Origin of the sequence: Acinetobacter puyangensis, assembly GCF_900096995.1 — a bacterium.
Taxonomy (GTDB): domain Bacteria; phylum Pseudomonadota; class Gammaproteobacteria; order Pseudomonadales; family Moraxellaceae; genus Acinetobacter; species Acinetobacter puyangensis.
In genome coordinates this window covers 230687-288357 of sequence record NZ_OANT01000002.1, presented here as the reverse complement: position 1 = coordinate 288357, position 57671 = coordinate 230687, and the positions used below count along the sequence as shown (strand labels likewise).

Genomic DNA, 57671 nt, shown 5'->3' with positions numbered 1-57671 from the left:
CGGAACGGCCATTACACCAGAGAATGGCATCTGCCTTGATTTTCTTACCACTGAGTAAATGCAATACCACATGATCATCAAAAGTTTCCAGATGATCAATTTGTTCATTATGACGAATCAATACACCCAGTTCACGTAAATAATAAGATAAGGCATCGGCAATCTCGTCATCCAGATAGCTAAGCAATTTGGCTTGAGTATTAATCAAATCAACTTTATTGGATAGACCTGTAAAGATAGAAGCATATTCACAACCAATTACACCAGCACCATAAATGATAATTTTTTGAATCGAATAATCCAAATCCAGAATTTTATCCGAATCAAATACACGCGGATGATTAAAATCCAGACCTGCCGGACGATACGGACGACTACCGGTGGCAATCACAATTTGTGTACAAATCAAGGTTTCCTTAATACCGTCTTGGGTAAACACAAAGATGGTATTTTTATCCTGAATATAAGCACGGCCATGATAAATATCAATTTTATTACGATCATAAAAACGACTATGCGTTTCAACCTGTTGCTGTATGACTTTGTGTGCATTACCCAGAATCTGCTTCATGGTAAATTGCTTCCATTCTCCTACTTTTCGGAATAACGGATCGCGTTGATAATGTATGATACTGGATACTGTCTGACGCAATGCTTTACTGGGAATTGTACCTACATGGGTACAGTTTCCACCGAGTTGCTCACGGATATCGATGATCGCTACACGTTTGCCAGCTTTTGATAGCTTCATTGCTGCGCCTTCCCCGGCAGGCCCCGAACCTAAAACCACTGCATCATATTTTGCAAAGTTGATACTGGCCACTTCTTGTTTACGTGCAGGCATTCGACGCTCCTTCTTTAGCATGTGCATTACTTTCTTTAACTTATTGATAATAATATTATGCCTGAATATCTGTTAAAACGGGTCAATGAACAGTTATACTTTTCGTGATAACCACATTTCGAAAATGAATACTCAAGCCAAGGCATTCACTTAGGATTTAGGCTATACTAATTCGTTAAGTGTTTCATGCAAACATATCGCTAGGATGGAAAATTTATGTCTGTAAACCGTAAACCTGAACAGGGTGTTAAACTTCGTGGCGCAGAAAAAGTTGCTAGGATACCTGTAAAAGTTGTTCCTACGGTTGAAACGCCTCGCAAACCCGACTGGATTCGGGTCAAAATGACGGCACCTGATGAAGTTCAGCGCATAAAAACCACACTTCGGGCACAAAAATTACATACTGTATGTGAAGAAGCGGCCTGCCCCAACTTACCTGAATGTTTTGGTGGTGGTACTGCCACATTTATGATCATGGGTGATATTTGCACCCGTCGTTGTCCGTTTTGTGATGTAGCACATGGTCGACCCAATGCGCTTGATCCTGACGAACCGCGTCATATGGCAGAAACAATTTCTAATTTGAACTTAAAATATGCAGTCATTACATCGGTAGACCGCGATGATCTGTTAGATGGCGGCGCCCAGCATTTTGTTGACTGTATTGTCGAAGCACGTAAATTAAGTCCAAAAACATTACTGGAAATTCTGGTTCCCGACTTTCGTGGGCGTATGGATATTGCTTTACGCATCATGACCGAATGTCCGCCTGATGTCTTTAACCATAATATTGAAACTGTGCCACGCCTTTACAAAGCAATGCGTCCGGGTTCGGATTATCAACACTCTTTAACTTTATTAAAAATGTTCAAAGAGTATTGCCCTGATATTCCAACCAAATGTGGTTTGATGGTGGGTATTGGTGAAACAGAAGAAGAAGTGATTTCTTTACTGGATGACTTAAAAGCACACGATGTTGACTATGTCACCATCGGTCAGTATCTACAGCCCTCAAAACAACATGCACCGATTGATCGCTTTGTCACACCGGAAGAATTTGAACGTTATGCGGAGCATGGCCGCAAACTGGGCTTTAGAAATATCTGGTCTGCACCGATGGTTCGTTCTAGCTACTTTGCCGATCGCCAGTATTATGGTGAACCTGTACCGGGTGTACGTCGCAAAATTGCTCCTGAAAAGAAAATTTCCATTCTTGCTGTTGAAGCTTAAGTTGCGAACTTCTTAAAATCTCACGTTCATGTTAAAGGCACAATTTGTGCCTTTTTTTAATTATTCATTCAGTCACAAATTCCATTTCTAAAATATCAAATGTAAACCTTTAATAAAAATCTTTTCATATCCAAACTTTTATGCCAGATTAAGAGCCAATAGATCAGGAAGACTTACACAGATGAAATTATTTTTAGATTGTGAATTTAATGGTTTTGGTGGCGAACTCATCTCTTTGGCACTGGTTGATGAAGAAGGACAGTTTTTTTATGAAGTACTGCCCTGTGCAACACCAAAGGATTGGGTTTCCCAACATGTTTTGCCAAAACTGAACAAAGCTCCAATCACCAAGCAGGATTTTCAAAAAAAATTAGCCCAGTTTTTAAATCAATATACTGACCTGCATATTATTGCGGACTGGCCAGAAGATTTATCATTGTTTAGTCGTGCCTTAATTCTATCCGCTGGAAAATGTATGGTCACTCCACCCTTAATCATGGAGCTCTGGCTGCAACAAGATCAAGTCTCGATTTTTTCTGAAACACCACATTATGCACTTTCCGATGCTCAGGCCTTGGCAAAAGTCTATATGAGCAACCAGATAGATAATTAAATTTAGATATCTTTTATTCAGAAATTTTATCAAGTTGTTGATCTATACGATGAATGCGCTGATTAAACTGACGATTTAAAATATAAAACAACAGTGCAAACACGGCAAAGCTGATGAGAAAAACACTTAATATCATCTGTGAATAATGGCTAATTTTATTGGCTTGATCCACTTTGGCCTGTACAGTTTTTGCTTGCGGTGTTATCGCTTTTCCATATATTTGCTGCTGTATTGCCCATAATTGTTCTGGTTTAAAACCATATTCCGCAAAGTTTTGATGGCGATTTTCTTCCTGTATCAATCTGGTACTGTATGCAAGCGCAACATTCTTATCAATTGGGCGATGCAACAAAGCAGTTTGTACCAGCAAATAATCCTGTACTGGTTCGGATAACTGACTGGCCGCTATATAGCGATAAATCCGGCTTTGCTGGATATTATTGTCGTATTCAACCACTTCCTGATAGCGAGCTTCCTGACGATCTTTCGGAATAATTTCCGACTGTACCCACGACAAGCCTATCCAGATCAGTATAGAACTAATCAACCATGCCAGAATGTGTTTAACAAAACCCTTAATCTTTTGTCTAAACCAGGTGATTTTTTTGGCATAATATATAAATAAACTCGCACCAATCAACGCGCAACTAAATTTAAGCCCAAGCCATAATACCCAAGACAATAAATTACCAAAAATATCGGGGTTGTCACCAATACGACGTTGCACGTCATAAGCAGTCACAGGTACATGTAACTGCTGAACAGCTGGTGAAATATCATAAAAAGAATAAATCAATTGCTGATTAAAAAATAATGCCACCAGACTCATGATTATCATTGTTACAGATAACACCATATACGTCCGCATACGGTTTCTGCGGCTTTTTAATTGTGATAGACCAGATAGCAGTTCGGTCTGATTCACTGGCGCAACATTCTGTACATTCTTCATCAATGCTTCCAACCATTCTGCAACAAATACAGCTGTCTTAATTTAATCGCTGTTGTGTATTTTGCGATGAATCAATCACCAGCGTATTCAGATTACTCTGTAGCGTTTTTAACTTTTGTGTTGCCTGTTCACGCTGTGCCATGCCGTCTTTCTGAATTTGAATCACATCATTAACCGTTTTAATCAGAGTATTCTGAACATGCTCAAGTGTTTCTACATCGATCACCGAACGTTGGTTGGCTTTTGCGGTATTCACCGAATTGCTGTGTAACAGTTCGGCATTGCGACGTAATAATTCATTGGTGGCATCATCAATGGTATTGGCAAGTTCTACACTGTTTTTTTGTTCATTTAACGATAATGCCAGACTAATCTGATTTTTCCATGCCGGTAAAGTAATGTTCTTAATCGCATAAAACTTATCAACCAGCATCAAGTTATTGGACTGGATAATCCGAATCATTGGCAGGGTTTGTAATGCTGATTGTTGCAGCATCTGTAAATCATGCACCCGCTTTTCCAGATTATTGGCAGCATGATTAAGATCATAAACCTGCTGGACCGTTGTCTGATCTTGTTCCTGCGCAGTTAATGCAGAAATCTGCTGGGCGATTTGCTGTTGCTTTAATTGCCCGGCTGCAACATAAATACCCAGCGTATGGTGCTCCTCTTGTACTGCTTCATACATCTTATCCAGCATTTCTACCCGTTGTTTTAAACCGGATTGAGAAGTTTCAATTTCCTTGACCAGTGTATCAATCTGTTCTTTGGTGGTGTTAAATTGCACTTGGAAATTTTGTTTGGCATTTTTAAACTTGGAAAAAATCGCGCCTAAAATACCGGTCTTACGATTTTCGGCCAACAAATTATTACTATTCAGCTGTTGCGCAACAGTCACCACCTGATTAAGTTTTTGCCCAGTTTCCTCCAGATCTTTGTTTTGAACCAAACTTAATAAATCATCGGTATAGGCAGATGTTTTTCCCGCAATATTTTTACCATATTCTGCCACAGTATTCGGATTGATTTCTGCCAGCTCTTTACTGGCTTCCACCACTTGTGAAAAATCCTCGGCCTGCAAGCCTAGATGTTTTAAATCCAGTTGCTCAAACTGAGATGATGTTAATGTCTGATCCGATGTCACAATTACATGTGGGTTTTGCGCGTCATTTGTCATTTATTTCTCTCTTTATTACCTATAATCATTTGCTTGGTGCAGTTTTTACTGCATAGTCCAAAGTCTGAATTAATCGTTCTCTTGCGTCATTGAGTTGCTGAAGTTCCTGCGGATTTTGTACAGTTTGTAGCTGTAATACATGTTGTTGCCACGCTGGAATCAAAATATTTTTGGCCTCATTAAAGCGATCCAGAATGGTCATTGCCGTATTTTGGCTTAAATTCTGCTGTAACATTGCCATATCTGTCGCACTTTGCGAAGTCATTAAGGTGTTAATTTTTTTATGCAGACGATCCTGAAATGCATCCAGTGACATTTTGCGATCGGCAAAGGCATGACACTCCTGAACAAATTGCTCTGCCGCAACCACATAATGCGCCATTTCGATACGTAACTGCTCTAGATCCTGCATCTGCTTTTGCGATTGATAAATTTCTGTCGCCACTTGATAACTCAGACGGGTTGCAACATTTACCAATTGATTAAGCTCATTTAAAAAATTAACCGAACCGGCCTGTTGTTCAAGATCTATACCAAACCAGCGCTGAATAAAGTTATATTTTTTCTGTCCAAAATATCTTTTTGACTGATTCAATTGATTAATCAACTGTCGAATCACCTGACTTAACTGTTGCGACGTTGGTATTGATTGCGATAACAATAATTGATTTTGTGCCTGCACAATATGATCTGCATAATGCGTCAACAAAGTTGGGTTACGCATAAAAGGAACCAGTACATTACGCTTAATTTTCAATAACATCTCTTGATCTAAACTGATGTCATGTAAAGCAATAAAGTTTTGGGAATATTGTGTCATCTGTGCTTCAAACGATCCTGAGTCAATCAATGAATTAAGTTTAATCTTTATATATGAATTTAAACTGAAATTTCAAAGTTGTATGCTGTAGTTTTGCAATTATTTATGTTTTCTAAAACTTATCTTGGACAGTAAAGGAATAGTGATTATTCAGCAATAAACTTTTGAATATTAAGATGAGGAATAAATTTATAATGCTTATCGTTTGCTGTGAGCAATGTTTCTGCAAACTGTATTGCTGTTGCTGCAATTAAAGCATCTGCCATTTGCATTGCATGACTTAGTGCATATTCCTGCACATAAAATGTCGCTCTTGCTGAAATGTCCTGATCGATATGAATAATATTGACATTCCAGTAATGTAGCGCTTTCTGAAAACGATAACTTTCCTGTTTGTTTTTCATTCCCTGTAATAATTCCATATATGTTACAGAGGAAATGGAGAAAGGTAAATTTGCTTCTATAATAATTTTAGCAGAAGCCTTACCACGTAGATACCAAATTAGAACATCAGTATCAATAATCAAAACTGTCTGCCTCTTCGTATCTCTCTCACCAGCTCATCAACTGATGTATGATCCTCATGAGTTTGCCACATCGCAAAAATATCAGCTTGATGCGCCTGCACCTCAATAGGCACAATCTTTGCCAAGGGCTGACCTCGGTAAGTCACAACAACTTCCTGACCATGCTGTACTTGCTGGATAATTTTTCCAGATTGTGTTCTTAATTCTTTTGTAGAAACCTGCATAAGCTATCTCCAAGTATATACTTTAGAGTGTACACTTGGTTGAGCAAATTACCAACAAAAAATTTATCTAAGATTATTCTTGTGAAAATTCAAATGCATTAAAAAGGCAAAATAATCTATATCAAAATCTTCAAACTTCATCATGATATCTCTATGCACATCACCGCAAAATTGTAATTTTCTGCTAAACTTCGCCATCTGTAATACAACTGAATTTTAGCGAGCGTTCTGCATGTCCACCACTGCACCATTGTTAGCCACTTTAAAACAACTTTTAGCGCAACGGATTTTGATCATTGATGGTGCAATGGGAACCATGATCCAACGCCACAAGCTAGAAGAACAAGATTATCGTGGCGAACGTTTTGCCGACTGGGCATCAGATTTAAAAGGCAATAATGACCTATTGGTACTGACGCAACCGCAAATTATTCAAGGTATTCACGAAGCCTATCTGGAAGCTGGCGCAGACATCATTGAAACCAACAGTTTTAATGGTACTCGGGTCTCAATGTCGGATTATCACATGGAAGATCTGGTCCCCGAGATTAACCGTGAAGCCGCACGACTGGCAAAAGCTGCCTGTGAAAAATACTCCACACCAGATAAACCACGTTTTGTCGCAGGTGTGCTTGGGCCAACCTCCCGCACCTGCTCAATTTCACCTGATGTCAATAATCCTGCCTTTCGTAACATTAGCTTTGATGCGCTAAAAGAAAATTATATCGAAGCCACCCATGCACTGATTGAAGGCGGTGCAGACATCATTCTGATCGAAACCGTGTTCGATACACTAAATTGTAAAGCGGCAATTTTTGCAGTTAAAGAAGTATTTAAGCAAATTGGACGTGAATTACCCTTGATGATTTCGGGGACGATTACTGATGCTTCTGGGCGTACTTTAACAGGGCAAACTGCCGAAGCTTTCTGGAACTCTGTACGGCATGGTGATTTATTATCCATCGGATTTAACTGTGCTCTTGGTGCAGATGCGATGCGTCCGCATGTCAAAACCATTGCTGATATTGCCGATACCTTTGTTTCCGCACATCCCAACGCTGGCTTACCCAATGCTTTTGGTGAATATGACGAAACACCAGAACAAACTGCTGCCTTTATCAAGGAATTTGCGGAAAGTGGTTTGATCAATATTACCGGTGGGTGCTGTGGTACTACCCCTGATCATATTCATGCGATCTATCAAGCCGTTAAAGACATTAAACCACGTCAAGTGCCTGAAACTATACCTGCTTGCCGTTTAAGTGGTCTGGAACCGTTTAATATCTATAGTGACTCCCTATTTGTTAATGTTGGTGAACGTACCAACGTTACAGGCTCAAAAAAATTCCTGCGCCTGATCCGTGAAGAAAACTTTGCCGAGGCACTAGATGTCGCACAACAACAAGTTGAAGCAGGTGCACAAGTCATCGACATCAATATGGATGAAGGCATGCTGGATTCACAAAATGCCATGGTGCATTTTTTAAATCTTGTTGCTTCCGAACCCGATATTTCCCGTGTACCCATCATGATCGACTCTTCCAAATGGGAGATTATCGAGGCTGGTTTAAAATGCGTACAAGGCAAACCAATTGTCAACTCGATTTCTCTCAAAGAAGGTTATGACGAGTTTGTCCATAAAGCCCGACTATGCCGCCAATATGGTGCAGCAATTATTGTCATGGCATTTGATGAAGCGGGACAGGCCGATACCGCAGCCCGTAAACGTGAAATCTGTAAACGTTCCTATGACATTCTGGTCAATGAAGTTGGCTACCCGTCAGAAGATATTATTTTTGATCCAAACGTGTTTGCAGTAGCCACAGGGATTGAAGAACACAATAATTATGCAGTGGACTTTATTGAAGCCACCGGCTGGATTAAACAGAACCTGCCTAATGCGATGATTTCTGGCGGTGTATCGAACGTATCATTCTCTTTCCGTGGGAACGAACCCGTGCGTGAAGCGATTCACTCCGTGTTCCTATACTATGCCATCAAACAAGGCATGACCATGGGGATTGTTAATGCTGGGCAAATGGCAATCTATGATGACATTGATAAAGAGCTTAAAGATGCGGTTGAAGATGTTATCTTAAATCGTAATCAGGGCGAAAGCGGTAACGATGCCACAGAAAAACTGCTGGAAGTAGCAGAAAAATATCGTGGACAAACAGGCGCAGTCAAAGAAGCCGAAAATCTGGAATGGCGTAATCAGCCTGTGGAAAAACGTCTGGAATATGCGTTGGTCAAAGGCATTACCACATTTATCAATGAAGATACCGAGGAAGCCCGTTTAAAAGCCAATCGTCCGATTGAAGTGATTGAAGGTGCCTTAATGGATGGCATGAACGTGGTGGGTGACTTGTTTGGTTCGGGAAAAATGTTCCTGCCGCAAGTGGTGAAATCGGCCCGTGTCATGAAACAAGCTGTGGCATGGCTGAATCCCTACATTGAAGCCGAAAAAGCTGAAGGACAAGCCAAAGGTAAAGTGCTGATGGCAACCGTCAAAGGCGATGTCCATGATATCGGTAAAAACATTGTCGGAGTCGTATTGGGCTGTAATGGTTATGATATTGTCGATCTAGGTGTGATGGTGCCAGCAGAAAAAATCCTGCAAACTGCGATTGATGAAAAATGTGACATCATCGGGCTATCTGGCTTGATCACGCCTTCTCTCGATGAAATGGTATTTGTTGCCAAGGAAATGCAACGTAAAGGCTTTAACATTCCATTATTGATTGGCGGTGCAACCACATCAAAAGCACATACTGCCGTCAAAATTGAACCGCAATATCAAAATGATGCCGTGATTTATGTTGCCGATGCGTCCCGTGCAGTGGGTGTTGCCACCACCCTATTGTCTAAAGAAATGCGTGGGGCATTTATTGCCGAACATCGTGCCGAATATGCCAAAGTCCGTGAACGTATCGCCAATAAACAACCCAAAGCAGCCAAACTTAGTTATAGCGAAGCAATTGAAAACGGCTTTAAAATCGACTGGGATGCGTATGTCCCACCCAAACCGAATTTTATCGGCACGCAAACGCTTAGCCATTATCCACTAAAAACTTTGGTGCCATATTTTGACTGGACACCGTTCTTTATTTCATGGTCACTGGCAGGCAAATTCCCCAAAATTCTTAAAGATGAGATTGTCGGTGAAGCTGCAACCGATTTGTACAATCAAGCGCAAGACATGCTAAAAGACATCATCGAAAATGACCGCTTTGATGCCCGTGCTGTATTTGGGCTTTTCCCAGCTAAACGCACAGGTGCAGATACTGTCAGTGCTTATGATGAAACTGGTAAGGTGACCCATACTTTTGAACATATCCGCCAGCAATCGGACAAAGTCACAGGTAAACCAAATTTATCATTAGCAGATTTTGTCAGCTCAAGCGACAGCCAACAGGATTATTTAGGTGGATTTACCGTATCGATTTTTGGTGCGGAAGAACTCGCCAATGAATATAAAGCCAAAGGCGATGATTATTCTGCAATTTTGGTGCAGTCGCTAGGTGATCGTTTTGCCGAAGCATTTGCCGAGCATTTGCATGAACGGATTCGTAAAGAATACTGGGGCTACCAAGCCAATGAACAGTTAAGCAATGAAGAACTGATCAAGGAAAAATATGTCGGGATACGCCCTGCACCTGGATATCCTGCATGTCCCGAACATTCGGAAAAAGCGGTATTGTTCGACTGGCTCGGCTCAACCGATAAAATCGGCACTTATCTCACCAGTAGCTTTGCCATGTGGCCGCCTTCAAGTGTAAGCGGTTTTTATTATAGCCTGCCGCAAAGTGAATACTTTAATGTCGGGAAAATCGCATTGGATCAGCTTGAGGATTATGCAAAGCGTAAAGGCTGGACACTGGATGAAGCGAAACGCTGGTTAGCGCCGAATTTGGATGATTCGGTGGGTTAGCCTAGTATTTAATCAAATGAAACAAATAGTCTCGTTTTTCATAACTTAATAGTTATAATATCAACTGACACCTTAAATTACTAAATTGATAACATGGAAAAAAATAGTTCAAGAGATATTATAGCTTATAAGTTATACTCACAAGCAGACTCTGTCAAAGGATACATAAGACCAGTAGCAGAGTTTGATGGGAAAAATTATATACTTCTTAATGCGAACAATTTTTGTGCATCAGAAAAAGTTTTTGTAACTAGTGCATATGATGAAATTGATACTAAATATAAATCTTTAGAACTTTTCAAAATTACTATTTTTGAATCGCAGTTTAAAAATCCTGATTTGCCTATTGAAAGAAATTGTAATTTTGTTACTCAAGGTTTCAAAACTACTGATCTAAGACCCAGAGAATTTGTTGAAATTATATTAGGTGAACTACCTGATCCTAACCAGCCAATCTTAGATATCAACTATTATCCTAGTACGACCTATATTTATATTGTAAATAATAAAAATATATGTTTTGGACCATTTAAGTGGGAAGCAATAGAAGATAATGAAAAATTATTATTAAAAAGAATAGACAGTCCGTTGCCAGGTAGAGTGCTATACAATGGAAATATTTTTACCGCTGAATTTGATGAACTAACTGAAAATATTTTACCATGTAAACTTCCTGAAGGAGATAGATTATATTTTACTGATTTAACTAATTTACATAATAACTCTAAACTTACATCAATGGATTATTCATCTGATGAAGATATTGTAACTCTATTTAGCAAAATTTCAAAAGAATTAAATTATAATAGTAAGAAAGCTGATTTTTTATTTCTAGAAACACAAGTAAAGAAAATACCAAAATTCAATCAGAAAGCCATTTTAGATAAATTACCAAAATTTAGAGAAATTTCAAATGAAAATTTTAATTTCAAAGAAGATTTAGTGGAGGCTTTTGAAAAATTTTTAAGAACTAATTTAGGTACTAAAATAGTAGAAGAGTTTATTAATAAAAATAAAGACGAATATTTAAAAGATATAAAGTATAACTCTAGTGCCGAAATTGAATATTCTTTACGTGAAAAAAATTTAGAACTTGAAGAACTAACAATCTAAAATCTAAAACAATAAACAATAAACAATAAACAATAAACAATAAACAATAAACAATAAACAATAAACAATAAACAATAAACAATAAACAATAAACAATAAACAATAAACAATAAACAATAAACAATAAACAATAGCTTATAGCCTTGGGTAAAGAAATTGAAGATAGAAATAAAGTTAAATTTGATACTGAATTATTAGATAATGCGAAAAAACATGCAGATTTAGATAAAGATATTTTACAAAAAAAAGAAACACTTAATAGTTTAAATATAGAATATGATTCTTTATCCAAAAAACACCTTACATTAAAAAAATATGATCAAGTTATAAAAGATCTCGAAGACGCAGAAACTAAATATAGATATGAGTTTGAAAGACAACTTACCATAGAAAAAGAAACACATCGTTTAACTAAATTATATTCTGAGGCTGAAGATAATTTAAGATTAAAACTTTTTGAATTAAAACCATTTGTTGAAACAATAAATGGAAATAATATTTCAACAATAAAAAAAGTTGAAATGGATATTTCTATTCAATCTCATGTAACAGATCCAACTAATACAAATATTCCATTTAATATTATTAATCGAATAGAACAATCTTTACGAGTTAAAGGGCGATCTATCTCTCCAATAGAGATTATTAATTTAATTATTACTATTCAACAATCTTTTCTTTGTTTCCTGGCAGGACTTCCTGGAGGAGGAAAAACATCTTTAGTAAGGCTACTAGCTGATGTTAACGGTATAAGTAGTAAAAGATTTTTGGAAATTCCTGTAGCACGAGGTTGGACTGGGCAAAAAGATTTAATAGGATATTTCAACCCTATTTCTAATAGATTTCAAACTTCTAGTACAGGGATGTATAATTTTATTAGTGCACTTGATAAAGAGTCAGATAATAATATTAATTCTGCTCTGGCTTTAATATTATTAGATGAAGCCAATTTAAGTCCAATAGAACATTATTGGTCTTCATTTATGGGAATTAGTGATGATATTAGAACTAAAAAATCAATACGCTTGGGTGAAAATTTGTTTACAATTCCTGAAAATCTAAGATTCATTGCTACTATTAATTATGACAATACAACAGAATTCTTATCCCATCGTATATTAGATAGAGCGCCTGTAATATTATTGGATGGTAACCAGATCATACCATCAATGATTAATGATGAATTTCAATCATTAGAAAAAATAATACCAATGCCTATTTCTTATAATTCTATGGAACAATATTTTGGTACAGTCGACCAAATTCCTGATTTAACCGATAAAGAGCAAAGAATTTTTGATCAGATTAAATCAACATTAGAAGATAAAACTTTTGAATATGGAAAAAGTATACAAATTAGTAATCGAAAAGTTATCGCTATTCATCAATACTGTAATAAAGCTAGACCTTTAATGAGAACGTATTCAGATGATAATGATGTTCTTGCATTAGATTATGCAATTTTACAATTAATTCTCCCACAAATACGTGGCAATGGTAAAAATTTTAGCAATAGGCTTCTTAAATTAAAAGATGTTTTAAATTCACATGAACTCAATAAATCTGTGGAATGTTTAGAAACAATAATTAATAATGGAAATGCTGATCTAAATACTTATGATTTTTTCTGCTGGTAGCCAAATGATTAATGTAACCTTATTGATTAATGAAGAAGTTTTTTATGAGATACCCTCATCTCCTATTACCATTTTAGATAATGATTCTCTTCAAATAGTTATTAAGAATATTGACCTTGTTGATAATATTAATGATATAGAAATTTATATAGAAGATTATATATTACCATTACATTATAATGAATACAATCAAGAATTAACTTCAATTAAAGATAATGTATTTAGAGAAAGTTTCGGTTACTCTACAATTAGATTATATATTAATAATGATATATATAAGGAAATTATATTCAATGTATTGACACATCAAAAAAAGTTTGAACAAATTAAAGAAATGGTATCTTATTTGATAAATAAAAATAATCTTATTCTTGATATCTGTTTTTCAAGGACAAAACTAGAAATATCACCACTGGGTGATTCAAAAGCAACTTTTGAATCTACACTTAATTTAGCAGAAGAAATAGTTAGTATTTTTCTTACAAAAAAAAATAGTTTTTCTAAAGTACTAAAACATTATTTAGAAAAAAATAAAGAAGGATTTGATAATTTCAATAATTTCAATATAGATCCATACGAAATTTTTAATAATATTTCTGATTTATTTCCCTCAAACGATCCAGAATCTATACATATTCATGGTAGAAATTTTTCATTAGATAAAATTAAAAGAGATATATTGATTGACTCTTATAATGTAGAAGAAAATCAAATAATTGTAGGGGGACTTATATCTATAAAAAATAAATTAATAGATATGCAGACTATTCTTTTTCATGAATTAAATACAAATAGTCTCACATATGAACATGAATATAGCAATTTTAAAAAATTTAAAAACCAATATGATATTGATAATTTATATTTATTTATTACTACTAATGGTATGAACAAGCGTATAGAAAATCTCATAAACTCTATAGATCTAATTCTTTTTGAACTACAAAAAAAATTAAATATTAAATATTTAGGTTTTTTATATCCCAAAATCACTCAATTTGTTAAAAATTCTAGTTTTTATAAGAATATTTTTATAAAGCTTTTTGACTGGTATCATTTAGGCAGTCCATCAATAGGCGTAAATCAAAATTTAACTAAAATTAGATCAACATCAAAGATTTATGAGCTTTTTTGCTTATATCATTTTATTGAAAAAATTCATGAATCTGGTTGGAATGTTATTAAATCTCAAGAACATAGTTTTTTCAAAAATTTTATCCCAGAATATATTAAGTTTCAAAAAGATTCTTATATTTTAGAGCTATTCTACGATAAAACTATTAGCTCTTTTGATCAAGAGCTCTCATTAAATAATGATCTTGTTTATTTAAAACATAATAAAAAATCATCTTTAGATTTTTACACTCCCGATTTCATATTTAAAATCAATCATATAAATGGAAATGTCAAATACTTTATATTTGATGCTAAATACAGCAGTTCTAATACATTATATAAATATAATGTATTAGATGAGTTGTATAGGAAATATTATACTAATTTAGCAATATTTAATTCTGAATCTATGACTTTAGAATCAAAAAATATTTTAGCTATAATTGCAATCCATCCTTATGGAGAAAAATATTTATCAAAATGGAAAAATATTAAGAATATTACAATTTTTCCTATAGTAGAAACATTCAAACTTAACAATAGTGATCATAATTTTAATAAATATATAAGTTTTTTTGAATCTTCACTTTAGATTATTGCTAAATGTCCTATCTTTTTGATTTCCACCGAAAGTAAAACTTTAAATTTCATGGATTATAAAATTAGTAAATTATTTCAAGACATAAATTAGATTATCTACTTCTTAAAATTACCCAACAACGCACTAGCAATCGATTTATTATGCTCGGCAACTCTCGATTTTTTTGCCTTTGCCGACTGATCGACAACGCGTTCAATTTTAATCGCCTTCAACTTGCCGTTATTTTCAGCAATGATAAATTTCACTCTTTCATTGCGCTGAGGTTCGCCATCGGCAAGTGGGAAATCTGAAATATGAAAGAAAATATCTTGCTCAAGCCCACCAATAAAGCCAAAGCCTTTTTTGGCATCGTATTGTTTAATTTTTCCTTGATACACTTCAGACTTCATCGCTATTCCCCAGAACATGACATAATTTCTTTATTATACCTTGATCGCTATCCATAAAGAAAATATCTAAACGTAAATTCTATCCGTATAGATGGTTATCGTAGAGAATTTTTAAACAAACGTACGTTTATATTTTTCATGGTTTTCGATATTGCTTAACTCATCCTTTTCATCCCAAATTTGCAATTCCCAAGGAAAGTAAAAATTTGACTTATTTTTAAAATAAACATGTAAACCACAATAGCCATTTTTATCACGATAATACCAGTTCTTTAAGCCATACTTTTCCTGCCATTCATCTAACAATTCATTGATCGCCTCCACATCTTCGGTGTTTAGGATAATTCTTGCACCAAAAATATCATTGAACCAGTTATTCACTGGATATTGATCACGATGACTTGAAAAACGTGAGATCTTATCATCAATACTTTCCAAGGTTTTAACCCGATAATAGTACTGCAATAAAAATCCTTTTTTATTTTTAATCAAATAATCATTAATGCTTTCATGCAAATTCAAACGATATTTTGCAATATGTTGATAGGGTACACGACCTATCGTTTTTGATAAATTAATCTTTTCAATACGTCCTGTTTCAAAGTAATCACAATAAAAGTCAGTATGGATTTTATTAATGCTTTCAATCATTAATTCAACTTTTTTTAGTACATTATGATCCATACTTTCCTTACGCTCTGTTATTGCAACTTTATCCACTCAATTTCAGCTTGTCCATGTTCACCAATCAAGGTCCACTCCCCGTCCATGACATTCAGCTGTAATTGCATAGTACGTTCACAAAGGGCTTGTATCGCTGTGGTCGTGGCTTCGGACAATTGCCACACTTCAACATTTTTTAAGGTTTTGAGTTTACTACTACGTTTATACCATTCGGCCACAGCAGCACCATATGCAATTACAACAACCTGCGAACAACGCGCACTGGCTTTTTTGACTTTATCTTCATCAGGGCAACCGACTTCAATCCATTTTTCCAATTGCCCTGTTAAGTCTTTTTGCCATAAAGCGGGCTCATCGGTTTCAAATAAATCTTTGGTAAATTCCAGCGCATCATCGGCATAACGGGCAAATGCCAAAATTCTGACCATTAAACGTTCAATGGTTTCTGAGGGATGCAGTGCCATGGTCAGTTGATAATCACCATATTGATGGGTATCCATGTTGGCAATATTGAGTTCTGCTTTATAAATGGTTGCTTTTAATGCCATACGTTTAACACACAGTCGATCCTGAAATTTGCGCCTAGCATAGCGGATTTCATTATTTTTTGCTGATTAAATTTTAAAGTTTAAGTCGTAGTTTGAAGTAAAAATCAAGCAGGCTAAAGATTGAAAAGCTAAAATTTTTTGAATGCTATGAGAATAATAAGATCATCTATCATATCTAACATGATAGATGATCTTTAAGGTGATGGTTTAATCCTTATTCGGTAATTTTATTTGGACTTTAGAAACACCTGTGAGATAACTTAAATAATCAAGAAATGCACTCTCATTTAAGAAATTTTCATACGTTTTATTGATAAAGTTCGGTTCATAGCGTGTGCCAGCATAAATATAACCATCACTATGTTTTACGATTACAGGTAAAGTCTGGAATTGACTTGTATTGATTGGTAAAGATGATTCTTCAAGTTTTGCTATATCCCTTAAATCAGCTTCAAGTACAATAACTTTTGAATCATTTACTGTAGTAATGCCATATTTTTGTATGAGATGATCTTTCTCAAATTGCGCCAGGTCAGCATCACAACCCGTTTGTTTATTGATAGCAAGCGTTCCATCCGCATTAAACTTAATTAGCCTATTTAAACCTGTGACAAAACAAAAAGGTTTAGAAAATGAGCTATGAGCAGTTATAAAATCAGATAAGGTACTATATTTAGCAGTATCGTAAAAGTTGTTTGGAGAATAGGATTTATCACTTTTAACCAATGAATAAACTGGCTGATTAGTCAACATCACACCAAAATCATAAAGTTTTGCATCAGTCGCATAATACACCTTATTATCTGGAAGTATATTTAAGATGCTCAAATCATATTCAGCAGCTTTTAGACGATATCGAATATTATTTTGCAAAAATGTATGATGGTCTTTATCCTGCTGATACTTGATAACGGCATTTCGTTGGTAGGTATCCAAGCTACCCTTTGACCATTGTTTTCCATCATGATAAAAATCGTCAACCAAGGCAACGTTTAGAGGTATTGTACTTCTCAGTAATGTGCCCGAAGTATCGCTTTTAATCCATTTATTTTGTTTGGATAAATATGCCCAACTATCTGAAACCAATTCATTATTCCGATTGAGATAATATCTTATAAAACCTTGGCAAGCTGTACCACTGGCTACAGCACATTCATTCGCACCAATTCCAATCACATTAAACGTACTTTGAACATATAATCCTGTTTTAACAGCCTCAACAAAACTCTTTTCACTTTCGGCAGTGCTGATTAAGACAATATCTAAAGGATTTATATTTTCAATCGGCTTGGGCTGATATGTGGTATTTTCCAAGTCATTTGGTGTAGACGGTTTGGTCTCTGGTTTTGTCGTATTATTCGCACTGTTATTGGATTCCGAACTTGAAGAACCTCCACCACCACACCCTTGAAGAGCAACTAATCCGAATACTAGCGCAGTTAAAACTAATTTTGGTTGTTTAATTTGATACATTTTTACCTTTAAATCAATTTAATCTATAATCAAACGCCGCAGTATAGGCCTCTTTTCAAATGTTCCAATTGTATTTTATACCAAAAATATTAAAAATTTCATATTTTACATATTGTTAAAGATTAAATTTCCCGTTGCGGCAACCAATTTTTCTGTTTTCTGATAAAAATCCACCAGCCCAGACAAGCACCTAATACTTTGACAATCTGAAAGCTAAATGGTGCTGCTATGGTGGCAAAGATCATTTGAGGAATGACATGCCAAGTCATTTTAATATTGGTCCAGCGCTGATAAACGTAAATACCCCATAAATGAAAACACAAATCCAGTGCAATTTTCGCCGCAATAATCATTAAAACCGTATAGACCGCAGGGCTTTGCTGGATCACGAGCATAAGCAGAATAAATATCGCAGCAACAGCAAAAAAAGGTTGTACTGTATCCAGCATTTTTATCGGCAGCATAAAGCGACCAACCCTGCCAAATTTATTATTTGCCATCATGTCCAGATTATTATATTGGGTTTCCAGAAAACCCGCGAACCAGCGACGTCGCTGATGAAAAAAAGATTTAAATCCGTTCGGCGCATCGGTAATACTATAGGCTTGTCCGACCACACCTACGGTCCAATTCAGCTGGTGTTGATAGGCATAGCGATAAATCCGATGGTTAAGCTCATAATCCTCCACCATACTCTGTGCATCAAAACCACCCAAAGTTTTTAGCATGTCACAGCGGTAAGCGGCAAATGCACCAGAGACTAATAACAAGGCATTGGACTCTTGCCAAGCTGCACGGGATAAAAAAGAAAAGATATATTCAAATTGCTGGAAAAACTGAAAAAACACATCAAATAAACGACCTGATTTATTCTGCCGACAAACGGGTTGAAGTACGCCGCCCGCTGCGACTAAATCTGGATTCTGCTTAAATTCACTGACAAAAGCCTGTAAAGCATCGGGTGAAATGACAGTATCGGCATCTAAAGTCACCACAATATCCGAGTCGATATAATCCAGTGCCGAATTTAAAGCACGGGCTTTGCCCTGATGTCCAAGTCTTAGCACCGTTAAATTGCTATATCGAGCTGAACAAACCAGACCCGACTGATTGGCAATGCCATAATTTTGCTGTAAAAGTTGTGGACTATTGTCGGTTGAGCCATCATCCACAATTAAAATCTGTGCTAGCGGATAGGTCTGTAAAAATAATGCGTCTAAACAGTTAGGTAAAATCAGACTTTCATTACGGGAGGGAATAATCACACTGATGCTTAAATTTTTATCAGGATCGATTCTTCGATGTTGACTGCCCTGATTGACCAGTAAATTAGGTAATGGCAACAAGATTTTTGAACGTAAATTAAAGGTCTGAAACAACACAAACAATAGCAACCAAGTATCATATGCCAGATAAATCAACCCTGCTGTCCATGCCCAGACATTTTCAAATAAAAACCCCGAAATCACACTGGCAATAAATATCACGAGACATGTCAGCATGACAAATTTTGAGACTAATTCAGCACCAGTAGAACGATTGGGAGATGACGAAAGAGATGACATAACATTCATCGCCGCAGATGATTAAATGAATTACATTGTTGCAAAATCGGAAAATGCCATCAATCAAAGATATGTTTTTGACTCATCAACGAATTGATCAACCTACCTGAATGAGTACTTTTTTGGATAAAATATAGGCTTCACCAGCTAAAATAATTACATAAGTTAACTAATAGTTACATAAAAATACATATTGAAATTTATTAACAACATTTTTAGTGGAAATACATGTATTTCTCCACAAAGTTATAGAAAATAATAGACATGTTGATTATCATTATCAATTAATACCATTTTATCTATATTTTTGTAAGTTTATATTACATTGTCATGATAGAGAAGTTGGTAGATCTGCTTTATTTACTTTTATTCTGAGTTTTTCTATGCGTGAATTTCATCCTCAACGCCAGCCCTTAAAAACTGCGCAGCTTAACTACCTTAGTTTATGTATCACTGCATTATGTGCCTTCCCCAGCTTAGCTAATGCTGAAGAGGAAAAATCCTATACGAGTTTGCCTGTTATTACCGTTTATGCAGAAAAAGAGGACAATACGCCTGCTTCCATTGCCACAATCAATAGAGAAAATCTGGATAAAACTGGTACCAACGACATGGCCAGTATCGTTAAATACTTACCGTTGGTCAGTGCCCCATTTTCTGCCAATGGTGCAAGTACATTCTATGCCGGTTCAGGTACAAGCAGTTATAATATCCGGGGTATTGATGGTAACCGGGTTGGCCTTGATGTAGATGGTGTTGATATTGCTGATGCGACTATGGCAACTTGGACCGGTGCAAGTATGCGTAACAGTGCATCAGGCCGCGATTATATTGATCCAGAAATGTTTCAGAGCGTCAATATCTACTCTGGGACAACAGATGCATCTACAGATGGTATTGGTGGACGTGTATCATTCATCAATAAATCGCCAGATGATTATTTAGTTGATGGGAAAACATATGCCGGTACAGCCAAGGTTGGTTATAGCTCTGCTGATGAAGCTTGGTTAACCTCTGTAACTGGTGCAGTCGGTAATGATTCGGTTAAAGCACTGATCGCTTATGCACATCGTGATGGACATGAAGTTCAAGGAAATTCCAAGACCAAACAATTCCCAGCTGACTGGAAATCTGATGCTGTATTAGGTCGTTTAATCTGGAATATTAACGATCAGCATCAACTTGGTTTTACTGCTGATTATTATAAAAAACATAATTACATCACCGAAATGGATGGTAGTACTTACACATCTATTATTTATAATGATGGTACTCAGGATCAAAATATTCAACGTCAACAATTCATTCTTGATTATGTCTTTAAACCAACCCAATTTGTATTATTTGACAAATTAAAAACAAAAACATGGTATCAAGAATCAAATAATGATACTCGTACTACTTATAATACAAGCACTTATCTTCGTGATGTAAATAACCAATTTGAAGAAAAAAATATCGGTATTAAATTGGAAGCAAACAAAGCTGTTGGCATTCATAATTTGACTTATGGTTTAACTGCTGATAAAAAGGAATATGATAGTACCCGTAAAGAGTTACGCAATGGTGCATCTACATCATCCAACCTATACCAGGGTGCTTACTTATTCAACTCTGAAGTAAATCGCTATGCAGCTCATATTACTGATGAAATTGAGTTTGATGTTGCAGATCGTGCATTAGTAGTTACACCATCTTTACGTGGAGAACGCTCAGAATATCGTCCTGAAAACTCAACCTATGCAGGCGTGGAAGATAAAAACTTTAGCTATTTTGCGCCAGGTTTATCTATAAGCTATCAATTAACACCGCACAATTATACCTATGCAAAATACACCCATGGTGCACGTGTTCCATCAGCAACAGAACTGGGGAGTTATTTCCAGACATCTTCATCAGTATCATATTATCTGTCTGGTAACTCTGATTTGAAAAAAGAAACCAGCGATGCCTTTGAAATTGGTCTGCGCAATAGCTCAATTGATGGGATTAAAGTTGATTTAACAGGTTTTTATACCAACTACAAAAACTTTATCGACTATAAACAACTTGCAAGCTCCGAATGTACTGTTTCAGGTGTATATTTATGCTATGAAGCACAAAACTTGGCTAAAGCTGCAATTTGGGGAGCTGAACTTTCTGCTCATATAGATTTAGGACATTTCATTAATAATACTGATGGCTTTAGTCTGGCATTGGTGGCAGGTAAAACCAAAGGCCATGCAGAAAACGAAGATGGTAACAAAACCGGTATCAATTCTATAAATCCAGGTAAAGCAAGCTTAACCTTTGCTTATGATGATCCAAATAAACGCTTTGGTTTAGGTTTTACCACAACAGCAGTTGAAAGCAAAACCGCCACTCAGGATGCCAGTACCTACTCAGCAAGCTCTGGTTATGCACCAGTTGCAGGTTACACGGTATTTGACTTCACTGCATACTGGAACATCAACAAATTTACCAAATTGAATGTTGGTTTAAATAACATCTTTGACAAAACCTATTGGAATTATTCAACTGTAGGAACATTAAATAGTTCAGTAAGTGCGAGTGGTCGTAACACTTCGACATTAATTGACCGCTCTGCGGAAGTAGGTCGTAATGTGGTAGCTAGTCTTGAATTTAAATTTTAAACCTCTTTATTGAATTTCTGGAACATTTGATATGAAAAAACGTCCTCTCTCAGCACTTATGGCTTTAGTTTTATCGAGTACCGTAAGTTTTGCAGCCGCACCACAGCCTGATCTTTATAAACAAAGTCTGGGCATCTATAGCTTGAGTCATAGCGACCTCAAAGACAGTACCCAAGCCACTTTTGTTAAAAGCTTCGTTTCAGATTATCAGCCATTATTTCAAAAACATAGCAAAGTTGATTTACAACAGTATCTAGCATTTGAAAATGCCCGGTTACAATCGATTATTGAGAAACGTCGTGAAATGTCTTTAAAGCAGGCGCATGTACGTTTTGGTGTGATTAATCAGGATAAAGATGACAAAATCACGCTGAAGGAGTTTCAGGAAACTGGTTTCAAAACTTTCAATGGATTTGATAAAAATCAGGATGGGATTATCAATGCCGAAGACCAGAAACTTGCACCTGTTGCCCAAGGAACGCATGATGGTTTACGCATTACTACACCTTTGGCTATGCCAATGGCAAATAGTATTGCCGAATTTATCCAGATGTATGGCGGCGATAAAGGTTTTGTAACGTTAGGCGATTATTTAAAAGAACGCGATCAGCAATATTTCCATACCGATGCAAACCACGATCTGACTTTATCTGAACAGGAATATGTCACAGAGTTCATGCAACGCTATGATGAAAATCTGCAAAAAGCAAAAGCAGAATATCAAACTATTTTCACCGAACAATTCAAGTCCATTGCAAATAATAAAGCCACCATCAGCAGTAAAGATGTAGATGCCTATGCAAAACTATTGTTCAAGCATTTTGATGCCAATAAAAATGGTCGTCTTGAGGCAAATGAGCTGTAAATCTGGCTCTGGTCAATTTTAAATTTTTCCCATTAATACCCTGCCCTAAAATCATTTTGGGGCAGTTTTTTGCATTTCTTAAGTGATTTTCCATCACCCAATGCTTTGAAATAATTAAAAAATAACGAGACTAAATTTTCACCCATATAAGTCATATTACGTATTATCAAAATAATAGAAAAATGAGAGTTTAACTGCATAGGTAAATAACGCACCTTATTTCAAAAGTGTAAACCAAAAACAGGAGAATTCTCATGGCGAGTACCGGAAGTGTAAGTGCTTCAGAAGAAGCCCTACTTGTTGCAGCAATCCAATATCCAGTACCTGTGATCAAGGGACCTGAAGATATACAAGTGCAAGTTGACAGGATTTGTACAGCACTGGCCAATACCAAGGCAGGCTATCCAGATCTCGACTTAATTGTATTTCCAGAATATTCAACTCAGGGTCTAAATACGGCAATCTGGACCTATGATGAAATGCTATTAACCATCGAAAGCCCGGAAATCCAGCAATTCAAAAATGCCTGCAAGAAAAATGATGTATGGGCAGTATTTTCCTTGATGGAAAAAAATGAAGATCCGAGCAAAGCGCCTTATAACACAGCCATTATTGTCAATAATCTAGGGGAAATTGCATTACATTACCGCAAATTACAACCATGGGTACCGATTGAACCGTGGTCTCCTGGCAATTACGGTATGCCGGTATGTGATGGACCAAAAGGTTCAAAACTAGCGGTATGTATCTGTCATGACGGCATGTTCCCGGAATTGGCCCGTGAAGCAGCCTATAAAGGATGTAATGTCTATATTCGGATTTCCGGCTATTCTACACAAGTCAACGATCAATGGATCTGGACCAATAGAACCAATGCTTGGCAAAACCTAATGTACACTGTCTCTGTCAATCTCGCAGGTTATGACAATGTATTCTATTACTTTGGTGAAGGCACCATCTGCAATTATGATGGTAATGTCATTCAGCAAGGCCATCGCAACCCTTGGGAAATTGTGACCGCAGAACTTTTCCCACGTTTGGTGGATCAGGCGCGTGAGAACTGGGCACTTGAAAATAATATTTTCAATCTGGGTTGCCGTGCTTATGTCGGAAAACCTGGCGGTGAAACAGCCAACTACCTGACTTGGGTAGAAGATCTGGCCAAAGGAGAGTATAAATTGCCTTGGGATGACAAAATCAAAATTCGTGATGGCTGGAAATATTATCCGGATGGCGTAAAACTTGGACCTATGCCGAAAAAATAATTTTTAGCATAGCCTACGATGAAACAAATCCCTCTCTGTATCGCATCAGGAATAGTGTTGGATGAGAGGGTTTTGTTTTAAAATCAATATTAATGGATTAACGACTCGCCATGTTATTTTCTTCAATTAAAAATACATAAGCTGATCCAAGATTTCCTAAACTCAAATAAATCAATAATCTAGGTTTATTCCACACAATCTAATCATGACCTCAACTTCGCGGCTAAAGCCCAACATTCAATAAAATTAACGCAAGCAATGCAGGTACAGCCTGAATAAAAATAATTTTCCGATTTGCTGTTACACCGCTATATACACCGGCGATAAATACACATGCTAAAAAGAAGTTCGCCACCGAAAAAGAAAGAATCGGTCCAGCCACTAATGACCAGAACAATCCAGCAGCCAAAAAGCCATTGTATAAACCCATATTTTGAGCCAATGTTTTGCTTGCTTTCGCCTGTTCAGTACTATGACCAAAAGCTTTTCGGCCAGCGGGTTTGTCCCACAGGAACATTTCCATAATCAGAATATAAACATGAAGTAAAGCAATGATCAATATCAGTATTTTTGCAAACATTTTATGTCCTTTTGATGTATGCACTCAAATGAATAGATATATTTTTTGCAACATTATTCTGTACAAGTCGCTACTTTAACAAGATGCAAGAATAACGCAAGTGGCCATAATATAGACCGCATTTTAATCGCTTGAACCACCACCATCACCGCCTCCGCCATCTCCACCACCATCGGAACCGGAAGAATCGGAAAATGATGTACTATCCCATGAACTAGAAGCACCACTGCCACCAAATGCGCCCCCCTCGCCTGAATAACGAGTATTAGAATCACTTTGATCAAGTGTATTGATATAGGGACTTGAAGATACAATATCCTGAAAAGATTGACGTTTGGCATCTTGCACGGATTGGTGCTCACGATCCCGAACAGATTGTTGTCGCAATCTTTGTAATCTGGCTTTTCTCTGCTGTCTGCGAGAAGATTTCAACCAGCCAAAATACATAATGGCGAGGACAATCATTATACAAACAATATAAGTCATCATCATTCCTTGTCAATTGAACACAATCATGAGAATTTATATATGAGTTTTTTAAGCAGCTGAGCCATCACTCTTGCCCGATAAAATTATAATAGTAAGTTCTGTTAAAAACCACTTCACCTTTTTCCAATCGCAATTGCAAATATTAACGGGTTGATTTAAATCATTATCATATACTCATCACTAGTTATATATAACAACTGCATCCCATGACAATTTCCAAACTCTTATTCATCATATTTGCGCTATGGTTTACATTGTTTCTTGCCTATTTTTGGTGGAAAGTGGCACTAAAAGGATGGGTTTATAAATTTTTCCTGTATAGAAGAGGTATCGTTACCACAGCAGAAATTACCTATTTCCTGGATTCACTGATCAAAGTTCAATATCGCGCAATGTTCTATGTAAAGCTGAAATTTCACACGGCTACACAGGAAGTAAATACGGATAATATTAAAATTTTTCTAAGCAAAAATGAAATTCATCGATATCGTGTAGGTCAAAAGGTTAAAATCAAATACGATCCTAAAAACTTAAAAAATATTTCAATTATAGGTGTAATTACCTAGATTTTAAGTGATATAAATTAAAGAACTGAATTTGTGCTCTGTTATTTAGAGTTCATATTCTAATGTCTTTAATAGACTGCCCTATTAATTCAGCAATAATTGTTGGCGATTTGTTTTAAAGTAAAGATATGCACCTAATTCTAATGCGATAAAATAACTCATATTTCTTAAAATATCAACAATAAAACCAGACTGTCCAAAAATTAAATCTGTTGAAAACAGAAAAATGACTAAGGCTAAATGTAAAAAAAGATGTTGTTTAACCTTATTCTCTGGCGCACTTTTAGTATTTATATAACCAATCCCCATTATTCCTAAAAATATTACAATAACACCGATAATCGTTCCAATATTCTCATATTGCTGTTGTGTAGGATCAAAAATTACATAGTTAACAATCGTTGCTAAAATGCAAAGACTAAGAAATGAGGTTATTATATTCTTGATGTAGTAATCCAAATTCATTTTACACTTCTTATAAAATTTCAATTAAATCAGAATAATACTCAAATATGGAATCTAAAACAAATAAAAAGCCCACATTTTCATGCGGGCTTTAAAATTTTTTGCAATTATACGCTTAGCATTCTGTTAATGGTTTCCACAACATTTTTAGATGTCACTTGTACCTGTAAATCCAAAAGACGTGCTTTTACTTCGGTACGTTGTGGTTCTGCCAAGGTGTACCAACGTGACAAAGCCTGAATCATACGGGAACCCACAATCGGATTTTTGGCATCCATCAATTTGGTTAAATGCACAAAATGGTTAACCCCAACCTCACCCCATAAATTTACAGGGCGAGAAGATAAGCCACCTGTCACCGCACGAATACGGTTTGGCGTACCCAAATCATAATCCGGATGAGAGGTCAGACCTTCAATCAAGGCTTGATCTGCATGGGGATGCGCTGCCTGAATCATAAACCATTGGTCAATCGCCAAGGCTTCATCTTTAAAACGATCATAAAAATCCTGTAAAACCTGTTGTGCTTGTGGTGCATCATTCCAGACCAATACACGTAATGCACCCAAACGCTCAGTCATATTCAAGGTATTGTGATATTGTGCATCAGCCAGATCAAATACCTGTGTATCCCCAACCCGTGCAAGCATGCTTAGGGCGATATTACGTAGTGAACGCACACCCATCGCCTGACTAAAATCAGATTGGGCATCTGGATCAAGGGTTTGATAACTATTTTTCCAGAAATCCCCCAAATGTTTTGCTACAGCATTCAGTACAGCTTCACGTTTTTCTTCAATTGCTACCGGACGATAGTCCACATCAATACGACTGGCTAAATAGCTTTCACTAGGAACATCCAGTAATCGTGATGCCAGCAAAGGATCAGTATTGACCAATTCCACTACAGTTTTTTGAATTGCGTGAAGATAGATATCAGCCGGGTGATCCTGCAATAATACCCGTTCCAGCAAAGTTTGTGTTGCCTGCCACTGGTTAAAACCATTACTTTCATGTTGTAACAAAAAGGCAAGTTCTTCATCACTATAGGCAAAGTTTAAATTAACTGGTGCAGAGAAATTACGTAGCAGTGACAATACTGGTTTACGACTCACATGCTTAAAGGTGATGCTTGCACTGTCCTGTTCAAACAGATAAACACCATCTTTAACCTGATTCTGGAACAGATCCTCACACTCTAATGTCAATTGTTCGCCAGTCTCTGCATCAAACAATGCCAATGCCACAGGGATCGGCACGGCTTTTAAATCAGGATATTTGGCATGTGGTTTGACACTTTGTTTTAACTGTAAGGTATAGGTTTGTGCAGCAGGATCATAATCCGCCTGAACATCCAGCACTGGTGTACCCGGCTGGTTATACCATGTTAAAAATGCAGATAAATCCACGCCTGAACCAGCACTTAAGGCCGCGACCCAATCCTCTACAGTCACCGCTTGCCCATCATGACGACGGAAATATTCATCAGTCCCCTGACGGAATTTTTCTTTACCCAGTAAGGTTGCCATCATCCGGGAAATTTCTGCCCCTTTTTCATAGACAGTTGCAGTATAAAAGTTATTAATTTCCACAAAATGATCTGGTCGTGCCGGATGCGAAAGTGGACCTGCATCTTCTGGGAATTGATGTGATTTTAATACCGCAACATCGTCAATACGCTGTACCGCAGCCGATTGTAAATCTTCTGAAAATGATTGATCACGGAATACGGTTAAGCCTTCTTTCAAGCAAAGTTGAAACCAGTCACGACAGGTAATGCGGTTTCCGGTCCAATTGTGGAAATATTCATGGGCAATTACCGACTGTACCCGCATAATCGCTGCATCGGTGGTCACTTCCGGATCGGCAAGCACACACGAGGTATTAAAAATATTTAAACCTTTATTTTCCATCGCCCCCATATTAAAAGCACTGGTGGCAACGATCATATAATTATCAAGATCATAAGGACGGCCATAATGCTCTTCGTCCCATTTCATAGAATCTTTTAAGGCCTGCATGGCAATCTGACATTTTTCAATATCTTTGGCTTCGGCATAAATTTCAAGTGCCACTTCACGCCCTTCAATGGTGGTATAGCGATCTCTTAAAACTTCCAAATCACCAATCACACAGGCAAATAAATAACTTGGTTTTTTGGTCGGATCCTGCCACAACGCATAATGACGTCCCTCACCTGCTTCGCCAGTTTCCAGCAAGTTACCATTGGCAAGTAGCACCGGATATTTTTTATCGGCTTCAACCCGCGTTGTAAATACCGATAACACATCTGGACGATCAGGATAAAAGGTAATTTTACGGAAACCTTCCGGCTCATTCTGTGTAACAAATAAATCCTTGCCCGCCAGATATAAACCTTCTAACTGGGTATTACTTTCTGGATGAATGATGACTTCTGTTTCTATTACAGCATGATCAGGTGCATTTTTGATAAGCAGTTGTTCACTGTCTAATTGGTATTGTTCTTCACTTAAAGGTTGTCCATTGACACGAATCGATTTTAATTCCAGATCACGCCCCAACAGGATCAAATCCCCTGCATGCTGCCGTTGTACTTCAAGTTTACTACTCACAATCGTGTGATCATCAAACACACGAATATCCAGTGCAATACTGTCCACTGCAAAAGCAGGCGGTGTGTAATCTTTTAAGTATACAGTTTCGGGTACACTTGGCGCATTGACAGCAATATTCATCATCATTCCTTATTATTTGATAACCCTATTAAGATAGGGTCAAGGATACAGCTTTTAAAGGTGAATGTGCATTAAAAGCTGTGAAAGCTTTTACACACTTTGCAATAACATACAAGGCTTATGCCAATCTCACGACAACAATATCCAAAATCTTCACTTTTAAGTTACACTAGTGGGAGAAAAAGGATGAAATCAACCCCATGCCCGAACTAACCCAAATTTATCAGAAACAATTGGATGCCAGCCAGCTTTGTCCGGTCTGTAAAGCAGCAATGTATTGGGTGGAAGGTGAGTTTTATCAGCAGGCACTGAATTTTCATCAATGCAGCCATTGTGAACACTGTATTTTTTATGGTGAACAAGCGCAGCAATGCCATTGTGATGCCTGCTTAAAAAGCCGAAAAAAACAGATTCAGCAAACCCGTTTTAGTGAACGCAAGGAAGAATGGCAAAAAAAACGTGAACAACAGGATAATGTCGAATTTTTGCTAGACAGTTTAAGCCTGATCGACAAGTTATTTCTGCTTAGTCTGCTTGACGGTATTGTCGATGAACAGCATCCACATGATGAGTTTATTAATTTTGAGCATTATTATCCGCTACAGATTGCACCGAGTTATCAATTATTTAAATTCTTAAAGCAACATTTTATCAAACATTATTATTTGCTTTCACAGCAACAAGGCAGTGAAAAATATTTTACCAATCTCCGGCTGCATGGTTATCGCGAACCAAGTTTACTCAGCATCACCCAGCAATTACGTGCATGGTTTTATCAGGATTTTACTCAAGGTGTGCCTTATAAGGACAGTGAAGAAGTTAAGGAAACACTATTGATTCTGCTCTCTCATGAGATTTTAAATTTTTGCCAGCATCGTTGCCAGAAATGGCAAATCCAGTTTTATGGCAATCAGCAATTTATTGATTTTTGCAAACAATTATTAAATGATCTGGCAGTCACACAGATTTTCTTTCTGGCAGATAAAGCGCTTAACTATTTACACGATAAACAATTACTGGAAGCTTCCAATCAAAATTTTGTCAATACCAACCGCTTGCGCAAAACCCTGATGCAATATCGAGAACGTGGCGAACAGGAACACTGGGAAACCTCAAATCTGGCACGCCCTCATGATATGCCGTACAGCCAAATGAGTTATATTTTTATTGATCGTTTATTAAAATTTGAAGATAAAGCCTTTAAACAACCGATCTGGAAATGCTGGCAGGATATTTTGCCAAGATTACGTTTCTTTACCGAACGACATTGTATTCACTGTGGCAGTAAAGAACTGGTCATTGAATATAGTACACAGGAATATGTATCGTTTAGTTGTTTAAGATGCAAACAGCAGGATCATTATTTTATTAAATAACGCAAGAGGCAAAATAAATGCATAACAAGACCGATATCATTGAGCAGATACAGGATTTATGGCAACACCTACAAGATCAACAGCCACTGGTACATTGTATTACCAATAGTGTGGCCAGTAACTTTGCTGCCAATGTGGTGCTTGCGATTGGTGCCTCGCCTGCCATGATTGATAATCCCTTTGAAGCAGAACAATTTGCACAGATTGCAGGTGCATTAAGCATTAATACCGGCACACCGACCACTGAACAAACTCAAGCTATGTTTAAAGCAGTCAAAGGTGCAAATACAGCAGGCACCCCTTGGGTACTTGATCCTGTAGGATATGGCGCAATTTTAAGCTGGCGTAGTGAAACAGTTGATGATTTACTCACCTTTCAGCCACATATTATTCGTGGTAATGCTTCGGAAATTGCAGCATTGGCAGGAAATCAAAGTTCAGCCAAAGGTGTAGACAGTACCTTACAATCCGATCAGGCACTGCAACATGCACAATCCTTATTAAATAGCAGTCCTTGTATTGCGATTTCAGGAGCGACGGATTATATCCTAAGCCAAGAATTTGGCATCATTGCCATTACAGGCGGGAGTGTGTTACAGCCCAAAGTAACTGCCATGGGCTGTGCTCTGGGTGCGGTATGTGCAGCCTATCATGCGGTGAGTCAATCCAGTGCCTTGGCTGCCATCGCTGCACATTGTCATTTTGCGCTGGCGGCCCAAAATGCTGCTGAACAAACACACGGGATTGGTTCGTTTCAGGTGGCTTTTTTAGATGCCTTAGATCAGCTCAAACCTGAAGATTTTAACCATATTGACCTAAAGCGTATTGATCCAAAACATAGCCAGTTAAATTCACTCTGATTGTTACCAACAACTTGTAAGATCCCTTATTTCTCAGGTAAATATTGTGCTAATTCGGCCACACTTTCCAATACTAGGTCAGGCTGAATTTTGGATTCGGCATGATAACTGGCACGATATTTCCCTGTTTTTACCAAAGCGGCAAAAATTTCCAGTCGCTGCGCACCACCCACATCACTATCGATGTCATCACCAATCAAAATTGCCTGATGTGCGGAGCAATCCGCTGAGGCCAGTACTTGCTGGAAAAAAGCAACTGTTGGCTTACCCATAATTAAAGCGGTTTGATTGGATACATATTCAAGACCTGCCACAAATAGTCCGATATCGACTTTCAAACCTTCTTGGGTTTGCCAGAATTTATTTTTATGCAAAGCAATTAACTTTGCCCCTTGATTTAAACAATTAAAAATCTGGTTGAGTAAATCAATATTCCAGCCATTGCCAATATCACCAATCACGACAAAATCAGGGTGTTGTTGATCTTGTTCAAACTCGGAAAAATCTGCCTGAATATTTTCGGAAACCACTGTCCAGATTTTAATTTTTCGTCCCAGATTGATTTGTTCATCATGCAAATAAGTACGGCTGGCTTCCGATGCACTTAAAATTTCATTTTGCTCAACCTGAATCCCCACGTTTTCAAGTTGCTCAACCAACATGGCCTGACTCTTGGTGGTGGTATTGGTCATAAAACGAATGGCATAATTTTGATCACGTAAGGTCTGTATCAATGCCCTTGCACCGGCAATTTCCTGACCATCCACATGCAAGGTGCCATCGATATCAAAGATAAAAAGTTTTAATTGGGCAGGTAAATGCATCATTGTCTTACCCCGATTGATCAACAAACCCTATCTTAGTAATTTTAATGATTTTTTTACAAGTATTTATTTATAACGAAATGTTTTGTTGTGTCATTGATTTATACTTAAATTCAAACAGATCATCGTCAAATAAATAAACCCCGATGCAGGATAAACACTGCATCGAGGTTTGTTTTCATTTAGCAATCCATCATTGTAATACAACTAAATAGATAGTATTAGATCATTATTCATTCCATATGCTTCACAATCGCATTGCCAAATTCAGAACAACGCAGCAATGTTGCCCCCGGCATCAGACGTTCAAAGTCATAGGTCACAGTTTTTGCTTCAATCGCACCTGAAACACCCTTGATGATTAGATCGGCAGCTTCAATCCAGCCCATATCACGCAGCATCATTTCCGCAGAAAGAATAATCGAACCCGGATTAACTTTGTCCTGACCGGCATATTTCGGGGCTGTACCATGTGTGGCTTCATAGACAGCAATCGCACCGCCAATATTTGCCCCCGGTGCAATCCCGATACCACCAACTTCTGCGGCCAACGCATCAGAAATATAGTCACCGTTTAGGTTTAATGTTGCAATTACTGAGTAATCTGCCGGACGCATTAAAATTTGTTGCAGGAATGCATCTGCGATGACATCTTTAATAATAATGTCTTTACCATTTTTCGGGTTTTTGATTTTTACCCATGGACCACCATCAATCAGTTCACCACCGAAACGTTCAACCGCGAGTTCATAGCCCCACTCTTTGAATGCACCTTCGGTATATTTCATGATATTGCCTTTATGTACCAAGGTCACAGAAGGTTTATCATTATCAATCGCAAACTGAATAGCCTTACGCACCAGACGTTGTGTCCCCTCTTTAGAAACCGGTTTGATACCGATTCCACAATCTTCGGGGAAACGGATTTTTGTCACGCCCATTTCTTCTTTGAGAAACTTAATGACTTTTTTCGCTTCTGGAGAATCTGCTTTCCATTCAATCCCTGCATAGATATCTTCCGAATTTTCACGGAAAATCACCATGTCTGTTAATTCCGGATGTTGTACCGGAGATGGCACACCTTCAAACCAGCGTACTGGTCGCACGCATACATATAAATCTAATTCCTGACGTAAAGCGACATTTAAAGAGCGAATACCACCGCCGACAGGAGTGGTTAATGGGCCTTTAATTGAGACAATAAATTCACGTAATGCCTCAAAAGTTTCTTCTGGCATATAGGTGCCATAAATTTTGTCTGCTTTTTCGCCACAATACACTTCCATCCATTCGATCGAGCGTTTACCACCGTATGCTTTTTGCACAGCAGCATCAACGACTGTTTTCATTGCAGGCGTAATATCCACACCAATACCATCCCCCTCAATAAAAGGAATGATCGGATGATTTGGAACATTCAATGATAAATCTGCATTTACAGTAATTTTGCTGCCATCCTCAGGCACGACGATTTTCTGATAACCCATTATGCTAGTTCTCCTTATCCCTATTATGTAGCTCATAAATGAAAAAATAATTGTCGATAAACAATACATTCGACTTTTCATCACGCATAATAGCTTAATTGAATTAAATCATTTTTTGAGATTTATATGAGGAATAACAACATTTCTCATATAAATAAAACTCAATATTTTCTATGGTTAGCTGAAAGAAGAAGTCATGTTTTATGAAAATTGTCATCCTTAATAAACCGTATGGAGTCCTCTCCCAGTTTCGTCCAGACGAAGCACACATGACCGTATCTGACTTTGTGCAAGATCCAGATTTACGTTTGGCAGGTCGTCTTGATCTAGACTCTGAAGGTCTGGTATTTTTAACCGACCATGGCGGCTTAAATCAGTTTATTACCAATCCTGCGAATAAAAAGTACAAAACCTATTTAGTTCAGGTGGATGGTGATGTTACCGAAGAAGCACTTGAGCAATTGCGCAAAGGCGTTGAATTAAAAGATGGTGTGACATTGCCGGCCAAAGCAGAAAAAGTTTCTGAACCTGAATGGTTATGGGAGCGCAATCCACCTGTCCGCTATCGTGCCAATATTCCAACCTCTTGGGTTGAAATTTCAATTTGTGAAGGTCGCAATCGCCAAGTTCGTCGGATGACTTCTGCTGTCGGTTTTCCGACCTTACGTCTGATTCGAACCGGAATTGGTTCCATTGATTTGGTGTCACTAGGCTTACAACCCGGTGAAAATCTAGAGATTGAACCCTTGCTTTATCCTGATTTTAAAGATATTCCTGCTGATAAACCCTATCAGGCACGCTCATATGTAAAAAAACCGGGTGGTTCAGGTGGCAAACCCATGCCGCAGAAAAAGAAAGACGCCGAGAAAAAAGATAATGAAAAGAAAAAATCCGGTACGAAACGCATCTGGCAAATGGAAGAAGGTGAAAAACCACGTCGTAAAACCAATGGCACAACCCGACCTAATACCAAAAGTCGTGGTCGTAGAGCACGTTAAGTTCTGAATGATTAAAACAAACAAAGCTCATCACGATGGGCTTTTTTTCTTCATCTCTTTTGTGTTTTTCTAAGTTAATTTATCCATATCAATTTTTATAGGAAATTTACGACAAAACATACAGACAAAAAAGCCGGTGTATTTACACCGGCTTAGCTATATCACAACAACATCAGATCAATGCATACTATGCTTCAGCAGTTGCCAAAACAGTATTGAAAGTGGTGCTTGGACGCATCACAGCATTGACTTTGCTTTGATCAACAGCGTAATAACCACCAATATCAGCAGCCTTGCCCTGCACCTCGGCAAGTTCAGCGACAATTTTCTGCTCATTTTCAGCCAGTGCTTTAGCAAGTGGTGCAAACTTGGCTTTTAACTCGGCATCTTCGTCCTGTGCAGCAAGCGCTTCAGCCCAGTACAATGACAGATAGAAATGACTGCCACGGTTATCAATCTCACCGGTACGACGAGACGGCGACTTGCCATTATCGAGCAACTTACCAGTTGCCTGATCCAGTGTCTTGGCCAGCAACTTCGCACGGACATTGTTTTCCTTGATGCCCAGCTCTTCCAGCGAAACAGCTAACGCAAGGAACTCACCCAGCGAATCCCAACGCAAATGGCTTTCTTCGACCAATTGCTGTACATGTTTCGGTGCTGAACCACCCGCACCTGTTTCATACATACCGCCACCGGCCATTAACGGTACAATCGACAACATTTTTGCAGAAGTACCCAATTCCATGATTGGGAACAAGTCTGTCAGGTAGTCACGCAGAATGTTACCGGTTACAGAGATAGTATCGAGACCGCGTGCCACACGTTCAAGCGTATAGCGCATTGCACGTACCTGTGACATGATCTGAATATCCAAACCAGTGGTATCGTAATCTTTCAGATAAGTTTGTACTTTTTTAATCAGCTCATTTTCGTGTGGACGATACGGGTCTAGCCAGAAAATAGCCGGCATACCAGAATTACGGGCACGAGTAACTGCAAGTTTTACCCAATCGCGGATTGGTGCATCTTTCACCTGACACATACGCCAAATATCGCCAGCTTCAACATTTTGAGACATCAATACTTCACCCGTATCAATATCCGTGATATTGGCAACACCAGCCTCAGGAATTTCAAAGGTCTTGTCGTGCGAACCGTATTCTTCAGCTTTTTGTGCCATCAAACCAACGTTTGGCACAGTCCCCATCGTTTTCGGATCAAAGTTACCATTCCATTTACAGAAATTGATCATTTCCTGATAGATACGTGCAAAAGTTGATTCAGGCATCACTGCTTTCGCATCATACTGTTTGCCATCTGCACCCCACATTTTACCACCAGCACGAATCATCGCAGGCATAGACGCATCTACAATAATATCGTTTGGTGAATGGAAGTTGGTAATGCCTTTGGCAGAATCGACCATTGCCAATGCAGGACGGTGTTCCTGACAAGCATGTAAATCTTCGATAATTTCTTCACGTAGCGATGTTGGCAATGTTTCGATTTTCTCGTACAGTGCAGACATACCATTATTGACATTGATACCTAGCTCTTCAAACAGTTTGCCATGTTTTTCAAATGCGTCTTTATAATAGATCTTCACACAATGACCAAATACAATCGGATGTGACACTTTCATCATTGTCGCTTTAACGTGCAACGAAAACAAAATACCCGCTTCACGGCAATCTTCGAGTTGTTTCTCGTAGAACTCGCAAAGCGCTTTCTTACTCATAAACATCGAATCAATGATTTCGCCATCTAAAAGCGCAACTTTTGGCTTAAGCACAATGCTCTTACCATCATTTGTGATCAGTTCCATCTTGACATTACGTGCGCGGTCAAGTGTCAATGACTTTTCACCATGATAAAAATCACCATGTTCCATATGTGAAACATGCGTTTGTGACCATTGCTTCCATTCACTCATCGAATGCGGATGCTTTCTAGCGTAATTTTTTACCGCAGCAGGCGCACGACGATCAGAGTTACCTTCACGCAGTACCGGGTTTACAGCCGAACCCAAGCATTTGCCATAACGGGCTTTGATTGCTTTGTCTTCCTCAGTGGTCGGGTTTTCCGGATAGTCCGGAATAGCATAACCTTTAGACTGAAGTTCTTTGATGCATGATGTCAACTGCCCAACAGATGCACTGATGTTTGGCAGTTTGATAATGTTTGTGTCTGGATCCTGCGTAAGATGACCTAGCTCTGCCAGAGTATTGGGCACCTTTTGTTCATCGCTTAGGTAGTCCGTGAATTCTGAGAGCACGCGTGCGGCAACGGAGATATCTTTTTTAACGATATCAATGTCAGCTGGCTTAGTAAAGGTCTCTATGATCGGCAGTAGCGAATAGGTCGCCAACAGTGGCGCCTCATCAGTCAGTGTGTAAATGATTGTTGACTTTCCACCAGCCATATATAGCCCCTTGCTTTAAATTAAATTTTTAGAACCGAGCAAAGTACTCAATCCTGTGTACCGATTTGCTTAAAAACATAACCCCGAGAGTATCGACTCTCATGGGCTTACAGTCAACGATATATCTTGTGATAGTGACATTTCGCCAGGAAATACCATAGCGTATTCTTATTTGCTTGTGTCACCTTCTAGACTAATTGTTTAGAGATTTGGATTTGTATGATATTTCATTATCTGCTAGGTGATATGATATCTATTATAAGTTTTCAGTTTTAGAGCGTATGACGACACAAATAATGTTCATCTCTATAGATTGATTAGAATTTAGAAAATACCATCAAGATGAAATCGAAATAGTGTTGGTCTGTTCTTAATTATAGCGTAGATGGAAATTAAGAACCCACCAAATAAACATAAAGTGTTTTATTAGAACAAAAGTATAAAACCTGACACATAGAATATCGTTTCAATCTGCTAAGAAATAGATGCTTTGTACAATGTAAATTTCAAAACATCTATATCCGTATTTTTATTCTGCGACTTCAATAATTTCAAAATCGTGGGTAATTTCTACCCCACCATCATGTAACATCTTGCTGGCTGAACAATATTTTTCCGCCGATAACTCAATTGCCTTGGCAACTTGTTTTTCTTTCACAGCTCGACCACTGACAATAAAGTGTAAATGAATTTTGGTAAAGACTGCTGGAATACTATCTGCTCGGTCTGCTCTGAGCTCACATTTTACATCGCTAATGTCTTGGCGTGCTTTTTTAAGAATTGTTACAATATCGAATGATGCACAACCGCCAAGCCCCAAAAGTATCAATTCCATTGGACGAGCGCCACGATTTTGTCCACCATATGCTGCTGAACCGTCCATAATTACCTCATGTCCGCTCTCAGAAGTGGCTTTAAATGAGACATTATCTAACCATTGAACACTTGCTTGCATTGCAACTCCCATTAAAAAAATATACATTTCTATATCAGATTGTATAGTAGCATACCAGCACTGTATACATATCACTTTATATGTATATAGTAAGTGGTTATTCTGTTTAAAAACTTGGGGTTAGTCATGTTCTCTTCTGATTTTTCTAAATTAAGTACTGATGCTTTGTCACCAGGACAACTACCTGATTCTGTAAAAGCCTTACTTAAGCGTGCAAAAATCAATCGTTTCCCTAAAAAAACAACTATTGTGCATGCAGGGACAGAATCCCATTCACTTTATTTGATTTTAAAAGGTTCTGTATCCATCATTATAGAAGAAGATGATACACGTGAAATTATTGTCGCCTATTTAAATGCAGGCGATTTTTTTGGTGAAATGGGTCTGTTTGAAGCCAAGCCACAGCGTACCGCCGAAGTTCGCACTCGGGAAGTCTGTGAAATTGCCGAAGTTGATTACGACACTTTTCATGAATTATGCCGCCAGTATCCGGATTTAAGCTACGCTGTTTTTGCACAACTGGCGCGTCGCTTAAAAAATACCACACGTAAAGTAACCGATCTGGCCTTTATTGATGTTTCAGGACGTATTGCACGTTGTCTGATCGAGCTGGCAGAACAACCAGAAGCCATGATGTTACCCAATGGTCGTCAAATCCGTATTACCCGTCAGGAAATTGGTCGCTTAGTCGGTTGTTCCCGTGAAATGGTAGGTCGTGTTTTAAAAACCCTTGAAGAACAAGGCATGATTGAAACCGATGGTAAAGCCATTCTGATTTATGACAGCTCATTAAAACCGACCGAAAGCAATGATCCTGTTTCTGAGGATTTTGATGAAGATGAAGAATAACTCGGATTAAATCTTTAACCCCTGTTTTTATATTTTCTTTTCATACCATTGCAATTAAAAAAACCCGATCAAATTGATGATCGGGTTTTTTTGATGTTTAAAATATTTTGATTATTTTAAACATCAAAATTACTTCGGGAATCATAATTATGATAGCCGAAGTAATTTAAAGCTTATTTACCATCAGGAATCTTTGGATAGCTCACACCGCACATTTGCTCTGCAATACGTAATACCTGACAGCTATAGCCCACTTCATTGTCATACCAAACGTATGCTGTTAAGTGTGTGCCCGAAGCAATGGTCGCCTGTGCATCAAAAACACCTGCGGTACGAGAACCAATAAAGTCGCTTGATACCACTTCAGTAGAATTGGTATAGCCGATTTGCCCTTGTAGACTTGAGAAAATCGAAATCTGACGGATAAATTCATTGACTTCGTCGCGATCTGCTTCTTTTTCTAGTGTTAAATTCAGGATTGCCAGTGAGACGTTTGGCGTTGGCACACGTACAGAATTACCGGTTAATTTACCTTTAAGCTGAGGCAAAGCTTTGGCAACCGCTTTGGCCGCACCTGTTTCAGTGATCACCATATTTAGTGTTGCAGCACGACCACGGCGATCCGCTTTGTGATAGTTATCAATCAAGTTTTGATCATTGGTGAAAGAGTGAACAGTTTCAACATGACCATTCAAAACGTGATATTTTTCATCCAGTACTTTTAACACAGGCGTAATCGCATTGGTGGTACAGCTTGCCGCAGAGATAATCTTATCTTCATCTAAAATATCGGCCTGATTGACACCATATACCACATTTTTCATGTCACCTTTACCTGGTGCTGTTAACACAACACGAGCAATACCTGGACATTTTAAATGTTGGCTTAAACCTTCTACATCACGCCATTTACCCGTATTATCGATGAGCAAAGCATTTTCGATACCGTATTCGGTGTAATCAATTTCACTTGGATTTGATGCATAAATCACTTTAATAAAATTACCATTGGCAATAATGGCTTCATTTTCTTCATCCACAGAAATAGTGCCCGAGAATGAACCATGAATCGAATCACGACGTAATAATGACGCACGCTTTGCCAAGTCACCATCAGCAGTTCTACGTACAACAATCGCTTTAAGACTTAAACCACGGCCAAGACCAGACTGACCAATAATTAAACGTGCCAGAATACGACCAATACGGCCAAAACCGTAAAGCACCACGTCTTTAGGTTCACAGGTCGGAGAATTACCTTCAATCGGCTGTACTGCTTTGGCAACAAAAGCATCAATATCGCCGCCCTGTTCTTTATATTCAGTCGCAAGTTTACCCAGATCAATTTCGGCGGAACCAATATTTTCAATTTTTGCCAAAGCTTCCAGCAATGGTACGGTATTCACAACGGATAGTTCGACATCCATCATGCGAGTAATACGATGCGCTTTTAAAATTTGAATCACGGAACGATTAACTAAAGAACGTCCATAAATGGTGGTCACAATATTTTTTTCACGATACAACTGACCAATTAATGCGATCATTCGCTCTGCAATTTCTTCGCGGTTCTTCCAACGACCTTGATGTTCTTGGTGTAGGGCGATGATGGTATCTTTACTCACGGAATACATCCTCTAGTGATTTGTTTAGCGTGAAACGCTCGTTTTGAAAATGAGCATATTTTAATTGAAAATGAATGTTTTTGAAATCTAAATGCAAATATTTTGCAACAAAAGTCCGCTATGTATTGATATTTCAAAGAAAAGTACAGAATTCTACTGATTCTTGATGCATTTATTGATGTTCAACCCGAATCAGATCGTTTAGTTTAAAGCCGGCTTTTTTGGCAATATTTAAATATTGCTCAATAATATTCTCATCAAGTTGCGGTGTCCGAGCCAGCAACCATAGAGGTTTACGGTTTGGATTACCAATCAATACCACCTGACCTTGCGGATCAATGCGCATAATCCAGTGATGACCTTTCCTTAAATATCTAAAAATTGAGGGCAAATATTTAATAAGAAACTTACTATTATCTGGCGCATTAACAATTTTAATATCAGCATGAAATTGGCCAATTCTGCCTTCTTTGGTCTGATAACGTAATTCCAGATTAAGATGGTTTTCTGATTGCAAGGTATATTCCAAACGGATATTTTTAAATGAGGATCGCTCAGTCACCACAGGTTTTCGAGCAATTTCATACCAGCTACCTAAAAATTTATCCAGATCAACATTCTTAGCGATAGCCATACTTCTTGGCCGAAGATCCCATAACAATTTTCCGGCACCCAGCCCAAGTAATGCAGCACTACCAACCGCAATTTTTAATATACGTAGTTTTTTATCAGAAGAATGACGATTTACTCCCATGGCTGTATCCGCTCCAGAATATTTTATTTTACTGCCGTTCAACTATAGAAAAAAGTGTGATGCTGTTCAACAAAAAGCAAAAATAAATCCTTTGCATTGTCAGACAAGATACTCCGGCCCTATGTATATTTCATAAATGAATGATCTGCATGGACGAAGTATCAATCTTCCGCTATTTATCTAAGCAACTGTGCTTTTAAACGAATGATTTCATCACGTAACCTTGCCGCTTGTTCAAATTGCAGATCTTTAGAGGCCTTTAACATTTCTTTTTCCAGTTTATTCATATGTCTGGAGAATAATTTTGGATCGGCAATCAAATGTTGTTCGTCATCACTTAATGCCCGAGATTTTGCCGACAATGAGATTTCCTCATCTTCCTCATACACCTCTCCAGTATCAATATCCTTGCTAATCTGGCGCACAGTACTACGCGGAATAATGCCGTGTTCTTCATTAAACTCAATCTGCTTGGCCCGACGACGGTCCGTTTCATCAATCGCTTTTTGCATCGAGTCGGTAATTCGATCTGCATAAAGAATGGCTTTACCTTTTACATTTCGTGCTGCCCGGCCAATGGTTTGAATCAATGATCTTTCAGATCTTAAAAAACCTTCTTTGTCGGCATCCAAAATAGCAACCAACGATACTTCGGGCATATCCAGACCTTCACGCAACAGGTTAATCCCGACCAACACATCATGCACACCAGTACGTAATTCATGAATAATTTTGACACGCTCCACAGTATCAATATCAGAATGCAAATAGGCGACTTTAATCCCATATTCTTTTAAATAGCTGGTTAAATCTTCTGCCATGCGCTTGGTCAGGGTGGTCACCAAAACCCGCTCATTGATGTCTTTACGACTATTAATTTCAGATAATACATCATCTACCTGTGTCAAGACCGGACGCACTTCAATTTCAGGATCAATCAACCCCGTTGGACGCACTACCTGCTCTACAATTTGCTCGGCACGTTCCAACTCATAACGTGCTGGCGTTGCACTGACATAGAGGGTATCAGGGGTAATTCGCTCCCATTCTTCAAATTTCATGGGACGATTATCCAGCGCACTCGGTAAGCGAAACCCATAATTCACCAGATTTTCTTTACGAGAGCGGTCACCCTTGTACATAGCACCGATTTGCGGAATGGTGACATGTGACTCATCAATAATTAACAAACCATCTTCCGGCACATAATCAAATAATGTCGGTGGCGCTTCGCCCGCTTGCCGACCAGACAAATGGCGGGAATAGTTTTCGATTCCGTTACAATAGCCAAGCTGCTGGATCATTTCCAGATCATAACGAGTACGCTGCTCTAGACGTTGTGCCTCGACCAATTTGTCATGTTCTTTAAAGAAAGCCAACTGTTGTTTGAGTTCAGTTTTGATGGTACCTACTGCTTTTTCCAGACTTTCCCGTGGTGTCACATAGTGGCTTTTCGGATAAATCGTCACACGAGGCACTTTGCGTACCAGCTTGCCTGTTAATGGGTCAAACCAGCGAATCGAATCCACTTCATCATCAAACAGTTCAATACGTATGGCATTTTGTTCGGATTCGGCAGGAAATACATCAAGAATCTCGCCACGAATACGGTAAGTCCCTCGGGTAAACTCAATTTCATTACGGCTATATTGCATCGCGACCAAACGACGGATTAACTCATCGCGATTGATCCGATCCCCTTCCACCACATGCAAGAGCATTTGCATATAGGCTTCCGGATCGCCCAAACCATAAATGGCGGAGACCGAAGCAACGATAATGGCATCACGTCGTTCCAATAATGTCCGTGTTGCCGATAAACGCATCTGATCGATATGATCATTGATCGCCGCATCTTTCTCAATAAAGGTATCCGATGAAGGCACATAAGCCTCTGGCTGATAATAATCATAATAACTGACAAAGTATTCGACAGCATTGTTTGGGAAAAATGCTTTAAATTCGCCATACAATTGTGCGGCCAACGTTTTATTATGTGCCATGATAATTGTTGGTCGCTGGGTTCTGGCGATCACATTTGCCATGGTATAGGTTTTACCTGATCCTGTTACGCCAAGTAAAAGCTGATTTTTTTGCCCGTGTTCCAAGCCTGCAACTAATTTTTCAATCGCTTGCGGTTGATCACCTGCCGGAGCAAAATCAGTAACGAGTTGAAAAGCTTGTGGATCAGACTTCATGCATGATGACCTAAATAAATAATCTGATCTATCATATCCCTTTCATCATAAGGCTTTCAAAATTTATATGTAATTTTATGAAAAATGACAATAAAACTAAGGCCTATATTTTTCCAGACATTGCTTTTCAATATAATTTTGACTCACCTTAGAATCACCGTTTTTCACACATTGGCAATAATTCCCACGCTGGCTATTACGTATCTGTTCGGGTACATTCACGCTTAAACAGGAACGCACATATCCGTATCGCCCCGCAGTCATAGATTCACCTTCTGTGATCTGATAGATCCAGATCAAAACGATTACTGCCAACAAAATGAATATCGGTCTATTTGTCTTAAACCATTTATACACACTTTCCGTCCTCAAATTTATACAACACTTAAAATCAATTTCTTAAACCATACTATGCAAATCAGCTAAAAACGTTACAATATTTTTAGAATGAAAAAGGATCATGTTGCATGTACCAGTACCACAACGAAACAATCATCGAACAGCTTCCCGAAGACCAGATCTTCGTCTTTGGTAGCAATCTTGCTGGCAATCACCGCAAAGGTGCAGCAAAAACAGCCAAAGAAAAATTTGGTGCGATTCCGGGTGTGGGTCGTGGCTGGTCAGGACAAAGTTTTGCTATTCCCACGCAAAATGAACATTTACAGGCCATGCCAATTCATCAAGTTGCCCATTATATTGATGATTTTAAAGTCTATACCCAAAATCATCCTAAACTGACCTATTTTATTACGGCAATTGGTTGTGGCAGTACAGGTTTTCCGGTCGAAGATATTGCGCCTTTGTTTAAGGGAATCTCTGAGAATGTGATCTTACCAATCCGTTTCAAACCTTATCTGGAGCGATAAAACGGTTGCAGCGTTAAAAAGATAGATTTCTTTGAGTACAAATATTTTCAACAAAAGTGTTGCTGTGCTAAGATTCCGCCACATTTTTTCTTATTTTTTCAATATAAAGTTATTGGAGCATTTCTTAAATGGCAGGTCATTCCAAATGGGCAAACACCAAGCATCGGAAAGCAAAACAAGATGCCAGTCGTGCAAAAGTCTTTACCAAATACATTCGTGAAATTGTAACAGCAGCCAGATTAGGCGGTGGTGATATCGCAAGCAATCCACGTTTACGTGCGGTTGTAGAGAAAGCACTTTCTGTCAATATGACACGCGATGCCATCAATCGTGCCATTCAGCGTGGTGCCGGCGGTGAAGACAATGATGATTTAAATGAAGTCACCTATGAAGGCTATGGTGTCGGTGGTGTAGCTGTACTGGTTGAAACCATGACTGACAACTTAAATCGTACCGTCCCTGATGTACGTCATTGCTTTAGCAAAACCAATGGTAATCTAGGTACATCGGGTTCCGTGGCCTATCTCTTTACCAAACGTGGTGAAATTTCATTTGAAGATCCATCTTTGGAAGATCAAGTGATGGATATTGCCCTTGAAGCTGGTGCAGATGATATTGAAGTGGATGAAGATGGCATTGTGGTCATTACCTCTCCAGAAAACTTCGGCGCAGTTCAGGATGCTTTAAGTGCAGCAGGTTTAAAATCTGATAATGCTGAAGTCGTGATGAGCCCATCGACCAAAGCAGAAATTACCGATATTGATCAGGCCAAGCAAATTATGAAAATGATTGATATGCTTGAAGATCTGGATGACGTGCAAAATGTCTACACCAATGTCGAATTTAGTGATGACGTGCTGGAACAACTAGACCAATAAATATGTGTAAATAGACTGCTTTGTCTGATATGCCGACGCTGGTATATCAGACACACTATCCAATCCCACCTTACGATACATTTTTATCATTTTCCCCCTTACATTTTTCACAACTTTCTATATTAATGATCAAAGAAGAAGCGACGTAAGCGACCTGTTTATTTGCACATAATGTTTTCAGACGCTGATCAATTTCGGAATCCTCAAATGTTTCGATGGCACCGCAATGATTACAGATAAAACGGGAATAATGATCAAACTGTTTCAAAGAAAAAAGTGCTTGTTCCATGTCCACTTTATAACGCTGTAACAACCCTGCCGTTTGAAATAATTTTAAACTGGAATAGATGGTGCCAATATTAATTCGATCATTCATTTTTAAAGAAATATTTTCTATATCATAAGCCGTAAGTTCATGTTTTGCATGTTTAAGAATTCGGTAAATCACCAGCCTTGCGTGCGTCACCTTAATCTTTGCTTGTCTTAATGTATCTCGAATTTCATTAAATTCCTGACGATCCTGCATTTTTTCTCTAAACCCCATCATCAAATTTTAAATTAAGTGAAAAGAAACAATCTTGATGCTTCTCTATATATGACGAATGAGATCAAGAATAAGCTCATGTTTTTGTGTTATTTTTTGTAAAAAATTATGAATTTTAATCTATATCTCGGAATTGCTAAAAATTTTAGGGAAAAATTGCCTATGAGGTATCTCTTCACCAGCACGTTAGAATGCGATGAAAAGCAATACACATGCCACCGTGTGCCTGATGAATGGCTTAAATCTGGTCTATGTGGCTGCACAGCTCGGGCATAGTCTGGTCATGCTGATGAAACGCTACGCAGGCTGGATCAATTCGGATAAGAATAAAGAAGAAATTGCCAAGTTGAGCAAAGCCAATACCCACCCATTTCAAAATGGGAAATTAAGAATCAACTAAGTCTAATCGCCATAATTCATTAATCAGTTAGACTAATACGAGAACCATCTGGCAAGGTGGCATTGATTTCTAGATTTGCCCCAAGCACCTGTAAATATTGACGCAAAGTTGAAAGCTGAATATCTGCACGTTTTTCCAGTTGTGCAACTGTGGGTTGTTTAATATGCATTGCATCTGCAACCTGTGCTTGTGTAAAGCCCAGTTTTTTACGTAGATGTGCCAGACGGATTGCTGTAATCATGTCACTTGCTTTAGCTTCAATAATCGCTTGATCTTTCAAAGATAGTGTATCCATTAGTTCACTGATTGGTTTTGCCATGATCTGACTCCTCAAGATATTGTTGATAGCTTTTTTCCGCAATTGGAAAAAAGATTATTCTTATGATTTTAACATTGCTCTTATAAATCTGACTTGAACTAAATTTTACCAAACGTGCCCAAAACGTGCCCATAAAAAAAGGAACCAATCTAAGTGATTGATTCCTCTTTAAAATATTGGTGGGGACGGAGAGACTCGAACTCTCACACCTTGCGGCGCTGGAACCTAAATCCAGTGCGTCTACCAATTTCGCCACGTCCCCGATGTGCTGCGTATATTAGCAATGAGTTTTTATCTTGCCAAGTATTATTTTATAAAAAAGTATACGAATGCATATTTTATCATCAAATTATGTTTTTTTGATTAAATTCAAGGCATTTATCAGCGTTTTGATCTCAGAAAAGCGATTCTTTCTGAGTTTTGCCAACATTCCATCGAGTATATTTTGGTAAAGGGAATATTCTATTGCTAATAAGGGAATCTCTGCCTGACAATGTTGCGTTGCCCAATCCTGATAATTTTTACCCATAAAGGGCTTCTCACCCATCAATATCTCATAAAAAATAATCCCCAGTGCATAAATATCGCTTTGCATGGATATATTTTCACCAAGAAAAAGTTCGGGTGCCATATAGGCAGGTGTTGCCGAAATCTCAGCTTGCCTTGTGACCTCATGAATTTTTGAGGTTTGCGCAAGATCCAATAATTTAACTGGATTAGAAAACGTGATATGGCGCAATTTTAAATCACCATGGATATAACCAAGGTCATGCAAATGTTGTACGCTTAGACAAATATCCTGAAAAATCTGTATTTTTTTATCTATTGAAAATTTCCTACTCAAATCTATATTCAAGGTCTGATAATACGGCATGACCAATACATCATTGAGGATAGGAATAGGGAAATTTATATTTTCGACATCAGATATCTTATAAATCTGAAAATCAGCACAAAATTGTTCTGTTTGAAATGGCCGATAGGCATTGAGTTCATGTGAAAAACTTTGTCTTATAATCTGCCCAGCATTTTGACCTAAAAATTTAAAAACATAAGCCTGTTCTTGTTGCGTAATTAAATAAACATACTGCCCTGCCTGTTGAGTTGGCAAAGCGCTTAAACATTTTTCCCATTGAAACGGTTGGCTTATCTCAAACAAATCAGTCTAACCTGTCTGACAGAGTGATGTTTGTTGTTGACGTAATACTGTCAAACAATGTTCCAGTGTCTTACCAACTCGGGCATGTGCTTCGATACTGGAAATTTTCGGCCAAGTGGCACGTTCTCCTTCTCGCTGTAATTTTTTAAATAAGGCAGGCGTAGGATTTTGCAGCATATAACCATAATGTCGCAAACTATACTGCCCCACAATATTAATATCACCATAATAACGCTGTCCGACAATACCAAAACCATGATCAACTAAACGCTGAATGATTGGTATACGTTCCAAATGCGTTCGGGTAAAATCCATCGCTTCCAGTGCAAGACTTTTTGCCTGATGGCGTATAAAACGGGTGGGCCAGCTCAATAAATCTTTACGATAACGCTCAATATCACTTTGCATAAAAGGCACCACATGCGGATTGACCTGACAAGCAATTGAATAATTAATGTTATAGAGTCTTGCCATTTTTTCTTGTGGGAAATCGCTACGTACACTGCCATCTACCCAGCGGGTATTTGCCATATAGGGCATATAAATACCATCTGGTCGTTTGGTGGTTAATTTCACAGGTGGAAATAATAAAGGTACAGCACATGAGGCCAAGGTCGCACTCCAGATCAATAAATCTGGAGAGGTGACTTCATTCATGATTCTTGGATGATGCGTTGCAATATAAGGTGCAACCACAATTGAAGCATGTCGTCCGGATTTTGAGAAAGCTTCACTAAAGGTATATTCACCTAAATTTACCCGCAAAAAATTTTTTAATGCCTGTATGTCGGCAATCCCGCTGCGATCACCAATAATTTTAAAAATATTGCGGAATTTAAAGGCATTTTCATAAAAACCATCACCATGAATCAATTCCATTAATTCTGTATCAGTTCGGGTCGCCATCATGCCCGCCATCAATGCACCGGCACTTGATCCGGAAAATACTTTTGGCAATAAATCCTGCTCATATAAAGCTTTACATACGCCACTATGAAATAATCCTAATGTCGCCCCACCTGAAAACATTAATGCAGGCTGACCATAAGCCTGTAATGCGCCTTCAAAATACTTAATTTTTTCAGTCAGACTCAATGCAGTAAATGCGTCACAAACAATATAAGCAAATGCTTCACAAACATGCTCAATATAGTCTTCAATCAATCTTTTGGTGCCAAAAAAGGTTTGGGTATAGAGTAAGGGATGGGAAATATTGGCAATATCAAAATTTAAGCCTTCTCTTAAATATTGTGCCAGATCAAGTTGCTGATCCTGATTCTTTAGCCGTTTAATTCGGGTCAGGCGCTGTGCAATAAATTCGTAACCATAATATGGCGAGGCATTTTCATATTTCCATGCTTCCAGACCGGATGCCTGATCCAGTGCCAAAGCAATGCTTTTCCATTGTTGATAATTGTCTGCATATTGCAAATCTCGTTTTAATTTGGCAATCACATAACGCTGATGTGAATTCTTTTGATGGAGAAAATGTTGATGCATGCACTTCCCTATACAATTCCGATTTGATCAATATGATCACTTATCGCAACATTATCATAGCTAGCTGAAAAACCAATACTTAAATAACAGCTATTCTTTTAATACGAATCCCGTGCATGTTATGGTTTGGCAAGATCGTGTTTTTGCTTAACCTGTAGCCATTGCCACCAGCCAAATGCGGCCATAACCACAAAAGCTGCATATAAAGCTGCGGTCAACCATAAATCCTTATACAGAAACATACCGACATAAACAATATCGACAAACACCCAAAGAATCCAAGTCGCAATATGTTTGCGACTGGTCCAGTAGGTTGCCAATAAACTAAATGCTGCCAGCTGTGAATCAAGCATCGGTACCGCAGCATCAGTAAAGTGTTTTAGAATCAGGCCAAATAATAAACCTGCAAAGGCAGCGAGTAACATTTGCAGCATGACAACCGATTTTGTAATCGGTTCAATCCGAATCTCATGATCTTGTTGTTTGCCCTTGAGCCAGTTATAAAATCCATAAAAATTAACCAGTATAAAGAAAAACTGCAAAATCGTTTCGCCGTATAGCTTAAAGGTATAAAACAAATAAGCATATAAAACGAAGGCAACGAAATTAAAAAACCAGCACAACATATTTCGTTTAATGGTCAATGCAACGCCAATAATACTGATCACAACAGCAAAAATTTCTAGATTGGACATAATAATGCGTCATATGAGGCTTCGAAGTAGTATAAATCAATTCTAAAAATACGTTAGATATTTGTATGGCACTATCATCAAGCGGCTTATATTTTTATACTTCTGTCAGTATCTCATTATAGTGACAAGCATGAACACTTTACGCAAAGATATTCGCAAACAACGCCGTGCATTATCCCGTTATGCTTTGGCACAGGCTGCACAAAAGATATTATTTCAGGCAAGCCGTCATCCTAAAATTAGGTCTGCACGACATATCGGCATTTATCTCGATGCATTTGGCGAAGTTCCAACACGTACATTGATTTTTGCATTATTAAAACAGCATAAAAAAGTCTATCTGCCGGTGATTTGTCCAATGAATCAACACTTGCTATGGCAAGAAATTTCTATTCAGCAGATGCGAAATCAACGCTTTACACGACATCAACTCGGTATGAAACAAGCAGTACAACACCGTGCTTTAAACATCTCACATCTTGATCTGCTCATTATGCCTTTGGTGGTGTTCGATCAACTGGGACAACGTATAGGAATGGGTGGCGGATTCTATGATCGCACGCTGGCCATGCATCCACATTTACCTTATCGACTTGGTCTGGCGCATGATTTTCAAAAAAGTAAAATGATCTTAACGCAACAAAAATGGGATCAGAAACTGAATACTGTGTTAACGCCAACAAAGCACTATAGTTTTAGATAGGCTCAATCATAAAGTTTATATAAGCCAACAAATCTTTGACATTTCGGATCTTCGGATTGAAATTCCAAAGTATGATCTGTGCGATTTAAACTATAAATACATTTATTTTCCAGATCGGTAATATCAGTCAAATGATCCGGCGAGGTATAGGAACGTAAATAGGCAATACGTGTGACTTCGCTATTATTGGGGCTGCGATATTGTATGCCTTCAATTTTAATTCTGTTTTTATCCAATTGCTGCAATTGGATATGCGTCATCTGGGAATCGATGGTCGCACTTTTATAGCGAATATAATGCTGGGTCAGGCTCTGGTTGATCGTGATAAAAAAAGTTAGGTCATCAATTCGCCGCTCAAATTCCCGATGAACACATTGTACCGACTTGCAGGATTTAACATATTTTTCCCAGGCACGATTCGATGTTTCTAATAATTTTAATGGCGCATTAGACATCAACTGAGCATTCAGATATTTTTCCCTGATTTGTTGATTTAAATCTTTTAACTCCTGATGACTACAAACCTTCTGATCAAAGGCACCGGACAATTTTTTCTCACAATCAGGCATTCCAGCAAATACATGTTGCTGAAGCAAAGCCAGACAGACCATCGAAAAAAAACGACTAACAAGTAAATGACTGTTCATAAAACTGTTCATAAAAATAGTGACTAAGAATATGACTAAGCCATAAAGTAAGATATGCTTACTATACGTGTTTCATTTATATTTATACAAGTCATTCATATGAAATAAGCGGTGGGATAAGTTTAAAAATGCTACGAATAGGACAAGGTTTGGATGTACATGCGTTTGAAACAGGCAGTTTTGTGACACTCGCAGGTGTAAAAATTCCACATACACAGGGTTTAAAGGCGCATTCCGATGGTGATGTCATCTTGCATGCGTTAGCAGATGCGCTATTAGGGGCATTGGCACTTGGAGATATCGGACAACATTTCCCGGATACCGATCCGGAGTTCAAAGGTGCTGATAGCCGTGTACTTTTAAGGCATGTTTATCAATTAATATTGAATCAAGGTTATCAATTATTAAATGCCGATATTACTGCTGCCTGTGAACGTCCAAAACTGGCACCGCATAATCTTGCCATGCGCCAGAATATCGCCGAAGATTTAAATGTAGAATTATCACAAATTAGTGTAAAAGCCACCACCACTGAAAAGCTAGGCTTTACTGGTCGTCAGGAAGGGATTTTTGCTTCTGCGGTGGTTTTATTACAAAAAATTTAAAACAATTATATAGGATAAAGCCCTTTCCGATTAAATGCTTAAAAATGGTCATGATTGTTCTGGCTTTTTCATTGAGTCAGGCTTGGGCAATATCTGCACAGAAACTTGTGGTGGATGCACGATCACAAATTGGCAAAACCCTCTATTATGATCCTGCTTATAGCAAACTGACCTATCCAATGGGTGATGTCCCAATGATTAAAGGCGTGTGTACAGATGTCATCATCCGTGCCTTACGTCAACAAGATATTGATTTACAGCAATTAATCCATGAGGATATGGCGAAAAATTTTAAGGCTTATCCGCAAAAATGGGGACTAAAATCCACAGATCGTAATATTGATCATCGACGAGTGCCCAATATTGCAACATATTTCAAACGGCAAGGCTATCAAATCAAGCATGCCCAATTTCAGGCAGGTGATATTGTCACTTGGGATTTAGGCAAAGGTCTGGTGCATATCGGCATTGTTTCAGACCGTAAAAGCCTGATCAAAAATACACCGCTGATTATTCATAATATCGGACGTGGTACGCAGGAAGACAATATCTTATACAGCTATAACATTACCGGACATTATCGTCTTCCTTAAGTCTAATTTAACTAAGTTGCTCAATTTCCTTGGTGGACTGTCTGGCTTGCAATTGCAATTGTAACGCATGCATCAAACCCGTCCAGGTTTCATTCGGTTGCCAGATTTGCTGTAATAACGCATCTGCCTCGGCAATATCCATGCCCATATAATATTGACGATATAGATACATCAGGCTGCTGACACGAAAATTTTTGGCGCAGTGCAACCAGACCTGTTGCTCCCGAACCAGATGATCAACCAGATCCAACGCCAGCAAAGCAGCGCTGCTATTTGGACAATCCCACAACAGTGGAATTTGAATATAGTCCAATCCCAGTTCCAGACAAATACGGTCTTCACATGGTAAATGATTTGAAGCATCTGTCAGGGCAAGATTAATGATGGTACTAAAACCATTTTCCTTAATCAGATTCAGTTGTTCTGCGGTCGGTTGGCCGGAAGTATAAAGATGCTCATGTACCGGCATAAATGCAAGAATCGTGTTGAGCTGTTCTTGCATGGTGTCATGTTGCTGCATAGAAAAAAAACGCCATCTTTCGATGGCGCTCCATAAGTTATCGTTGAGGTAAAACGTCTTTTAAAGCGGCATCCATTTCAAGTAACACCTGTTCTGTGGTATCCCAGTCAATACAGCCATCGGTGACAGATTGACCATATTCTAACTGGCTTAAATCTTTTGGAATATCCTGACGACCACCTTTAAGATGACTTTCAACCATTACACCCACAATGGTTTTATTGCCATCAACAATCTGCTCGGTTAAATTTCTTAATACCAGCGGTTGCAAGTATGGATCTTTATTAGAGTTGGCATGACTGGCATCAATCATGATCTTGTTGCTGACTTTGGCCTTATTCAATGCATCTTCAGCCTGTGCAACAGAGCTGGCATCATAGTTGGGTTTACCATTACCACCGCGCAATACCACATGCGCATAAGGGTTGCCACTGGTACGAATGATCGACACCTGACCATGGTCATTTAGACCTAAGAAACTATGACCGGATTTCACTGCCTGCATCGCATTGGTCGCAACGGTTAAACCACCATCAGTCCCGTTTTTAAAACCAACTGGGGAAGATAAACCGGAAGACATCTCGCGGTGAGTTTGGCTTTCTGTGGTACGTGCACCAATAGCAGACCAAGAAATTAAGTCCTGTAGGTATTGCGGTGAATTGGGATCAAGTGCTTCAGTTGCACATGGTAGACCTTTTTCATTTAATTCCAGTAATAATTTACGCCCAAGATGTAAGCCTTTTTCGATATCAAAAGAGTCATTCATGTCTGGATCGTTAATCAATCCTTTCCAGCCCACTGTGGTGCGTGGTTTTTCAAAATAAACCCGCATGATGATGTATAAAGTATCTTTGACTTTTTCACTTAATGCAGCCAAACGATCAGCATATTCGTGTGCAGCTTTTGGATCATGAATGGAACACGGCCCGATCACCACAAACAAACGCTTGTCTTTGCCATCTAAAATATCACGAACAGTTTGACGACCTGTAAGGACGGTCACACGAGCTTTTTCACTCAAAGGTAATTCTGCTTTTAATTGCGCTGGCGTGATCAAGGGTTGTACGCTAGCAACATTAATATCTTCTACATCAGTATTTGCCACTTTTGGGGCAGTTAAATCACTCATTACCGTCTCAAGAACTTATAAACATCTATAAATGTGATCAATATAGCATAAATTTGCTGTTTTTATCAGCTTAGCCAATTGATAAAACTGGAAAAGTCATGCTATTTTTTAAGCTGATATTTTTTCTGCTATCGTGATCTGAACCGCTGCAACTTCGACTTTAGGCTTTGTTTTTACAGGATTAATCATAAAATTAAGCCCAAGTGCAAACAAGGTAATGCCCAAAATACGACGAATCAATTTTTCAGGCATTTTTGAACTGATTAATGTACCGACAACAATCGCAGGAATAGAACCCACCAATAACCACATTAACAAACTAAAATCAACATTACCTGCACTCATATGGCCAACCCCCGCAACCAATGTCAGTAAAACCGCATGCACGACATCGGAACCAATAATACGAATCATAGGCAAATTTGGAAACATAATGATCAGTGCCATGATCCCAAACGCGCCTGCCCCAACAGAAGATAAGGTCACAAACACCCCGAGAATAACCCCCATAATCACAATATAAACACGTTTATTATTGGCAATTTCATGACGTTCATGTTCTGCGAGTTGTTGTTCTTGACTGCGGTAACGACTAAAGAATTTCTCAATTTGTGGACGGAAAATAATTGAAATACCGGTAATGGTCAGCATAAAACCCAGAAACATGGTCAATACAGTTTTGTAATGAACAGACTGACTTAAATAGTGATCCAATACCCAAGTGGTAATCAAGGATGCAGGAATACTGCCCAATGCCAGAAATAAGACAATCGGCCAGACAATATTTAATTTTTTTGCATGAACCAGCGAACCACAAAATTTGGAAATTGCGGCATAGAGCAAATCGGTACCAATCGCAATATGCGGTTCAATTTTAAACAGACTAATCAAAATCGGTGTCATTAAAGAACCACCACCTACACCGGTAATGCCGACACAAAAACCGACTAACATCCCGGCAAGAATAAAATGGATGGCATCAAGCATGGCTATTCCACAAATTATGAAAAATTTTGCGCATACTATAACTTTTAATGCTAATGCGTTATTCACATACTTGGATTACTTATGAAAAATAAAGATATGTGTAGATTCCGAATTATCATGATCTCTTATAATTTATTGATATATCTATTTTTAAGATAATTTTATCTGATAATGCGATTTAAAGAGATTTATAAACGACAAAATTAAGTGTGCTTTTTTTAAGCAATACATGAATAAGCCCAAACTTGCGTAGACTTATCCATGCAGATTTTTTACATATTTTCTAAAGTAGATTGTTGCCATGATTGCAGAAAATGTTCCGCATCTTGGTCATATAAGCTCAGCAGATATTCAATTTGATGTAGCCAATCTTGATATTGTGTTTCAGCGACTGATAATTCACTTAGATCATGCTGTAAAGCGTGTGAAAGCGATTGTCCCTGATCCAGTGCTTGCTGAAATAGCTGAATTTCTTCATCATCTTTGGACAAATTCGATTTGGCATATAACACCGCCAATGTTGCGCCATATAATAAGGCATCAACAGCAAGCTCATGTCGCGCATTCATTTGGATCGAACCAAAAACCCGATCATTCAGTTGTAATTTGCGGATCGGATCTCGACCCACCCGAATACAAGGGTCTTTAAATGCACTTTTGCACGACTGTAAAAAACTATGCTTTAATTGCGGTAAAATTTTGCTGATATTGGGAAATTCATAACTTAGACCCAGCCCGACTTCATGATCGAGCAAGCGTTCTACAAGGGCCTGAATACGTTCATCACCCATGGCAACACCAATGGTGTCGTGTCCAAGTAACAGACCATACCATGCGATAATGCTGTGTACCCCATTCCATAGACGATTTTTGACAGTTTGAATCTGAGTAATATCATCGACAGCAATCACCTGTCTCAGCTGATTTAACAATGGGCTATTATTTTCAACATAGATAGGCATATCGCTTTCACTATGGAAAAGAATCAAATCCATGGATTGCAATACATGACTCGGCTGAAAGTTTTGTTTTAAATCAGCAATGGTGGTATCCATAAATTTGGCTTGTTCAGCCGTTAACGAGGTGCTGTCTTCAATATCCAGCGGATCATCATCATTTCGATCGAGTTGATATTGCTGGAATAAATTGTATTTAATTCTTAATTGACGATACAGCGCCTTATCATTGAGCTTGGACACCATACGATTGACAACTGTATCAACAAAAATATTCTGCGCCAGAATTTCCTGTGCAGTCTGCTGATCAGTCAACGTCAATAACGCATGCTCAATATGTTCCAATACAAATTGTTTGGCACCGACTTTATTTAAAATAATCATCAGTGTTAATGGCTGTGCATGCGCAGCGTGGCGCTCAATCAAACTTCTGGCAATCAGCGGGCTAATTGTTTCAATTGCATGTTCTGGCATACACAAGGCAACAATTGACGATTGCTGATACATCGAAACAATATCCTGTTCCTGATTTGAATCAATAATCTCAATACCGTCTATGATTTCATCATAAGATTCCTGATAATAACGAATACAATATTTACCAAATGCCTGAATAGACTCTTTATACAGCGCATTGCTGGTGGTCGCTAAAATTTTCGCAGGTCGGGTATAGCCGTCCCAATGTGCAAAAATTTGTGCCAGATAGCCACCGCCGATTGCACCAAAGCCATGAATACCGACAATATGTTGATTATAGGCTTGCGGAAAGCGATCCATCGGTTGCGGCATATCGACCGACTCAACATATGCATTGAGATCCTGTAATAATGCCTGCATATCATCATAAAAAAATTCTGCAAGCTTTAACATCTCAGGTGTTGGGACTTTAATATCCTGTAATAAAACAGTATGCCCTTGTGCCGCATACGCCGACTTTAAACCGTTTTCCGAATCTTCAAACATCAAACATTGCTGTGGTTGCAGATTTAACATACTTGCAGCCAGCAGGAAAATTTCCGGATGAGGTTTACCCTGCTCCACATCATCGCCACAAATCACCACGTCAAAATATTTATAGACATTGGCATTAATCAAATATTCTTCGGCGATCACACGTTTACTTGAGGTGGCAACAGCCATACGCAAACCGGATTTTCTTAATCGTTCCAGAACTTCGACCAGTCCGGTTTTTATCGGGACGCCATATTGCCGCACATGCGCCAGTTCCAGTTGATCGGCATATTGACGGATTTCGGCATAATTGACCTGTTCACCGTATATTTCTCTGGCAAGTTCCTGTGCACGTTTTGCACTCAAGCCCAGACAGGACATTAAATAATCCTCTGAGAACGCTTGTCCGATTAACTCCTGAGATGCCTGTTTCAAGGTTTGAAACCGTAACCGCTCGGTATCAAACATTGTTCCATCCATATCAAAAATTGCACCCGCTATGGCAATGCCATGATAATTCAACATCTAAACTCCTAATTTAGGGAATAACATTTCAATTTATAGCGTTTAGCCTAGTATAAAAATTGAGCTTTATAATGATATTGGCAAAATTAAAGCTTATTGATACATAAAATATACATAAAGTGCCTATAATTCAGTCAAACGATATAAACTTTATTTCAAATTGTTAATGATCAATAAACCCTGTTACATGCTAAAATTCGTTTCAAATCGGATATTTTTAAGGATTTACGGTGTCAAAACGGCTAAAAATTGCAATTGTTGTCGGAGAAGTATCGGGAGATACATTGGGCGCAGCACTCATTCGTAGTTTTAAAGCACA

General features: G+C 38.2%; 50 protein-coding genes, 1 tRNA gene and 2 pseudogenes (2 of these 53 running past the window's edge). 20 read left to right on the top strand and 33 right to left on the bottom strand.

Annotated features, from left to right (window positions below; genetic code table 11):
• A protein-coding gene (sthA, locus tag CRO21_RS05755; RefSeq protein ID WP_097078374.1) for a Si-specific NAD(P)(+) transhydrogenase crosses the window boundary here: on the bottom strand, window positions 1-844 show its 5' portion. The gene continues 575 nt to the left of window position 1, outside the view; only the first 844 of its 1419 coding nucleotides appear in the window; the start codon lies at window positions 842-844; its stop codon lies beyond the left edge, outside the window.
• A gap of 216 nt (window positions 845-1060) precedes the next feature.
• Between sthA and lipA the strand changes: the two genes are divergently transcribed.
• Window positions 1061-2074: a lipoyl synthase gene (lipA, locus tag CRO21_RS05750; RefSeq protein WP_097078373.1), complete on the top strand. Its 1014-nt coding sequence runs from the start codon at window positions 1061-1063 to the stop codon at window positions 2072-2074.
• 181 nt (window positions 2075-2255) lie between these two features.
• Window positions 2256-2687, top strand: a complete 432-nt coding sequence (locus CRO21_RS05745; RefSeq protein ID WP_097078372.1) for a 3'-5' exonuclease family protein — start codon at window positions 2256-2258, stop codon at window positions 2685-2687.
• 13 nt (window positions 2688-2700) lie between these two features.
• On the opposite strand, the gene CRO21_RS05740 is transcribed toward CRO21_RS05745, so the two are convergent.
• From CRO21_RS05740 to CRO21_RS05720, 5 genes are all read right to left on the bottom strand, one after another.
• Window positions 2701-3639, bottom strand: coding sequence for a hypothetical protein (locus tag CRO21_RS05740; RefSeq protein ID WP_097078371.1), 939 nt, complete (start codon window positions 3637-3639; stop codon window positions 2701-2703).
• Between the two features lie 37 nt (window positions 3640-3676).
• Window positions 3677-4816, bottom strand: coding sequence for a toxic anion resistance protein (locus tag CRO21_RS05735; protein ID WP_097078370.1), 1140 nt, complete (start codon window positions 4814-4816; stop codon window positions 3677-3679).
• 25 nt (window positions 4817-4841) lie between these two features.
• On the bottom strand, window positions 4842-5636 hold the full coding sequence (locus CRO21_RS05730; RefSeq protein WP_097078369.1) for a tellurium resistance protein: 795 nt from the start codon (window positions 5634-5636) through the stop codon (window positions 4842-4844).
• Window positions 5637-5782: 146 nt separating this feature from the next.
• Complete coding sequence (locus tag CRO21_RS05725; protein ID WP_097078368.1) at window positions 5783-6163, bottom strand: type II toxin-antitoxin system VapC family toxin; 381 nt, start codon at window positions 6161-6163, stop codon at window positions 5783-5785.
• The gene (locus CRO21_RS05720; protein ID WP_097078367.1) at window positions 6160-6387 is read right to left on the bottom strand and encodes a type II toxin-antitoxin system Phd/YefM family antitoxin; all 228 of its coding nucleotides are present in this window, start codon (window positions 6385-6387) and stop codon (window positions 6160-6162) included. Before CRO21_RS05720 ends, CRO21_RS05725 begins: the two co-directional genes overlap by 4 nt.
• A gap of 232 nt (window positions 6388-6619) precedes the next feature.
• On the opposite strand from CRO21_RS05720, the gene metH reads away from it, so the two are divergent.
• The 4 genes from metH to CRO21_RS05700 all read left to right on the top strand — a co-directional run bounded on the left by metH (window position 6620) and on the right by CRO21_RS05700 (window position 14776).
• On the top strand, window positions 6620-10318 hold the full coding sequence (gene metH / locus CRO21_RS05715; protein WP_097078366.1) for a methionine synthase: 3699 nt from the start codon (window positions 6620-6622) through the stop codon (window positions 10316-10318).
• A gap of 93 nt (window positions 10319-10411) precedes the next feature.
• Window positions 10412-11431, top strand: coding sequence for a hypothetical protein (locus tag CRO21_RS05710; RefSeq protein ID WP_097078365.1), 1020 nt, complete (start codon window positions 10412-10414; stop codon window positions 11429-11431).
• Window positions 11432-11574: 143 nt separating this feature from the next.
• Complete coding sequence (locus CRO21_RS05705) at window positions 11575-13068, top strand: hypothetical protein (RefSeq protein WP_097078364.1); 1494 nt, start codon at window positions 11575-11577, stop codon at window positions 13066-13068.
• Between the two features lie 4 nt (window positions 13069-13072).
• The gene (locus tag CRO21_RS05700) at window positions 13073-14776 is read left to right on the top strand and encodes a hypothetical protein (protein WP_141398115.1); all 1704 of its coding nucleotides are present in this window, start codon (window positions 13073-13075) and stop codon (window positions 14774-14776) included.
• Window positions 14777-14880: 104 nt separating this feature from the next.
• Here the strand turns inward: CRO21_RS05700 and CRO21_RS05695 are convergent, their stop codons facing one another.
• From CRO21_RS05695 to CRO21_RS05675, 5 genes are all read right to left on the bottom strand, one after another.
• A complete protein-coding gene (locus CRO21_RS05695) occupies window positions 14881-15174 on the bottom strand; it encodes a cold shock domain-containing protein (RefSeq protein WP_097078531.1) in 294 nt (97 codons plus the stop codon).
• A gap of 111 nt (window positions 15175-15285) precedes the next feature.
• Window positions 15286-15858 (bottom strand): nucleotidyltransferase family protein, encoded by a 573-nt coding sequence (locus tag CRO21_RS05690; protein ID WP_097078362.1) that lies wholly within the window; start codon window positions 15856-15858, stop codon window positions 15286-15288.
• A gap of 17 nt (window positions 15859-15875) precedes the next feature.
• On the bottom strand, window positions 15876-16406 hold the full coding sequence (locus CRO21_RS05685; protein ID WP_097078361.1) for a YaeQ family protein: 531 nt from the start codon (window positions 16404-16406) through the stop codon (window positions 15876-15878).
• 207 nt (window positions 16407-16613) lie between these two features.
• Window positions 16614-17879 (bottom strand): hypothetical protein, encoded by a 1266-nt coding sequence (locus tag CRO21_RS05680; protein WP_097078360.1) that lies wholly within the window; start codon window positions 17877-17879, stop codon window positions 16614-16616.
• A gap of 122 nt (window positions 17880-18001) precedes the next feature.
• On the bottom strand, window positions 18002-19444 hold the full coding sequence (locus tag CRO21_RS05675) for a glycosyltransferase family 2 protein (protein WP_171293993.1): 1443 nt from the start codon (window positions 19442-19444) through the stop codon (window positions 18002-18004).
• A 383-nt stretch (window positions 19445-19827) separates the two neighbouring features.
• On the opposite strand from CRO21_RS05675, the gene CRO21_RS05670 reads away from it, so the two are divergent.
• The 3 genes from CRO21_RS05670 to CRO21_RS05660 all read left to right on the top strand — a co-directional run bounded on the left by CRO21_RS05670 (window position 19828) and on the right by CRO21_RS05660 (window position 24207).
• Window positions 19828-22077: a TonB-dependent hemoglobin/transferrin/lactoferrin family receptor gene (locus tag CRO21_RS05670; protein WP_097078358.1), complete on the top strand. Its 2250-nt coding sequence runs from the start codon at window positions 19828-19830 to the stop codon at window positions 22075-22077.
• A gap of 31 nt (window positions 22078-22108) precedes the next feature.
• Window positions 22109-22942 (top strand): EF-hand domain-containing protein, encoded by an 834-nt coding sequence (locus CRO21_RS05665; RefSeq protein ID WP_228150369.1) that lies wholly within the window; start codon window positions 22109-22111, stop codon window positions 22940-22942.
• A 254-nt stretch (window positions 22943-23196) separates the two neighbouring features.
• Entirely contained in the window at window positions 23197-24207 is a 1011-nt protein-coding gene (locus tag CRO21_RS05660; protein WP_097078357.1) for a formamidase, read from the top strand.
• 223 nt (window positions 24208-24430) lie between these two features.
• Here the strand turns inward: CRO21_RS05660 and CRO21_RS05655 are convergent, their stop codons facing one another.
• The 4 genes from CRO21_RS05655 to pepN all read right to left on the bottom strand — a co-directional run bounded on the left by CRO21_RS05655 (window position 24431) and on the right by pepN (window position 29024).
• Window positions 24431-24787 (bottom strand): DUF1304 domain-containing protein, encoded by a 357-nt coding sequence (locus tag CRO21_RS05655; protein WP_097078356.1) that lies wholly within the window; start codon window positions 24785-24787, stop codon window positions 24431-24433.
• A gap of 123 nt (window positions 24788-24910) precedes the next feature.
• The gene (locus CRO21_RS05650) at window positions 24911-25273 is read right to left on the bottom strand and encodes a hypothetical protein (RefSeq protein ID WP_141398114.1); all 363 of its coding nucleotides are present in this window, start codon (window positions 25271-25273) and stop codon (window positions 24911-24913) included.
• A gap of 653 nt (window positions 25274-25926) precedes the next feature.
• Window positions 25927-26307, bottom strand: a complete 381-nt coding sequence (locus CRO21_RS05640) for a hypothetical protein (protein WP_097078353.1) — start codon at window positions 26305-26307, stop codon at window positions 25927-25929.
• Window positions 26308-26414: 107 nt separating this feature from the next.
• Window positions 26415-29024: an aminopeptidase N gene (pepN, locus tag CRO21_RS05635; RefSeq protein WP_097078352.1), complete on the bottom strand. Its 2610-nt coding sequence runs from the start codon at window positions 29022-29024 to the stop codon at window positions 26415-26417.
• 200 nt (window positions 29025-29224) lie between these two features.
• Between pepN and CRO21_RS05630 the strand changes: the two genes are divergently transcribed.
• Together CRO21_RS05630 and thiM are read left to right on the top strand one after the other, a co-directional pair.
• A complete protein-coding gene (locus CRO21_RS05630; protein ID WP_097078351.1) occupies window positions 29225-30400 on the top strand; it encodes a hypothetical protein in 1176 nt (391 codons plus the stop codon).
• Between the two features lie 17 nt (window positions 30401-30417).
• The gene (gene thiM / locus CRO21_RS05625) at window positions 30418-31260 is read left to right on the top strand and encodes a hydroxyethylthiazole kinase (RefSeq protein WP_097078350.1); all 843 of its coding nucleotides are present in this window, start codon (window positions 30418-30420) and stop codon (window positions 31258-31260) included.
• A 26-nt stretch (window positions 31261-31286) separates the two neighbouring features.
• Here the strand turns inward: thiM and CRO21_RS05620 are convergent, their stop codons facing one another.
• On the bottom strand, window positions 31287-32087 hold the full coding sequence (locus CRO21_RS05620; protein ID WP_213064402.1) for a TIGR01458 family HAD-type hydrolase: 801 nt from the start codon (window positions 32085-32087) through the stop codon (window positions 31287-31289).
• 230 nt (window positions 32088-32317) lie between these two features.
• Entirely contained in the window at window positions 32318-33571 is a 1254-nt protein-coding gene (icd, locus tag CRO21_RS05615) for an NADP-dependent isocitrate dehydrogenase (RefSeq protein WP_097078528.1), read from the bottom strand.
• Window positions 33572-33774: 203 nt separating this feature from the next.
• Here icd and CRO21_RS05610 point away from each other — a divergent pair, with 203 nt between their 5' ends.
• Complete coding sequence (locus CRO21_RS05610; RefSeq protein WP_097078349.1) at window positions 33775-34569, top strand: rRNA large subunit pseudouridine synthase E; 795 nt, start codon at window positions 33775-33777, stop codon at window positions 34567-34569.
• A gap of 187 nt (window positions 34570-34756) precedes the next feature.
• On the opposite strand, the gene CRO21_RS05605 is transcribed toward CRO21_RS05610, so the two are convergent.
• Window positions 34757-36994: an NADP-dependent isocitrate dehydrogenase gene (locus tag CRO21_RS05605; RefSeq protein ID WP_097078348.1), complete on the bottom strand. Its 2238-nt coding sequence runs from the start codon at window positions 36992-36994 to the stop codon at window positions 34757-34759.
• Between the two features lie 529 nt (window positions 36995-37523).
• A complete protein-coding gene (locus CRO21_RS05600) occupies window positions 37524-37949 on the bottom strand; it encodes an OsmC family protein (protein WP_097078347.1) in 426 nt (141 codons plus the stop codon).
• Between the two features lie 126 nt (window positions 37950-38075).
• Between CRO21_RS05600 and crp the strand changes: the two genes are divergently transcribed.
• Window positions 38076-38798, top strand: a complete 723-nt coding sequence (crp, locus tag CRO21_RS05595) for a cAMP-activated global transcriptional regulator CRP (protein WP_097078346.1) — start codon at window positions 38076-38078, stop codon at window positions 38796-38798.
• Window positions 38799-38971: 173 nt separating this feature from the next.
• Here crp and CRO21_RS05590 read toward each other — a convergent pair whose 3' ends face one another.
• The 3 genes from CRO21_RS05590 to uvrB all read right to left on the bottom strand — a co-directional run bounded on the left by CRO21_RS05590 (window position 38972) and on the right by uvrB (window position 43375).
• Window positions 38972-40423 carry a glyceraldehyde-3-phosphate dehydrogenase gene (locus CRO21_RS05590; RefSeq protein ID WP_097078345.1) on the bottom strand — a complete coding sequence of 484 codons (1452 nt, stop codon included), beginning with the start codon at window positions 40421-40423 and terminating at the stop codon, window positions 38972-38974.
• Between the two features lie 172 nt (window positions 40424-40595).
• Complete coding sequence (locus tag CRO21_RS05585) at window positions 40596-41177, bottom strand: lipocalin family protein (RefSeq protein WP_097078344.1); 582 nt, start codon at window positions 41175-41177, stop codon at window positions 40596-40598.
• A 176-nt stretch (window positions 41178-41353) separates the two neighbouring features.
• On the bottom strand, window positions 41354-43375 hold the full coding sequence (gene uvrB, locus CRO21_RS05580) for an excinuclease ABC subunit UvrB (RefSeq protein WP_097078343.1): 2022 nt from the start codon (window positions 43373-43375) through the stop codon (window positions 41354-41356).
• A 467-nt stretch (window positions 43376-43842) separates the two neighbouring features.
• Between uvrB and CRO21_RS05575 the strand changes: the two are divergent.
• Window positions 43843-44238: pseudogene (locus CRO21_RS05575) on the top strand (A1S_2505 family phage non-structural protein); the annotation flags it as partial.
• Between the two features lie 131 nt (window positions 44239-44369).
• Window positions 44370-45119, top strand: a complete 750-nt coding sequence (locus CRO21_RS05570) for a YebC/PmpR family DNA-binding transcriptional regulator (protein WP_097078341.1) — start codon at window positions 44370-44372, stop codon at window positions 45117-45119.
• Window positions 45120-45189: 70 nt separating this feature from the next.
• On the opposite strand, the gene CRO21_RS05565 is transcribed toward CRO21_RS05570, so the two are convergent.
• Entirely contained in the window at window positions 45190-45645 is a 456-nt protein-coding gene (locus tag CRO21_RS05565) for a Fur family transcriptional regulator (protein ID WP_171293992.1), read from the bottom strand.
• Between the two features lie 223 nt (window positions 45646-45868).
• On the opposite strand from CRO21_RS05565, the pseudogene CRO21_RS05560 reads away from it, so the two are divergent.
• Window positions 45869-46063 (top strand): annotated as a pseudogene (locus tag CRO21_RS05560) (hypothetical protein); the annotation flags it as partial.
• A 19-nt stretch (window positions 46064-46082) separates the two neighbouring features.
• Here the strand turns inward: CRO21_RS05560 and CRO21_RS05555 are convergent.
• The 5 genes from CRO21_RS05555 to pnuC form a co-directional block, all read right to left on the bottom strand.
• Window positions 46083-46382, bottom strand: coding sequence for a helix-turn-helix domain-containing protein (locus tag CRO21_RS05555; RefSeq protein WP_097078339.1), 300 nt, complete (start codon window positions 46380-46382; stop codon window positions 46083-46085).
• 177 nt (window positions 46383-46559) lie between these two features.
• Window positions 46560-46644, bottom strand: a tRNA-Leu gene (locus CRO21_RS05550).
• Between the two features lie 87 nt (window positions 46645-46731).
• Window positions 46732-47541: a protein kinase domain-containing protein gene (locus tag CRO21_RS05545; protein WP_097078338.1), complete on the bottom strand. Its 810-nt coding sequence runs from the start codon at window positions 47539-47541 to the stop codon at window positions 46732-46734.
• Window positions 47542-47547: 6 nt separating this feature from the next.
• The gene (locus CRO21_RS05540) at window positions 47548-49041 is read right to left on the bottom strand and encodes a DUF3336 domain-containing protein (RefSeq protein ID WP_097078337.1); all 1494 of its coding nucleotides are present in this window, start codon (window positions 49039-49041) and stop codon (window positions 47548-47550) included.
• A gap of 119 nt (window positions 49042-49160) precedes the next feature.
• Window positions 49161-49736, bottom strand: a complete 576-nt coding sequence (pnuC, locus tag CRO21_RS05535) for a nicotinamide riboside transporter PnuC (RefSeq protein WP_097078336.1) — start codon at window positions 49734-49736, stop codon at window positions 49161-49163.
• A 130-nt stretch (window positions 49737-49866) separates the two neighbouring features.
• Between pnuC and CRO21_RS05530 the strand changes: the two genes are divergently transcribed.
• Window positions 49867-50439, top strand: coding sequence for a 5-formyltetrahydrofolate cyclo-ligase (locus CRO21_RS05530; protein WP_378234957.1), 573 nt, complete (start codon window positions 49867-49869; stop codon window positions 50437-50439).
• Between the two features lie 2 nt (window positions 50440-50441).
• Here CRO21_RS05530 and CRO21_RS05525 read toward each other — a convergent pair whose 3' ends face one another.
• A complete protein-coding gene (locus CRO21_RS05525; RefSeq protein ID WP_097078335.1) occupies window positions 50442-51086 on the bottom strand; it encodes an A1S_1983 family putative colistin resistance protein in 645 nt (214 codons plus the stop codon).
• A 128-nt stretch (window positions 51087-51214) separates the two neighbouring features.
• Between CRO21_RS05525 and ispF the strand changes: the two genes are divergently transcribed.
• Both ispF and CRO21_RS05515 read left to right on the top strand, forming a co-directional pair.
• Window positions 51215-51691, top strand: a complete 477-nt coding sequence (gene ispF / locus CRO21_RS05520; RefSeq protein WP_097078334.1) for a 2-C-methyl-D-erythritol 2,4-cyclodiphosphate synthase — start codon at window positions 51215-51217, stop codon at window positions 51689-51691.
• A gap of 50 nt (window positions 51692-51741) precedes the next feature.
• Entirely contained in the window at window positions 51742-52284 is a 543-nt protein-coding gene (locus CRO21_RS05515) for a DUF1287 domain-containing protein (protein ID WP_378234963.1), read from the top strand.
• A gap of 7 nt (window positions 52285-52291) precedes the next feature.
• Here the strand turns inward: CRO21_RS05515 and CRO21_RS05510 are convergent, their stop codons facing one another.
• The 4 genes from CRO21_RS05510 to mtlD all read right to left on the bottom strand — a co-directional run bounded on the left by CRO21_RS05510 (window position 52292) and on the right by mtlD (window position 57352).
• Window positions 52292-52804: a protein tyrosine phosphatase family protein gene (locus CRO21_RS05510; protein WP_097078332.1), complete on the bottom strand. Its 513-nt coding sequence runs from the start codon at window positions 52802-52804 to the stop codon at window positions 52292-52294.
• Window positions 52805-52841: 37 nt separating this feature from the next.
• The gene (locus tag CRO21_RS05505) at window positions 52842-53933 is read right to left on the bottom strand and encodes a 3-deoxy-7-phosphoheptulonate synthase (protein WP_097078331.1); all 1092 of its coding nucleotides are present in this window, start codon (window positions 53931-53933) and stop codon (window positions 52842-52844) included.
• A 108-nt stretch (window positions 53934-54041) separates the two neighbouring features.
• Window positions 54042-54920: a sulfite exporter TauE/SafE family protein gene (locus tag CRO21_RS05500; protein WP_097078330.1), complete on the bottom strand. Its 879-nt coding sequence runs from the start codon at window positions 54918-54920 to the stop codon at window positions 54042-54044.
• A gap of 272 nt (window positions 54921-55192) precedes the next feature.
• Window positions 55193-57352 carry a bifunctional mannitol-1-phosphate dehydrogenase/phosphatase gene (gene mtlD / locus CRO21_RS05495; RefSeq protein WP_097078329.1) on the bottom strand — a complete coding sequence of 720 codons (2160 nt, stop codon included), beginning with the start codon at window positions 57350-57352 and terminating at the stop codon, window positions 55193-55195.
• Window positions 57353-57582: 230 nt separating this feature from the next.
• Between mtlD and lpxB the strand changes: the two genes are divergently transcribed.
• Window positions 57583-57671 carry the start of a lipid-A-disaccharide synthase gene (gene lpxB, locus CRO21_RS05490; protein WP_097078328.1) on the top strand. The gene runs 1090 nt beyond the window's last position, so the window shows 89 of its 1179 coding nt (coding positions 1-89); its start codon is at window positions 57583-57585; its stop codon lies off the right edge, out of view.

Bases quoted from the DNA above. Each gene is read 5' to 3' on its own strand.
- lipA (WP_097078373.1), top strand. From the start codon at position 1,061: ATGTCTGTAAACCGTAAACCTGAACAGGGTGTTAAACTTCGTGGCGCA.
- CRO21_RS05745 (WP_097078372.1), top strand. From the start codon at position 2,256: ATGAAATTATTTTTAGATTGTGAATTTAATGGTTTTGGTGGCGAACTC.
- CRO21_RS05740 (WP_097078371.1), bottom strand. From the start codon at position 3,639: ATGAAGAATGTACAGAATGTTGCGCCAGTGAATCAGACCGAACTGCTA.
- CRO21_RS05735 (WP_097078370.1), bottom strand. From the start codon at position 4,816: ATGACAAATGACGCGCAAAACCCACATGTAATTGTGACATCGGATCAG.
- CRO21_RS05730 (WP_097078369.1), bottom strand. From the start codon at position 5,636: ATGACACAATATTCCCAAAACTTTATTGCTTTACATGACATCAGTTTA.
- CRO21_RS05720 (WP_097078367.1), bottom strand. From the start codon at position 6,387: ATGCAGGTTTCTACAAAAGAATTAAGAACACAATCTGGAAAAATTATC.
- metH (WP_097078366.1), top strand. From the start codon at position 6,620: ATGTCCACCACTGCACCATTGTTAGCCACTTTAAAACAACTTTTAGCG.
- CRO21_RS05710 (WP_097078365.1), top strand. From the start codon at position 10,412: ATGGAAAAAAATAGTTCAAGAGATATTATAGCTTATAAGTTATACTCA.
- CRO21_RS05700 (WP_141398115.1), top strand. From the start codon at position 13,073: ATGATTAATGTAACCTTATTGATTAATGAAGAAGTTTTTTATGAGATA.
- CRO21_RS05695 (WP_097078531.1), bottom strand. From the start codon at position 15,174: ATGAAGTCTGAAGTGTATCAAGGAAAAATTAAACAATACGATGCCAAA.
- CRO21_RS05690 (WP_097078362.1), bottom strand. From the start codon at position 15,858: ATGGATCATAATGTACTAAAAAAAGTTGAATTAATGATTGAAAGCATT.
- CRO21_RS05685 (WP_097078361.1), bottom strand. From the start codon at position 16,406: ATGGCATTAAAAGCAACCATTTATAAAGCAGAACTCAATATTGCCAAC.
- CRO21_RS05680 (WP_097078360.1), bottom strand. From the start codon at position 17,879: ATGTATCAAATTAAACAACCAAAATTAGTTTTAACTGCGCTAGTATTC.
- CRO21_RS05675 (WP_171293993.1), bottom strand. From the start codon at position 19,444: ATGTCATCTCTTTCGTCATCTCCCAATCGTTCTACTGGTGCTGAATTA.
- CRO21_RS05670 (WP_097078358.1), top strand. From the start codon at position 19,828: ATGCGTGAATTTCATCCTCAACGCCAGCCCTTAAAAACTGCGCAGCTT.
- CRO21_RS05665 (WP_228150369.1), top strand. From the start codon at position 22,109: ATGAAAAAACGTCCTCTCTCAGCACTTATGGCTTTAGTTTTATCGAGT.
- CRO21_RS05660 (WP_097078357.1), top strand. From the start codon at position 23,197: ATGGCGAGTACCGGAAGTGTAAGTGCTTCAGAAGAAGCCCTACTTGTT.
- CRO21_RS05655 (WP_097078356.1), bottom strand. From the start codon at position 24,787: ATGTTTGCAAAAATACTGATATTGATCATTGCTTTACTTCATGTTTAT.
- CRO21_RS05650 (WP_141398114.1), bottom strand. From the start codon at position 25,273: ATGACTTATATTGTTTGTATAATGATTGTCCTCGCCATTATGTATTTT.
- CRO21_RS05640 (WP_097078353.1), bottom strand. From the start codon at position 26,307: ATGAATTTGGATTACTACATCAAGAATATAATAACCTCATTTCTTAGT.
- pepN (WP_097078352.1), bottom strand. From the start codon at position 29,024: ATGAATATTGCTGTCAATGCGCCAAGTGTACCCGAAACTGTATACTTA.
- CRO21_RS05630 (WP_097078351.1), top strand. From the start codon at position 29,225: ATGCCCGAACTAACCCAAATTTATCAGAAACAATTGGATGCCAGCCAG.
- thiM (WP_097078350.1), top strand. From the start codon at position 30,418: ATGCATAACAAGACCGATATCATTGAGCAGATACAGGATTTATGGCAA.
- CRO21_RS05620 (WP_213064402.1), bottom strand. From the start codon at position 32,087: ATGATGCATTTACCTGCCCAATTAAAACTTTTTATCTTTGATATCGAT.
- icd (WP_097078528.1), bottom strand. From the start codon at position 33,571: ATGGGTTATCAGAAAATCGTCGTGCCTGAGGATGGCAGCAAAATTACT.
- CRO21_RS05610 (WP_097078349.1), top strand. From the start codon at position 33,775: ATGAAAATTGTCATCCTTAATAAACCGTATGGAGTCCTCTCCCAGTTT.
- CRO21_RS05605 (WP_097078348.1), bottom strand. From the start codon at position 36,994: ATGGCTGGTGGAAAGTCAACAATCATTTACACACTGACTGATGAGGCG.
- CRO21_RS05600 (WP_097078347.1), bottom strand. From the start codon at position 37,949: ATGCAAGCAAGTGTTCAATGGTTAGATAATGTCTCATTTAAAGCCACT.
- crp (WP_097078346.1), top strand. From the start codon at position 38,076: ATGTTCTCTTCTGATTTTTCTAAATTAAGTACTGATGCTTTGTCACCA.
- CRO21_RS05585 (WP_097078344.1), bottom strand. From the start codon at position 41,177: ATGGGAGTAAATCGTCATTCTTCTGATAAAAAACTACGTATATTAAAA.
- uvrB (WP_097078343.1), bottom strand. From the start codon at position 43,375: ATGAAGTCTGATCCACAAGCTTTTCAACTCGTTACTGATTTTGCTCCG.
- CRO21_RS05570 (WP_097078341.1), top strand. From the start codon at position 44,370: ATGGCAGGTCATTCCAAATGGGCAAACACCAAGCATCGGAAAGCAAAA.
- CRO21_RS05565 (WP_171293992.1), bottom strand. From the start codon at position 45,645: ATGCAGGATCGTCAGGAATTTAATGAAATTCGAGATACATTAAGACAA.
- CRO21_RS05555 (WP_097078339.1), bottom strand. From the start codon at position 46,382: ATGGCAAAACCAATCAGTGAACTAATGGATACACTATCTTTGAAAGAT.
- CRO21_RS05540 (WP_097078337.1), bottom strand. From the start codon at position 49,041: ATGCATCAACATTTTCTCCATCAAAAGAATTCACATCAGCGTTATGTG.
- pnuC (WP_097078336.1), bottom strand. From the start codon at position 49,736: ATGTCCAATCTAGAAATTTTTGCTGTTGTGATCAGTATTATTGGCGTT.
- CRO21_RS05530 (WP_378234957.1), top strand. From the start codon at position 49,867: ATGAACACTTTACGCAAAGATATTCGCAAACAACGCCGTGCATTATCC.
- CRO21_RS05525 (WP_097078335.1), bottom strand. From the start codon at position 51,086: ATGAACAGTCATTTACTTGTTAGTCGTTTTTTTTCGATGGTCTGTCTG.
- ispF (WP_097078334.1), top strand. From the start codon at position 51,215: ATGCTACGAATAGGACAAGGTTTGGATGTACATGCGTTTGAAACAGGC.
- CRO21_RS05515 (WP_378234963.1), top strand. From the start codon at position 51,742: ATGATTGTTCTGGCTTTTTCATTGAGTCAGGCTTGGGCAATATCTGCA.
- CRO21_RS05510 (WP_097078332.1), bottom strand. From the start codon at position 52,804: ATGCAGCAACATGACACCATGCAAGAACAGCTCAACACGATTCTTGCA.
- CRO21_RS05505 (WP_097078331.1), bottom strand. From the start codon at position 53,933: ATGAGTGATTTAACTGCCCCAAAAGTGGCAAATACTGATGTAGAAGAT.
- CRO21_RS05500 (WP_097078330.1), bottom strand. From the start codon at position 54,920: ATGCTTGATGCCATCCATTTTATTCTTGCCGGGATGTTAGTCGGTTTT.
- mtlD (WP_097078329.1), bottom strand. From the start codon at position 57,352: ATGTTGAATTATCATGGCATTGCCATAGCGGGTGCAATTTTTGATATG.